The 44,166-nt window shown below is 64.2% G+C and carries 46 protein-coding genes (1 of these 46 only partly in view); 31 read left to right on the top strand and 15 right to left on the bottom strand.

Features of this window, described 5'->3' with window-relative positions:
- Positions 1–270 precede the first annotated feature (270 nt).
- From YUA_RS0110155 to YUA_RS0110135, 5 genes are all read right to left on the bottom strand, one after another.
- Positions 271–1,584, bottom strand: a complete 1,314-nt coding sequence (locus tag YUA_RS0110155; RefSeq protein WP_027530585.1) for an NAD(P)H-dependent oxidoreductase — start codon at positions 1,582–1,584, stop codon at positions 271–273.
- Positions 1,585–1,747: 163 nt separating this feature from the next.
- On the bottom strand, positions 1,748–2,548 hold the full coding sequence (locus YUA_RS0110150; protein ID WP_027530584.1) for a phytanoyl-CoA dioxygenase family protein: 801 nt from the start codon (positions 2,546–2,548) through the stop codon (positions 1,748–1,750).
- 138 nt (positions 2,549–2,686) lie between these two features.
- Positions 2,687–3,364 carry a GntR family transcriptional regulator gene (locus YUA_RS0110145; protein ID WP_027530583.1) on the bottom strand — a complete coding sequence of 226 codons (678 nt, stop codon included), beginning with the start codon at positions 3,362–3,364 and terminating at the stop codon, positions 2,687–2,689.
- Between the two features lie 156 nt (positions 3,365–3,520).
- Positions 3,521–4,333, bottom strand: a complete 813-nt coding sequence (locus YUA_RS0110140; protein ID WP_027530582.1) for an alpha/beta fold hydrolase — start codon at positions 4,331–4,333, stop codon at positions 3,521–3,523.
- Positions 4,334–4,335: 2 nt separating this feature from the next.
- Complete coding sequence (locus tag YUA_RS0110135; RefSeq protein WP_027530581.1) at positions 4,336–5,154, bottom strand: alpha/beta fold hydrolase; 819 nt, start codon at positions 5,152–5,154, stop codon at positions 4,336–4,338.
- A 141-nt stretch (positions 5,155–5,295) separates the two neighbouring features.
- Here YUA_RS0110135 and YUA_RS0110130 point away from each other — a divergent pair, with 141 nt between their 5' ends.
- Complete coding sequence (locus tag YUA_RS0110130) at positions 5,296–5,838, top strand: methylated-DNA--[protein]-cysteine S-methyltransferase (protein ID WP_027530580.1); 543 nt, start codon at positions 5,296–5,298, stop codon at positions 5,836–5,838.
- Positions 5,839–5,842: 4 nt separating this feature from the next.
- Here YUA_RS0110130 and YUA_RS0110125 read toward each other — a convergent pair whose 3' ends face one another.
- Together YUA_RS0110125 and YUA_RS0110120 are read right to left on the bottom strand one after the other, a co-directional pair.
- Positions 5,843–7,387: an acyl-CoA synthetase gene (locus YUA_RS0110125; protein WP_027530579.1), complete on the bottom strand. Its 1,545-nt coding sequence runs from the start codon at positions 7,385–7,387 to the stop codon at positions 5,843–5,845.
- Between the two features lie 170 nt (positions 7,388–7,557).
- The gene (locus tag YUA_RS0110120) at positions 7,558–8,730 is read right to left on the bottom strand and encodes an acetyl-CoA C-acetyltransferase (RefSeq protein ID WP_027530578.1); all 1,173 of its coding nucleotides are present in this window, start codon (positions 8,728–8,730) and stop codon (positions 7,558–7,560) included.
- Between the two features lie 239 nt (positions 8,731–8,969).
- Between YUA_RS0110120 and YUA_RS0110115 the strand changes: the two genes are divergently transcribed.
- The 7 genes from YUA_RS0110115 to YUA_RS0110080 all read left to right on the top strand — a co-directional run bounded on the left by YUA_RS0110115 (position 8,970) and on the right by YUA_RS0110080 (position 17,219).
- Positions 8,970–9,548, top strand: coding sequence for a TetR family transcriptional regulator (locus YUA_RS0110115; RefSeq protein WP_245285133.1), 579 nt, complete (start codon positions 8,970–8,972; stop codon positions 9,546–9,548).
- Between the two features lie 55 nt (positions 9,549–9,603).
- Positions 9,604–10,362, top strand: a complete 759-nt coding sequence (locus YUA_RS0110110) for an SDR family NAD(P)-dependent oxidoreductase (RefSeq protein ID WP_027530576.1) — start codon at positions 9,604–9,606, stop codon at positions 10,360–10,362.
- Positions 10,363–10,705: 343 nt separating this feature from the next.
- The gene (locus YUA_RS0110100) at positions 10,706–12,577 is read left to right on the top strand and encodes an AMP-binding protein (RefSeq protein ID WP_027530575.1); all 1,872 of its coding nucleotides are present in this window, start codon (positions 10,706–10,708) and stop codon (positions 12,575–12,577) included.
- Between the two features lie 157 nt (positions 12,578–12,734).
- Positions 12,735–13,862, top strand: coding sequence for an acyl-CoA dehydrogenase family protein (locus YUA_RS0110095; protein WP_027530574.1), 1,128 nt, complete (start codon positions 12,735–12,737; stop codon positions 13,860–13,862).
- Positions 13,863–13,877: 15 nt separating this feature from the next.
- A complete protein-coding gene (locus tag YUA_RS0110090) occupies positions 13,878–15,125 on the top strand; it encodes an acyl-CoA dehydrogenase (protein WP_027530573.1) in 1,248 nt (415 codons plus the stop codon).
- Between the two features lie 9 nt (positions 15,126–15,134).
- Positions 15,135–16,379, top strand: a complete 1,245-nt coding sequence (locus YUA_RS0110085) for an acyl-CoA dehydrogenase (protein WP_027530572.1) — start codon at positions 15,135–15,137, stop codon at positions 16,377–16,379.
- A 141-nt stretch (positions 16,380–16,520) separates the two neighbouring features.
- Positions 16,521–17,219 (top strand): nitroreductase, encoded by a 699-nt coding sequence (locus YUA_RS0110080; RefSeq protein WP_027530571.1) that lies wholly within the window; start codon positions 16,521–16,523, stop codon positions 17,217–17,219.
- An 87-nt stretch (positions 17,220–17,306) separates the two neighbouring features.
- Here YUA_RS0110080 and YUA_RS0110075 read toward each other — a convergent pair whose 3' ends face one another.
- Together YUA_RS0110075 and YUA_RS0110070 are read right to left on the bottom strand one after the other, a co-directional pair.
- On the bottom strand, positions 17,307–17,855 hold the full coding sequence (locus YUA_RS0110075) for a sigma-70 family RNA polymerase sigma factor (protein ID WP_084292346.1): 549 nt from the start codon (positions 17,853–17,855) through the stop codon (positions 17,307–17,309).
- The gene (locus YUA_RS0110070; protein WP_027530569.1) at positions 17,855–18,088 is read right to left on the bottom strand and encodes a NepR family anti-sigma factor; all 234 of its coding nucleotides are present in this window, start codon (positions 18,086–18,088) and stop codon (positions 17,855–17,857) included. Before YUA_RS0110070 ends, YUA_RS0110075 begins: the two co-directional genes overlap by 1 nt.
- Positions 18,089–18,310: 222 nt before the next feature.
- On the opposite strand from YUA_RS0110070, the gene YUA_RS0110065 reads away from it, so the two are divergent.
- From YUA_RS0110065 to htpG, 4 genes are all read left to right on the top strand, one after another.
- Positions 18,311–19,117 (top strand): response regulator, encoded by an 807-nt coding sequence (locus YUA_RS0110065; protein WP_027530568.1) that lies wholly within the window; start codon positions 18,311–18,313, stop codon positions 19,115–19,117.
- Positions 19,118–19,254: 137 nt separating this feature from the next.
- Positions 19,255–19,854: a nuclear transport factor 2 family protein gene (locus tag YUA_RS0110060; RefSeq protein ID WP_027530567.1), complete on the top strand. Its 600-nt coding sequence runs from the start codon at positions 19,255–19,257 to the stop codon at positions 19,852–19,854.
- Between the two features lie 267 nt (positions 19,855–20,121).
- Positions 20,122–20,556 carry a hypothetical protein gene (locus YUA_RS0110055; protein ID WP_027530566.1) on the top strand — a complete coding sequence of 145 codons (435 nt, stop codon included), beginning with the start codon at positions 20,122–20,124 and terminating at the stop codon, positions 20,554–20,556.
- A 123-nt stretch (positions 20,557–20,679) separates the two neighbouring features.
- Positions 20,680–22,554, top strand: coding sequence for a molecular chaperone HtpG (htpG, locus tag YUA_RS0110050; protein ID WP_027530565.1), 1,875 nt, complete (start codon positions 20,680–20,682; stop codon positions 22,552–22,554).
- 12 nt (positions 22,555–22,566) lie between these two features.
- Here htpG and YUA_RS0110045 read toward each other — a convergent pair whose 3' ends face one another.
- On the bottom strand, positions 22,567–25,701 hold the full coding sequence (locus YUA_RS0110045; protein ID WP_027530564.1) for a multidrug efflux RND transporter permease subunit: 3,135 nt from the start codon (positions 25,699–25,701) through the stop codon (positions 22,567–22,569).
- 427 nt (positions 25,702–26,128) lie between these two features.
- Here YUA_RS0110045 and YUA_RS0110040 point away from each other — a divergent pair, with 427 nt between their 5' ends.
- Both YUA_RS0110040 and YUA_RS0110035 read left to right on the top strand, forming a co-directional pair.
- Positions 26,129–26,416 carry a DUF3551 domain-containing protein gene (locus YUA_RS0110040; RefSeq protein ID WP_027530563.1) on the top strand — a complete coding sequence of 96 codons (288 nt, stop codon included), beginning with the start codon at positions 26,129–26,131 and terminating at the stop codon, positions 26,414–26,416.
- Positions 26,417–26,425: 9 nt separating this feature from the next.
- On the top strand, positions 26,426–26,725 hold the full coding sequence (locus YUA_RS0110035; protein WP_027530562.1) for a DUF3551 domain-containing protein: 300 nt from the start codon (positions 26,426–26,428) through the stop codon (positions 26,723–26,725).
- A 31-nt stretch (positions 26,726–26,756) separates the two neighbouring features.
- On the opposite strand, the gene YUA_RS0110030 is transcribed toward YUA_RS0110035, so the two are convergent.
- Positions 26,757–27,734 (bottom strand): tripartite tricarboxylate transporter substrate binding protein, encoded by a 978-nt coding sequence (locus YUA_RS0110030; protein ID WP_027530561.1) that lies wholly within the window; start codon positions 27,732–27,734, stop codon positions 26,757–26,759.
- Between the two features lie 225 nt (positions 27,735–27,959).
- Here YUA_RS0110030 and YUA_RS0110025 point away from each other — a divergent pair, with 225 nt between their 5' ends.
- The 5 genes from YUA_RS0110025 to YUA_RS0110005 all read left to right on the top strand — a co-directional run bounded on the left by YUA_RS0110025 (position 27,960) and on the right by YUA_RS0110005 (position 32,608).
- Positions 27,960–29,771, top strand: coding sequence for a long-chain-acyl-CoA synthetase (locus YUA_RS0110025; protein WP_027530560.1), 1,812 nt, complete (start codon positions 27,960–27,962; stop codon positions 29,769–29,771).
- 151 nt (positions 29,772–29,922) lie between these two features.
- Positions 29,923–30,168: an acyl carrier protein gene (locus YUA_RS0110020; RefSeq protein WP_015688794.1), complete on the top strand. Its 246-nt coding sequence runs from the start codon at positions 29,923–29,925 to the stop codon at positions 30,166–30,168.
- Positions 30,155–31,537 (top strand): class I adenylate-forming enzyme family protein, encoded by a 1,383-nt coding sequence (locus tag YUA_RS0110015; RefSeq protein ID WP_027530559.1) that lies wholly within the window; start codon positions 30,155–30,157, stop codon positions 31,535–31,537. Before YUA_RS0110020 ends, YUA_RS0110015 begins: the two co-directional genes overlap by 14 nt.
- Entirely contained in the window at positions 31,530–32,252 is a 723-nt protein-coding gene (locus tag YUA_RS0110010) for an SDR family NAD(P)-dependent oxidoreductase (protein WP_027530558.1), read from the top strand. The genes YUA_RS0110015 and YUA_RS0110010 overlap by 8 nt, the downstream gene beginning before the upstream one ends.
- Positions 32,253–32,398: 146 nt before the next feature.
- Positions 32,399–32,608: a hypothetical protein gene (locus YUA_RS0110005; RefSeq protein WP_027530557.1), complete on the top strand. Its 210-nt coding sequence runs from the start codon at positions 32,399–32,401 to the stop codon at positions 32,606–32,608.
- A 13-nt stretch (positions 32,609–32,621) separates the two neighbouring features.
- Here the strand turns inward: YUA_RS0110005 and YUA_RS48040 are convergent, their stop codons facing one another.
- Positions 32,622–32,948, bottom strand: a complete 327-nt coding sequence (locus YUA_RS48040) for a hypothetical protein (protein WP_371259875.1) — start codon at positions 32,946–32,948, stop codon at positions 32,622–32,624.
- Between the two features lie 225 nt (positions 32,949–33,173).
- Here YUA_RS48040 and YUA_RS0109995 point away from each other — a divergent pair, with 225 nt between their 5' ends.
- The gene (locus YUA_RS0109995; protein WP_027530556.1) at positions 33,174–34,328 is read left to right on the top strand and encodes a DUF3095 domain-containing protein; all 1,155 of its coding nucleotides are present in this window, start codon (positions 33,174–33,176) and stop codon (positions 34,326–34,328) included.
- Here the strand turns inward: YUA_RS0109995 and YUA_RS0109990 are convergent.
- Both YUA_RS0109990 and YUA_RS0109985 read right to left on the bottom strand, forming a co-directional pair.
- Positions 34,325–34,762: a DUF2147 domain-containing protein gene (locus tag YUA_RS0109990; RefSeq protein ID WP_027530555.1), complete on the bottom strand. Its 438-nt coding sequence runs from the start codon at positions 34,760–34,762 to the stop codon at positions 34,325–34,327. The genes YUA_RS0109995 and YUA_RS0109990 overlap by 4 nt on opposite strands.
- A gap of 100 nt (positions 34,763–34,862) precedes the next feature.
- Entirely contained in the window at positions 34,863–35,390 is a 528-nt protein-coding gene (locus YUA_RS0109985) for a GNAT family N-acetyltransferase (RefSeq protein WP_027530554.1), read from the bottom strand.
- A 235-nt stretch (positions 35,391–35,625) separates the two neighbouring features.
- Between YUA_RS0109985 and YUA_RS0109980 the strand changes: the two genes are divergently transcribed.
- The 11 genes from YUA_RS0109980 to YUA_RS50935 all read left to right on the top strand — a co-directional run bounded on the left by YUA_RS0109980 (position 35,626) and on the right by YUA_RS50935 (position 43,709).
- A complete protein-coding gene (locus tag YUA_RS0109980; RefSeq protein ID WP_014491764.1) occupies positions 35,626–36,222 on the top strand; it encodes a superoxide dismutase in 597 nt (198 codons plus the stop codon).
- A 285-nt stretch (positions 36,223–36,507) separates the two neighbouring features.
- Positions 36,508–37,119: a permease gene (locus YUA_RS0109975; RefSeq protein WP_027530553.1), complete on the top strand. Its 612-nt coding sequence runs from the start codon at positions 36,508–36,510 to the stop codon at positions 37,117–37,119.
- On the top strand, positions 37,116–37,616 hold the full coding sequence (locus tag YUA_RS0109970) for a hypothetical protein (RefSeq protein WP_008138982.1): 501 nt from the start codon (positions 37,116–37,118) through the stop codon (positions 37,614–37,616). The genes YUA_RS0109975 and YUA_RS0109970 overlap by 4 nt, the downstream gene beginning before the upstream one ends.
- A 44-nt stretch (positions 37,617–37,660) precedes the next feature.
- Entirely contained in the window at positions 37,661–37,909 is a 249-nt protein-coding gene (locus tag YUA_RS43765) for a hypothetical protein (RefSeq protein ID WP_035970773.1), read from the top strand.
- A gap of 2 nt (positions 37,910–37,911) precedes the next feature.
- Entirely contained in the window at positions 37,912–38,667 is a 756-nt protein-coding gene (locus tag YUA_RS0109955) for a metal ABC transporter ATP-binding protein (protein ID WP_027530552.1), read from the top strand.
- A 6-nt stretch (positions 38,668–38,673) separates the two neighbouring features.
- On the top strand, positions 38,674–39,543 hold the full coding sequence (locus tag YUA_RS0109950; protein WP_027530551.1) for a metal ABC transporter permease: 870 nt from the start codon (positions 38,674–38,676) through the stop codon (positions 39,541–39,543).
- Between the two features lie 2 nt (positions 39,544–39,545).
- Positions 39,546–40,409: a metal ABC transporter solute-binding protein, Zn/Mn family gene (locus YUA_RS0109945; protein WP_027530550.1), complete on the top strand. Its 864-nt coding sequence runs from the start codon at positions 39,546–39,548 to the stop codon at positions 40,407–40,409.
- A gap of 54 nt (positions 40,410–40,463) precedes the next feature.
- The gene (locus YUA_RS0109940; RefSeq protein ID WP_027530549.1) at positions 40,464–41,504 is read left to right on the top strand and encodes a GTP-binding protein; all 1,041 of its coding nucleotides are present in this window, start codon (positions 40,464–40,466) and stop codon (positions 41,502–41,504) included.
- On the top strand, positions 41,504–42,523 hold the full coding sequence (locus YUA_RS0109935) for a WD40 repeat domain-containing protein (protein ID WP_027530548.1): 1,020 nt from the start codon (positions 41,504–41,506) through the stop codon (positions 42,521–42,523). Before YUA_RS0109940 ends, YUA_RS0109935 begins: the two co-directional genes overlap by 1 nt.
- A gap of 30 nt (positions 42,524–42,553) precedes the next feature.
- On the top strand, positions 42,554–43,270 hold the full coding sequence (locus YUA_RS0109930) for an MgtC/SapB family protein (protein ID WP_027530547.1): 717 nt from the start codon (positions 42,554–42,556) through the stop codon (positions 43,268–43,270).
- 100 nt (positions 43,271–43,370) lie between these two features.
- The gene (locus tag YUA_RS50935; protein ID WP_027530546.1) at positions 43,371–43,709 is read left to right on the top strand and encodes a hypothetical protein; all 339 of its coding nucleotides are present in this window, start codon (positions 43,371–43,373) and stop codon (positions 43,707–43,709) included.
- Positions 43,710–43,864: 155 nt separating this feature from the next.
- Here the strand turns inward: YUA_RS50935 and YUA_RS0109920 are convergent, their stop codons facing one another.
- On the bottom strand, positions 43,865–44,166 hold the 3' portion of the coding sequence (locus YUA_RS0109920; protein ID WP_027530545.1) for a homospermidine synthase. It continues 1,141 nt past the right edge of the window; 302 of the gene's 1,443 nt are visible here — the last part of the coding sequence; its start codon lies off the right edge, out of view; it ends in the stop codon at positions 43,865–43,867.

Below are 44,166 nucleotides of genomic sequence, written 5' to 3'. Positions count from 1 at the left end.
CCCACCATCCTTCGGCGGATCGTGGTCGAGGTTGGTGGGCACGCTACGCTTTGCCCACGATAGCGCTGCTAGCCTTTCGTACTATACTACGCTTCACACCAAAAAGCCCCGGAGACACCTTCGGGGCTTTCGTCGTTTCCGCCCTTCCTCGCTGATCAGCGCCTCACTCCCTCAGAGGAGAAAGCCCTCACCCGGCGCGTTGCGTCGACCTCTCCCGAAAGCGGGAGAGGTGCACCGAGCCAGCGGCGGCACCAACTCAACCTAACGCGACTATCCCTCGTTCGCGAACGTCGTCTCCATCGCCTTCCTTATCTGGACCGTCTCATTGTTCGCGTCGAACTCCACATCGCTCCAGCGCACGATCTCGCCATGGGCGACGTCGTGCTTCAGCTTGAGGCGATGCGCCAGCCCGATCGGCAGGGCGCCTGCCTTGAGGCTCGCGGCGGCCGGCACCAGCTTGCCCCACACCGTGTAGCCGCCTTCGCCGTCCAGCATTTCGCCGGCGCGCAAATCGCGCTTGGCCACGGACGCGACGTCGCCGCGGAAGCCGTAGGGCTGCCCTGTCGGTTCGCCCCGCAGCGCCGCTGACAGCACCGAGATGTTCAGCTCCAGCCCGATCAGATGATAGGGCTTGTACATCGCCGCATATCGTCCGCTGGAATCGGTCTTCAGGCCGTACTGCTTGAAGCAGTCGGCTGCGTAATCGTTCGGCGCCTCCAGCACGACATAGACGCCCCAGCGCAGATCGCGAAACACCGGTCGGCCATCACGCTCCAGCGACGAGACGACCTCGACCACGCCGGATCGCTCCAGCACCCCGCCCTTGTCACTGGGACGCATGATGTGCGGGAGATCGTCGACACCGCAGGGCGGAAACAGCAGGCCGCCCGTGGGCACGTCGAGCCCGCAGGCATTCGCGATCGCGGCCATCTCGATCGCCGATTTGGTGCCGTCGAGGAAGGAGTTGAACATCTGCGGGTTCATGCCCGCCGACTGCGCTTCGCCCACGGTGAGACCATAGTGCTGCCAGACGCCATCCGGCGTCACGTCGTGGTAGGCCGGAAGGTATTTTGTGCCCTTGCCGGCGGCGACGACGCGGAAGCCGGTGGCGCGAGCCCAGTCCACCATTTCGGCGGTCAGCGCCGGCTGGTCGCCATAAGCGAGCGAATAGACCACTCCCGCTTTCCGCGCCTCCTCGGCGAGCAGCGGGCCGGCGAGCACGTCGGCCTCGACATTGACCATCACGATATGCTTGCCCGCCGCGATCGCGGCGCGCGCGTGGCGGATGCCGACGGCGGGATTGCCGGTCGCCTCCACCACCACATCCATCGCGCTGCCCGCGATGGCGCGTGCGCCGTCATCGGTGAACATGGTCGCGGCGATCCGCTCGGCGCTCCAGCCGACTGTGCGGCAGGCCTCGCGGGCGCGGTCGCGGTCGATGTCGATGATAACAGGCACCTCCAGCCCCGGCGTGTGCGGCACCTGCGCCAGAAACATCGAGCCGAATTTGCCGGCGCCGATCAGCGCGACACGGACAGGCTTGCCGGCGGACGCGCGGGCCTGGAGGAGGCGGAAGAGGTTCATGGGGAATGTCCTGAGCAGGTATCGTGTCCCGGACGCGGTGCAGCGCTTCTTCAGCGCTGCACCGCAGAGCCGGGACCTAGAGAGAAACTATCCGTGTGGCATGGGCCCCGGCTCAGCAGCGCATCACTGACGTGCTGCGCTGCGTCCGGGGCACGAGACCTGTTTACTCCGCCGCCTGCCGCGGCGCACGGGCGAGCCGCACCAGCGCATCATCGTCCACCGTCTTGATCGGCGCGAAATCGCGATGCGCAATATACTCCGGCCGCGTCGGGGTGCGGATGTAGTTCGAGACCGCGTTTAGCGTCAGATACACGATCTTGCGCGGGTAGGGCGTGATGTTGCCGCTCGAACCATGCACGAGATTGCCGTGGAACATCAGCATGCCGCCGGGCTTGCCGGTCGGCGCCACGATACCGCCCTGCTTGACCAGCCGCGTCACCGTGTCCTCGTCCAGCGTCCACAGTGGATAGGACGTCGTCGAGAGGTCATGCGAGGCCTGGAGATCGCCGGCGTTCTGGCTGCGCGGCACCAGCATCAGGGGACCGTTGATCGGCATCACCTCGTCGAGGAAGATCGCGATGTTCATCGCGCGCGGCTCCGGCATGCCGTCATCGCGCTTCCAGGTGCCGTAGTCCTGGTGCCACTGCCAGACGTCGCCGGTGAAAGCCGATTTCGCGTTGATCTTGAACTGGTGCATGTAGACCGGCTCGCCGAACAGCTGCTCGACCGGGTCGATCATGCGCGGATGCGCGCCCAGAATGCCGAAGGCCTCGTTGTAGAGATGGGCAGCAAAGGCCGTGCGCGGCGCACCGCTCTTCTCGCGCCAGACTTCCGGCCGGTTGGCATCGTAAATGCCGACCGCCTCGCGCGCGAGGAAATCGACCTCCTCCTGGCTGAACAATTCGGGCAGGAACAGCCAGCCCTCGCGGTGGAAGAACTCCAATTGTGCCTGAGACAATTTCATGGGTCGTCCTCCTTGGTTGTTTTGTTCTTGTCATTCCGGGGCATGCGAAGCGTGAGCCCGGAATCCATTCATCCGCAGTCTCTGTCGCTGGATAGATTCCGGGCTCGACGCTTACGCGTCGCCCCGGTATGACAGAGGCTACGCCGCCACCTCGTCCGTCGCCCTCAATCGCTCCTCAGTCATCCGTCCCGCCGTCTGCGCATGCGCCAGCGCCGCGCGTTCGGCCGCCTTCGCGTCACCTGCGAAAATGTGCTTGGCGATGTCAGTGTGTTCCGCCCAGGCGCTGCCGCGATAATCGAGCTCCGACAGCACGGTCGCCATCGAGCGGCGCATATGCGGCCATTGCGGCGTGATCGTCTCCTCGATTACGGGATTGCCGGCGAGCTGATAGATCGCGCGGTGAAATTCGACGTCGAGCGCGATCAGCTCGGCGAGCGTCGTTTTGCGATCGATGCGGCGTCCGGCGGCGAGCGCCGCGTCGAGCCGCGCGCGTCCGGCCGCGTCACTCGCGGCACCTTCGGCGGCAAGCCGGGCCGCGAGCGCATCGATCGCGCCGCGTACTTCGTAGAGCTGGCGGATGCGCGCGGGATCGAGCTGCGTCACTTCAAAGCCGCGCCGGCCGCTCTCGGCGACGAGCCCCTGCCGGTGCAACAGATGCAGCGCATGCGACACCGGTTGGCGCGACACGCCGAGCTTGTCGGCGAGCTCGTTCTGCCGGATGCGCTGGCCGGGCTGAAGCGTGCGATCGGAGATTGCCTCCAGGATCCGAGCATAGACCTGGTCGATCAGGTTCGGGAGCGGGTCGAGAGGGATCACGCCGGCGGCTCCGAAAAGGGAATACGGAATTCCGTATTCGAAGGTATCGCGGGAGGGACAGGCCGTCAATGCCGCCGCTTTTGGGTGGGATAAGCCTTTGATTTCTATTGAGGCGGCCTACTGTGCATGGGGTTGTTTTCACGGCGATCGCGTTGCCTAATCCGCCAGGAACCTGCTCACTACCTCGCCGAACTCCAGCGGCGCCTGCTCGAACATCCAGTGGCCGGCATTTGCAATCACCGCCGTCTTGCTGCCTGCGATGTGCTCGGCCAGCACGCGCCACATCACCGACAGGCTCCCCGTCGTCGCGCCGCCGCCGATCAGCAGCGTCGGCGTCCTGATCGCCTGTGCATCCGCAAGCGTATAGGGCTTGCGCTGCTCGTTGATCTGGCCGAGGAAGGTGAGCGTGTTGTCGCGCAGCTGCTGTTTTGCGGCCGCCGGCACACGCCGCCAGGAGCCGTCGCCCTCGATGCCCTCGTAGAAGTTCTGCAGCGCGCCCTCAATGTCGCCGGCGCGGATCATCTCGACGCAGCGTATCGTCTTCGCGGCAAGCGGCGGATGCGCGGGCGTGCCTTCGGGCACCGGCAGGCTGACATCACGATCGCCACCCGGCTCGGCCAGCACCAATTTGCGCAACAGATCAGGCCGCGCCTGCGCCACGCGAAACGCGATATGCCCGCCGCGCGAATGACCCATCAGATCGACCGGTCCGGGCTTGACCTGCTCGATGAACGCGATCGTGTCAGCGACATGCTGCGCCATCTTGTAGTCGTCGCCGACGGCATCCCAATGCTCCGGGAAGAAGTGCCGCAGGCTGACCGAGATCACGCGATGGTTCTTCGACAGCGGACCGAGCACGGAATACCAGGTTCGGAAATCTCCGAGCGTGCCGTGCACGCAGACCAGCGGATGGCCCTCGCCGACTTCGAGATAGGCCATGTCGTAACCGTTGACGCGAAGGCTCTGCATGATCAGCTCGCCAGAAAATCCAGGACCACTTCGGAGTATTTTTGCGGCGCCTGCTCGAACATCGGATGCGTCGCGTTCGGGATGATCGCCGTCTTGGAGTAAGGCACGTGCGCGGCGAGCGCATGCAGCACTTTCGGCAGCAGGCCCTTGGTCCGCGCGCCCAGGACGAACAGCGTCGGCATCTTGATCGCCTCCGCATCCGCCTTCGAGAACGGCGGACGATTGTCGCGGACCTGGCCGATCAGCGTAGTGGCGTTGTCGCGCAGATTCTGCTTCACCATCGCCGGCAGCCGCGGCCAGGTGCCAGCGCCCTCCAGCGTGTCGACGAAGACAGCGAGGCCGCCATCGACATCGCCGGCCGCGATCTTCTCGGCCGAGGCCGTGAACCGCGCCAGCAGGGGCGAGGGGCCGCCGGCGTAATCAGGATCGAGGCTCGCATCGAGCTCGCCGCCAGGCTCGGCGAGGACGAGGCGCCGCAACAGATCGGGCCGCTGTTGCGCCACGCGAAAACAGATGTGGCCACCGCGCGAATGGCCCATCAGATCCACCGGGCCGAGCTCGAGCTTCTCGATGAACGCGATGACGTCGCTGACATGCTGGGCGATCGAGTAGGTGTCGCCAACGCCGTCCCATTGTGCCGGGAAGAAGTGCCGCAGGCTGACAACGATCATCCGGTGCCGCTGCGTCAGCGGCCCGAGCACGCAGCCCCAGACGCGGAAGTCGGAGAGCGAGCCGTGCACGCAGACCAGCGGCGGCCGGCCTTTGTCCTCGCCCACGTCGAGATAGGGCATGTCGTATCCGTTGACGTGGAGGCTTTGCATTCGGGGCTCACGAAAGGGGAAGGCGGAACTCCTGTGCAAGATTCCCGGAAACCGGGTGGATCGCAACTATTTCCAAGCCTAGATTCAAGCAGAGATCACATTGGGGGCATGCGACGAAGACGCTAGTCCAGGAACCAAGCCATGACCGACCAGCATTTTGCCCTGTTCGACACCAAGATCGGCCTCTGCGCCATCGCCTGGGGCCCGCGCGGCATCAACGGCACGCAACTGCCGATGGGCAGCGAGCAGAAGATCCGCACCCGCATCAGCCAGCGCCACGCCGACGCCAGCGAGGCCGAGCCGACAGCCGAGGTGCAGCAGGCCATCGACCGCATCATAAAACTGCTCGCGGGCGAGCCGGACGACCTCACCGATATCCCGCTCGATCTCGACGGCGTGCCCGACTTCAACCGCGGCGTCTACGAGATCGCCCGCGCCATCCCGCCCGGCAAGACCATCACCTATGGCGACATCGCCAAGCGCCTCGGCGGCGTCCAGCTGTCGCGTGATGTCGGGCAGGCGCTCGGGCACAACCCGTGCCCGATCGTCGTGCCCTGCCACAGGGTGTTGGCAGCCGGCAACAAGCCCGGCGGCTTCTCGGCGAATGGCGGCGTGGTGACGAAATTGAGGATGCTCGAGATCGAAGGCGCGCTGGTGAACCACACGCCGAGCCTGTTCGATTGAGGCGCTAAATCTTCGCCGCCATCTTCGGCCAATATTTGTCGCGCAGATGCCGTTTCACGAGCTTGCCGGTTGGCGTGCGCGGCAGCTCGGCTTCGAAATCGATCGAGCGTGGGCACTTGATTGCGGAGAGACGCGTCTTGCAGTAGGCAATCAGGTCCGCCTCGAGCTCCTTGCCGGCGCGCTTCATGTCGTGCGGCTGCACCACCGCCTTGACCTCTTCGCCCATCTCCTCGTTCGGCACGCCGAACACGGCGACGTCGGCAATCTCGGGGTGGGTGATGAGAACGTCCTCGGTCTCCTGCGGGTAGATGTTCACGCCGCCCGAGATGATCATGTAGGACTTGCGGTCGGTGAGGAACAGAAAACCGTCCTTGTCGAGATAGCCGACATCGCCGAGCGTCGACCAGCCCTTGGCGTTATAGGCCTTCTTCGTCTTCTCGGGATCGTTGTGATAGGTGAAGGCGGGCGCGTCGGCGAAATAGACCGTGCCGATCTCGCCCACCGGCTGCTCCTCGTCGTTCTCGTCCAGAATCCTGATCTTGCCGACCACGGCGCGGCCGACGCTGCCGCGATGCTCCAGCCACTGCTGCGAATTGCAGACGGTGACGCCGTTGCCTTCCGAGCCCGCGTAATACTCGATCAGGATCGGCCCCCACCACTCGATCATCTTTGCCTTGACGTCGACCGGGCAAGGCGCGGCGGCGTGGATTGCGCCCTTGAGCGTGGAGACGTCGTACTTGGCCCGGACGTCGTCGGGCAGCTTGAGCATGCGCACGAACATGGTCGGCACCAGCTGCGATTGCGTGACCTTGTATTTCTCGACGAGCTTCAAGAACTCTTCGGCGTCAAAATGCTCCATGATGATCGAGCTGCCACCGAGCACGATCGCCATCATATTGAAGCGTAGCGGTGCCGCGTGATAGAGCGGCGCTGGCGAGAGGTAGGTGCTCTCGGCGTTCATGCCGCACATGTCGGCGCAGAGCACGCGCAGGAAGGCATTCGGCACATCGATCTTGTTCCCCTCGAAGGCCTTCTTGATGCCCTTCGGCCGGCCAGTTGTGCCCGACGAATACAGCATGTCGTAGCCGGCGACTTCATCCGCGATCGGCGTCACAGGTTGCGCGGCTGCTTCCTTGTCGTAAGAGCGGAAGCCGGGCAGGGGCTCGTCAACCATGAAGAAGATCGGCTGACCCGGCGCGCCCTCGACCAGGTCCTTGATCTGGTCGGCGCATTTCGGCGTCGTGATGACGATCTTGGCGCCGCAATCACCGATGATGTAATCGATCTCGTCCTGCTTCAGATAGCGGCTGATCGCTGTGTAATAGAGCCCGCTGCGTTGCGCCGCCCAGCAGATCTCCATGAAGGCGAGGCGGTTTTCCATCAATAGCGCGATGTGATCGCCGGCCTTCAGCCCCAGCGAGCGGAACAGGTTTGCGCCCTGGTTCGAGAGCTCGTCGAGCTCGCGATAGGTGACCGCCTTGCCTGTCCCAGCCATCTGGTAGGCGATCTTGTCGGGCGTGGTGCGGGCGTGGATGGAGGGATGAGTCATAAGCGCAGGTCCCAAGGCAAACTAAACTGTCGTCCCGGCGGAGGCCGGGACCCATAACCACTGCTCAAAATTGTTGAAACGTGATGTCGCCCCAGCTCACCCTAACCACACGCTCCTGTGGCTATGGGTCCCGGCCTTCGCCGGGACGACACCGTTTGTGTGGAGACGCCTTACAGCCGCTCCACGATCGTCACGTTGGCCATGCCGCCGCCTTCGCACATGGTCTGCAGGCCGTAGCGCTTGCCGCGCTGGTGCAGGGCGTGGACCAGCGTCGTCATCAGCTTGGTGCCGGAGCCGCCAAGGGGATGGCCGAGCGCGATGGCGCCGCCGTTGACGTTGAGCCTGGTAGGATCGGCGCCGGTGGTCTTCAGCCATCCGGTCGGCACCGAGGCGAAGGCCTCGTTGACCTCGAACAGGTCGATGTCGTCGATGTTCATGCCGGCCTTTTCCAGCGCGCGCTTGGTGGCGTGCAAGGGAGCGTCGAGCATGATGACGGGATCGCCGCCGGTCATGGTCATGTGGTGGATGCGCGCCAGCGGCTTCACGCCGAGCTGCTTCAGGCCGCGCTCGTTGACCACCATGACACCGGAGGCGCCATCGCAGATCTGGCTGGCGCTTGCCGCGGTGAGCTTGCCGTTCTCGGCGATCAGCTTGACGCTCTTGATGCCGTCGAGCGTGGCGTCGAAGCGGATACCCTCGTCGATATGGTGGGTGTCCTTCGAGCCGTCGGCGCGGGTGATCTCGAGCGGCACGATCTCCTTCTTGAAGTGACCGGCTTGCGTCGCCGCGATCGCGCGCTGATGGCTGTTGTAGGAATATTCGTCGAGGTCATCCTTCGACAGGCCATACTTCTCGGCCATCATCTCCGCGCCGGTGAACTGGCTGAACACGATGTTCGGGTACTTCGCCTCGATGCCCGGACTCTTGTAGTGGCCAAAGCCGTTCTTGGCGGCGAGCTGTGAGGACAGGCCCATCGGCACGCGCGTCATCGATTCCACGCCGGCCGCGATCACCACGTCCATCGTGCCGGACATCACGGCTTGAGCTGCGAAGTGCAGCGCCTGCTGCGAGGAACCGCACTGACGGTCGATCGAGGTACCCGGCACGCTCTCCGGTAGCTTTGAAGCCATGATCGCGTTGCGCGCGACGTTGTTGGACTGCTCACCGACCTGCATCACGCAGCCCATGATCACGTCCTCGACCAAAGCGGGATCGACCTTGGTGCGATCGACCAGTTCGTCCAGCACCTTGGCTGCGAGATCGGCCGGATGCCAGCCGGCGAGGCGGCCCCCCTTGCGCCCGCCCGCGGTACGCGCAGCGGCGACGATATAAGCCTCGGCCATTTCGGTCTCTCCCATGATTGTTCTTGATAGGGTCGGGTTGTCGGTGGCGGATTTAAGGGGCGGGACATCGTTTAGTCAATCGATCAATTAACTCTTGTGGGGAGGCGCTGCTTGGGCTTATCTGCGGCCCGCTTCAGGCGGCGAGAACAGGGATCTCCGTGACTACCAGCGTACCGAACAGGCTCCCCAGCGGAAAGAATTCCACGGCGGAGAAATTGCTCGTAGCCGCGAGCGAACTGATGATCGAACGTTCCTCGATCGAGATCTCGCTCTCCGACATCGCCCAGAAGTCGGGCGCCAACGCCGCGCTGGTCAAATATCATTTCGGCAACAAGGATGGCCTGTTGCTGGCGCTGCTCGCGCGCGATGCCGCGACGGAGATGTCCAATCTGGAATATCTGCTGGCACAGCAGATCACATCGACCGCGAAGCTGAAGCTGCATATCGCCGGCATCATTCGCGCCTATCACCGGTTCCCCTACATGAACCGGCTGATCCATTATCTCCTGCACGAGAGTGTGGCCGGCTCCGCGGATGAAGTCTCAAAATTCTTCGTCGCGCCACTGCTGGATTTCCACCGCCGCCTGCTCACTGAGGGCGTCAGCCGCGGCGAGTTTCGCCAAACCGATCCGGTGCTGTTCTACACCAGCCTGATCGGCGCCTGCGATCACCTGTTCTTCGGCCGGCACGCGATGTCTCGCGCGACCGGCGTCGGTCCGGTCACCGATGACGTCTGCCGGCAATACATCAAGCACATGGAAACGCTGATCTGCGGCGGCATCCTTACGCAAGCCGGGGAAGCTGCTGCGGCCGGATAATCCGGCCAATACTTTCAAATCTAGAGAAGAAACGTCCAAGGAAAGGTAGCCGATCATGGAGTTGAAAGACGTAGCCGTTCTCATCACCGGTGGTGGTTCTGGTCTCGGCGAAGCGACCGCACGCGCCATGGCCGCCAAAGGCGCCAGGATCGGCGTGATCGATCAGAACAAGGACAACGCCGAGAAGGTCGCCGCCGAAGTGAAGGGCGTCGGGCTTCATGCCGACGTCACCAGCGAGGAGCAGATCAAGGCTGCGATCGCGAAGGCGGAAGCCACGCATGGCGTCGCCCGCGTGTTGATGAACTGCGCCGGCATCGGCGGCTCGCAGCGCATCGTCGGCCGCGACGGCGTCTATCCCTTGGAAAAGTTCGCGCGCATCATCAACGTCAACCTGATCGGCACCTTCAACTGCCTGCGCCTGTTCGCCGAGCGCCTCGTCACGATCGAGCCGGTTGGCGAAGAGCGCGGCGTCATCATCAATACGGCCTCGGTTGCGGCCTACGAAGGCCAGATCGGCCAGATTGCTTATTCGGCCTCGAAGGGCGGCGTCGTCGGCCTGACCCTGCCGGCCGCGCGCGACCTCGCCAGCCAGAAAATCCGCGTCAACACCATCGCGCCGGGCCTGTTCTTCACGCCGCTGCTGATGAGTCTGAGCGAGGAAGCGCGCAAGAGCCTCGGCGCCCAGGTGCCGCATCCCTCGCGTCTCGGCGACGCCAAGGAATACGGTTCGCTCGCCGTGCACATAGTCGAGAACCCGATGCTCAACGGCGAGACCATCCGTCTCGACGGCGCCATCCGCATGGCGCCGCGGTAACGTAGGCATACTCGGCTGCTGTCCCTTCTCCCCTTGTGGGAGAAGGTGGCGCGAAGCGCCGGATGAGGGGTTCTCTCCGTGGAGACAGACCCAAGCGGGTATGTGGCTAACGATCTACATGCCCTCTCCCACAGAGGGAGAGGGCGCAGCAATCGACGCCGCGATCCGCGGCAAGCACGAGGCTCCATGTCTCAATCGCTGTTGATCGAGCCGCTCAAACGTCCTGACAGTCTCAACGCGCTCGATCCTGCGCTCAGGGCCTTCCTTGAGAAGCGAAAGCCTGTCTATATCAAGCGCTGAACGACAAAGATCCGCAAAGGACAATAATTCCGGGAGACGCAAAATGAGTGGAAGCGCGGCGGCGGTGATGGCGAAGCCCGCCTTTCGCAAGGTCGAGTGGCTCGCACGCGACATCGATGTCGCGCGCCGCATTGACGGCACGGTGGTGCTGAAGTCGCGCATTCCGCTGCAGGCCTATGAGAAGCATCTTCCGGCCTCGCTCGCGAAATGGGCGAAGGAAGCGCCGGATCGTACCTGGCTCGCGCAGCGCGGCGGTCCGAACCGCGAATGGCGCAAGGTGTCCTACGGTGAAGCCAAGCGCACGGTGGATGCGCTGACGCAGGCGTTGCTCAATCTCAAGCTAGACGGACGCCCGGTGGCGATCCTCTCCGGCAATTCGATCGAGCACGCACTGATGACGCAAGCCGCGATGCAGGCGCGTTCGCCGGCTGCGCCGGTGTCGCCGGCCTATTCGTTGATGAGCCACGATCACGTCAAGCTGAAGTACCTGTTTGATCTGATCAAGCCGGCCGTGGTGATGGTGCAGGATGGGCCGACCTTCGAGAAGGCGCTGAAAGCGCTCGATCTCACCGGCGGCACTGTCGTTCACGTCGCGCGGCCATGCGATGGCATCAAGAGCGTCGGCTTTGCCGAGCTTGCAGCCACGCCGGTGACGCCTGATGTCGATGCATCGATCGCGAAGGTAACGCCCGAGACCGTCGGCAAGCTACTGTTCACGTCAGGCTCGACCGGCATGCCCAAAGCCGTCATCAACACGCAAGAGATGATGTGCGCCAATGCAGCGATGATGATGCAGGTGCGGCCCCGCACACCTGGCGGTCCGCCCGCCACGGTGCTCGACTGGATGCCCTGGAATCACACCATGGGCGGCAATGCCGCGTTCCATCCGGTGCTGGTTGATGGTGGCACGCTCTATATCGACGACGGCCGGCCGATGCCGGGTCAGCTCGAAGAGACCATCAAGAACCTGCGCGAGATCTCGCCGACCTATTACGCCAATGTGCCGGCCGGCTATGCCGCGCTCGCGGCTGCCATGGAGAAGGACGATGCGCTCTGCCGCTCGTTCTTCAAGAACCTGTCGATCATGGCCTATGGCGGCGCGCGGCTGCCTGATGATCTCTACGAGCGCATGCAGGCTCTCGCCGTGAAGACCACCGGCGAGCGCATCGTGTTCTACACCGGCTGGGGCTCGACCGAGACTGCGCCGACCTCAACCGGCACCTATTGGGACACTGAGCGCGTCGGTCTGATCGGCCTGCCGTTCCCCGGCGTCGAATTGAAGATGGTGCCGTGCGGCTCGAAATATGAGTTGCGCCTGCGCGGCGTCAACGTCACGCCCGGCTATTTCGGTCAGCCCGATCTCACCAGGAAGATGTTCGACGAGGAAGGCTTTTATTGCATCGGCGACGCCGGTATTTTCGTCGACGATGCCGATCCGGTGAAGGGCATCATCTTCGCCGGGCGCGTGGTCGAGGACTTCAAGTTGACCACCGGCACCTTCGTGCATGTCGGGTCGCTGCGTACCGATGCGATCGCCGCAGCAACGCCTGTCGTGCATGACGCCTTGGTAGCGGGACAGGATCGCGCCTTCATCAGCCTCTTGGCTTGGCCGAACCTGCATGCGTGCCGCCAGCTCGTCGGCAATCCAGATCTCGGCTTCGAGGATGCCGTAAGACATCCCGAGGTGATTGCCTGCTTCAAGCGTGGGCTCGAGGCGCACAACAAGGAGTGCGAAGGCGCCAGCAGTCGCATCATCGCGCGCGCGATGCTGATGGCCGAGCCGCCCTCGATCGACGGCAACGAGCTCACCGACAAGGGCTACATCAACCAGCGCGCCGGCCTGGAACGCCGCGCGGCGCTGGTGGAGCGGCTCTATGCGGATAAACCTGACCAGGACGTGATCGTGCTGCGATGAAGACGCAACTCTCGCTCTTGTCATTCCGGGGCGCGCGAAGCGCGAGCCCGGAATCCATCGGACCGCGAAGTCAGTGGATCAATGGATTCCGGGCTCGCGACTTCGTCGCGCCCCGGAATGACGGTCTCAAATAACAACGAATGAAGGGTAAGGCGTCATGAACTTCGATTTCTCCGACGACCAAAAGCAGCTGCGCGACCAGGCGCGCAAGTTCCTCGCCGAAAAATGCTCGCCCAAGGCGGTGCGCGTCGTACTTGACGGCAAGGCGCCCTACGACAAGGAGCTGTGGAAGGGCCTCGCCGAGATGGGCTTCCTCGGCGTCGCCATCCCCGAGGAGTTCGGTGGCGCTGGCGCGGGTCATCTCGAACTCTGTGTGATCGCGGAAGAGATGGGCCGGGCGAATGCGCCGGTGCCGTTCTCCTCGACGGTGTATCTCGCGGCCGAAGCGCTGCTGATCGCCGGTAGCGATGCGCAAAAGAAGAAGTGGTTGCCCGCGATCGCCTCCGGCGAGGCAATCGGCACGTTGGCGCTGTTCGAGGGCAAGGGCAATCCGTCGCCAAAGAACGTCAAGCTGACGGCCGCGAATGGCGTGCTCAACGGCGTCAAGAAGCCGGTGGCGGATGGCGCGATCGCCGACTTTGCCGTGGTTGCCGCGCGCACCGGCTCGAGCGGGCGTGATGGCGACATTTCGCTGTTCCTGGTCGACCTCAAAGCCGGTGGCGTCGAGGTGAAGAGCCTCACCAATCTCGATCCGACCCGAGGTCAGGCGGAGATCATCTTCAAGGATTGTAAGGCCGAGCCGCTCGGCGCTGCCGGCGACGGCTGGAGCATTCTGACTCAGGTGCTCGATCGCGCCGCGGTGCTCTGTGCCTTCGAGCAGGTCGGTGGCTCCGACCGCGCGCTCGAAATGGGCCGCGACTACGCGCTCGATCGCATCGCCTTCGGTCGTCAGATCGGTTCGTTCCAGGCGGTCAAGCACATGCTGGCCGACATGTATGTCTCGGCGACGCTGGCGCGCTCCAACAGCTATTACGGCGCCTGGGCGCTCTCGACCAACGCGGCCGAACTGCCGGAAGCGGCAGCCGCCGCGCGGATCAGCGCGACACAGGCGTTCCAGCACTGCGCCAAGAACAACATCCAGGTTCACGGCGGCATGGGTTTTACCTGGGAGTTCGACTGCCACATGTACTACCGCCGCGCCAACGCCATGGCGCTCGGCCTCGGCAGCCTGTCCTATTGGGAAGACCAGTTGATCGACCGCATGCGCAAGAAGAACGCGGCGTAAGCGAAGGATACTATCATGAACTTCGACGACACCCCGCAGGAAGCCGAATTCCGCGCCATCGCCCGCGCCTGGATCGGCGCGAACGCGCCGAAGCAGTATGAGGAGGAGCTGCGCAAATCCTCGCTGGGCCGCACTCAGCTCAAGAACGCCAATATTCTCGAGGTCGCCAAGGCCTGGCAGAAGAAGAAGGCCGATGCTGGCTGGGCGTGCCTGCACTGGCCGGAGGAGTATGGCGGCCGCGGCTCGTCGCCGATCGAGCGCGTGATCTGGCAGCAGGAGGAGGGCGCGTTCGGAAAGCTCTCGCACATCTTCATCATCGGCCACGGTATGTGCGGCCCGACCATGATGGCGTTCGCGCGCGAGGAGCATAAGCGCGCCTGCCTTCCGCCGCTCGCCTCCGGCGAAAAGGTCTGGTGCCAGCTGTTCTCCGAGCCTGCCGGCGGTTCCGACGTCGCAGGCTTGCGCACCCGCGCGGAGAAGGACGGCGACGAGTGGGTCATCAACGGCCAGAAGATCTGGACCTCGGGCGCGCATTATTCCGATTACGGCATCCTGCTCACCCGCACCGATCCGACCGTGCCCAAGCACAAGGGTCTCACCATGTTCTTCCTGGACATGAAGAGCCCGGGTGTCGAGGTGCGGCCGATCAAACAGGCGAGCGGAGCCTTCGACTTCAACGAGGTCTATTTCACCAATGTTCGCATCCCCGACCATCAGCGCCTCGGCGAGGTCGGTGACGGCTGGAACGTCTCGCTGACCACGCTGATGAACGAGCGCATGTCGATCGGTGCGGGCGTGTCGACCGGCTTCCCGGAGCTGTTCGAGTATTGCTCCGGCTTGATGCTCGACGATGGTCCGGCGATCGAGGACCGCGCGGTGCGTTCGAAGCTCGCGAACTGGGCGGTGAAGGCGAGTGGCTTGCGCTACACCAGCATGCGCGCAATCTCGGCGCTGTCGAAGGGCGAGCGGCCGGGCCCGGAAAACTCCATCGGCAAGCTGGTCGCGGGTTCGATGATCCAGGACGTCGCGACCTACGCACTCGATCTCCAGGGGGCGGCCGGTGTGGTCAGCGGTCCGGAGGATGCCGAAGTCGCCGGCCGTTTCCAGGCGATGCTGCTGCGTGCGCCGGGTACGCGTGTGGAAGGCGGTACCGACGAGATCATGCGCAACATCATCGCCGAGCGAGTGCTGGGCCTGCCCGGTGATATCCGTGTCGACAAGGACGTGCCGTTCAACAAGATCCCGACCAAGGGAAGAGGTTAGAGATCCGCCATGAATTTCGACGACACCCCGCAGGAAGCCGCATTCCGCGAGACCGCGCGCAAATGGGTCGCCGCCAACGCGCCGAAGGAGTTCGAGCAGGAGCTGTCAAAATCCTCGCTCGGCCGCATCAGGCTTGCGAAGCACGACATGGTCGAGGTCGGCAAGGCCTGGCAGAAGAAGAAGGCGGAGGCCGGCTGGGCCTGCCTGCACTGGCCGAAGGAATATGGCGGCCGCGGCGCCACGCCGATCGAGCGCGTGATCTGGCAGCAGGAGGAAGGCGTCTACGGCAAGCTGACGCAGCCGTTTCAGATCGGCGAAGGCATGTGCGGCCCGACCGTGATGGCCTGGGGCAGCGAAGATGCAAAACGCCGCTATCTGCCGAAGCTCGCCTCGGGCGAGGAGATCTGGTGCCAGCTGTTCTCCGAACCGTCCGCCGGCTCCGACGTTGCGGGCCTGCGCACGCGCGCGGAGAAGAAGGGCGACAATTGGGTCGTCAACGGCCAGAAGATCTGGACCTCGGGCGCGCATTATTCCGACTTCGGCCTGTTGATTGCGCGCACCGATCCGAACGTGCCCAAGCACAAGGGTCTCACCATGTTCTTCCTGGACATGAAGAGCCCGGGCGTCGAGGTACGTCCGATCAAGCAGGCCAACGGCATGCAGGAGTTCAACGAGGTCTATTTCACCGACGTCGTGATCCCCGACGGCCAACGGCTCGGCGCCGTGGGCGAGGGCTGGAGCGTGTCGCTGACCACGCTGATGAACGAGCGCATGTCGATCGGCTCGCGGCTCGCGACCGGCGTCCCCGAACTGTTCGAGTTCTGCTCCAATCTGATGCTGGAAGCCGGACTCGCTATTGACGATCCCGCCGTGCGCTCAAAGCTTGCGAGCTGGGCGGTGAAGTCGAGCGGGCTGAAATACACTAGCTACCGCGCGATCTCGGCGCTGTCGAAGGGCGAACGACCGGGTCCTGAAAACTCGATCGGCAAGCTGGTCTCCGGCATGATGCTCCAGGACATCGCAACTTACGCCATGGACCTCCAGGGCGCGGCCGGTGTCCTCACCGGCGCGGACGAGGAGACGGTGCACGGCCAGTTCCAGCAGATGCTGCTGTCCTCGCCCTCAATGCGCATCGCCGGCGGCACCGACGAGATCCTCCGCAACATCATCGCGGAGCGCGTGCTGGGATTGCCTGGCGACATTCGTGTCGACAAGGATGTGCCGTATAACGAGATCCCGACCAAGGGGCGGTGATGTCTCCCCTCTCGCTGCATCTTGTAGGGTGGGCAAAGCGAAGCGTGCCCACCATATGCAGATGCTCCGGGGCAAGTCTGTTGGTGGGCACGGCGCTGTGCGCCTTTGCCCACCCTACGAAGATTGAGCGCGAGTTGATCCATGGACGCTAAAGTCAACCAGAACGACCGCATCGGCGTGCTCGAAGAGCTCCTCAACGAGCGCTACTCCGTCCGCGCTTTCCTCCCGGAAGAAGTCGATCGCGCCACCATCGAGCATGTGCTGACCACCGCACAGCGAACCGCGTCCTGGTGCAACAGCCAGCCCTGGCAGGTCATCATCGCCAGCGGCGAGGCCAAGGAACGCTTTCGCCAATTGATCTACAAGGAAGCATCTAGCGGTCTCGGTGACGACTATGATTTCACGCCGCCGCGTGAATATGTCGGCGTCTATCTCGAACGCCGCCGCGAGAGCGGCTTTCAGCTCTACAACACGCTCGGCATCGTGCGCGGCGACAAGATGGGCTACGCCAAGCAGGCGCTGGAGAACTACAATTTCTTCGGCGCGCCGCATGTCGCGATCATTCACACCAACGAGCCGCTCGGCATCTATGGCGCGATCGATTGCGGTGCCTACGTGTCGAATTTCATGCTCGCCGCGCAAGCGCTCGGGCTCGGCACGATTCCGCAGGCTGCCCTGGCGCGCCATTCCGGCTTGATCCGCCGACACTTCAATCTGCCCGACGACCGCCGTGTCGTCTGCGGCATCTCGTTCGGCTATGCCGACAACGCGCACAAGGTCAACAGCTACCGGACCTCGCGCGCAACCGTCGCCGACACGGTGACGTTCGTCGAGACGTGACCGGGCGGCAGTCAACGATCCACAAGCATGCAAAGACGGCCGCGCAAACGGCCGCCTTCACAACTGTCGCCTAAGTCGATTGACGCGCTATCCGCCGCTACCGCCGATCACGGCGCGCACGGTCTCGTCGGGCCCGAAATCCTCGGCGCCGTCGACGTAGAGCAGCGCGGCGAGCTTCGAGCGTGCGCGGTTGACGCGGCTCTTGATGGTGCCGACCGCACAGCCGCAGATCGAGGCCGCATCCTCGTACGAGAAGCCGGAGGCGCCGACCAGGATCAAAGCTTCGCGCTGATCCTGCGGAAGCTTCTCGAGCGCGCCGCGAAACTCCTCGAATTCGAGATGAGCGTTCTGCGAAGGCTGCGTCTTCAGCGTCTTCGCATAGTTGCCCTCGGCGTCCTCGACCTCGCGCCGCCGCTTGCGATAGTCGGAGCGGAACAGGTTGCGCAGGATCGTGAACAACCACGCCGGCAGGTTGGAGCCGGGTTGGAACGAGTCGATGTTGGCGAGCGCGCGCAACAGCGTCTCTTGCACCAAATCGTCGGCGCGATCCGCATTGCCGCTGAGCGAGATGGCGAATGCGCGAAGACTCGGCACGGCCGCGAGGATGTCGTCACGCAGGGAGTTCGTGAGAGGCATTAAACCCTCCCATTGTTATCGTTGGAGCCCCCAGCCCCATTCTCATCCTGAGATCCGCCTCCCGGCGCATCAAGCTTCTTGATGAGCTCCGCGAACCGGTCCGGAACCCCTTGCCGCACGACGTCGTCGTACATGGCGCGCAGTTGATGCCCGATCCGGGATTGGATCTCCGGAGTGAGGCCTCCCTTGCCGGGGGTCGCGCTTTTGCTGGCTTGAGACTTGAGATCTTTCATGACCTGTTCCACGTTTCCCCGAGTTAAGTGACTGCAAGATCGAGAAGTTTTCTCAACCGGGAGCCGTTCCCTGGACGAGTTCAATTCCAGATTCGACAAAAAGTTCCCAGCCAAGCGGAACTTTTCTTATCCTGAAGCGTAATCAGCCCCAGCAGGGGAACCCGGGCCTCCCCTCATGTTGCCTGGTTCTTCACGGATGGCCCGATGATGAATGGAGTGGGGATGTCCCGTTCACAGCTTGTTGCTGAACACTTGCCGTTGTTGCGTCGGTATGCGCGCGCCCTGACGGGCAGCCAGGCCTCCGGCGACGCCTATGTCGCAGCCATGTTGGAAGCCATGTTGGGAGATCCGTCGGTGCTCGATGAGAGCCATGGGCCGCGCGCCGGCCTGTTCCGGCTGTTCACCCAGATCTGGAATTCGATCTCGGTCAATGACGACGCCGAGGTGGCGACGCTGCCGATGCCGCCGGAGCGGCGGCTGTCCAATATCACGCCGTTGCCGCGGCAGGCCTTCCTGCTGCTCTCGCTCGAAGGATTTTCGGAAGAGGAAGTCGCCTATATTCTCGCGACCGATGTCGCCGAGACGCGGCGGCTGGCCGATACCGCCGGACGCGAGATGGCGGCTGAGATCGCAACCGACGTCCTGATCATCGAGGACGAGACCTTCATCGCCATGGACCTCGAGAGCCTGGTGAAGAATCTCGGCCACAACGTCGTCGGTGTCGCGCGCACCCACGCCGATGCGGTGGCGCTGGCCAAGAACAAGCGGCCGGGTCTGATCCTCGCCGACATTCAGCTCGCCGACGGTTCGTCGGGACTGGATGCCGTCAACGAACTGCTCCGCACCTTCGAAGTGCCGGTGGTGTTCATCACTGCCTATCCGGAGCGCTTCCTCACCGGCGAGCGTCCGGAGCCGGCGTTCCTGATCTCAAAGCCGTTCCAGCCCGCCATGGTGTCGGCGGTGGCGAGCCAGGCGCTGTTCTTCCAGCGCAACTCGCGCAACCGAACGCCGAAGGCGCCTGCGGCGTAAAGCGACCGCGGTTCGCCATCTGGCGACGACGATTCGATCCGGCGCGCTGCAAGGCACGCCGGATTTTTCGTGCCCGCTTGACGGGCGTCGTACTCGCCGCTCATACCTGTGCATCGCCCCGAACTGGAGACGTGCCCATGGACCAAGCGTTGCTCGACCGCCTCGCCATCCGCGACCTCGTCGAGAACTGGGCGGTGTGGCGCGACGCCGGTGACTGGGAGCGCTTTGCCACCGTCTGGCACGAAGAAGGCTGGATGTCCGCGACCTGGTTTCAGGGACCGGCGCGGGATTTCATGCGCGTCAGCCAGGAAGGCTTTGCCAAGGGCGTACGCATCCTGCATTTCCTCGGCGGCACCAGCATCGATCTCGCGGGCGAGCGGGCCATCGCGCAAACCAAAATGACGATCGCGCAGCGGGCGCTGGCTCACGACGTGCTCTGCGACGTCGTGTGCACCGGGCGCTTCTACGATTTCCTGGAGAAGCGGCAGGGCGCCTGGGGCATCGTCCGCCGCCAGCCGATCTACGAGAAGGACCGGATCGACCCGGTCGATCCCGCCGCGACACTGCGCCTCGACCAGCAGGCGCTCGCCGCACTGCCTGAGGGCTACCGCCATCTCGCCTACATGCAGGAGCTGATTGGCTACGAGGTCAAGCGCGACATGCCGGGCCTGACCGGCCCGGAGGTCGAAAAGCTCTATGGCGAGGGGCGGGACTGGCTTGCGGGGAAGGCCAAATAGTCTGCAAGCAAAAGTGAACCCCAGACAAAAGTAAGGCGCGACTGGCATCACCACAGTCGCGCCCTACGTCGCCGGCTTATGGGGCAGGGGGGAATAGCCGGCTGTTGAGACGACTCCCGGGCGCCGGAGTCGTTCCAGCCGGCCTGCAAAATTTTTCGCAGGCGTCTGCCATTTCTGCACACGGTTAAGTGATCTTAACCTCTGGGAAACTCCGGTCCTCCCCTCGCGTTGTTCCCGTGATCGCCATGGGGCGAGGGACCGACAGCCATGTCACAGATTCAAAAGGTATTTTTTGGTGCCGTTGCCATCGCCGCGACGCTTGGCGCCGTTCAGGTTGGCGCCCAGGTTGGCGCCGTACAACTCGCCTCCGGCCATAATCTGGCCAGCCGCTGGGAGGCGGTCGCCGACCAAACTTCAGGTCGCAATGTCGCAACTCACAACGTCAATCGCACCAGCAAGTCCGACCGCCTCGCCGACCTGAAGCCGGCGGCGGTTCCCACCCGTACCGTCTCGATGCGGCTAAACGACCTTGCCGATACCTCTGTGCTGCTGCGGGTCCCCGCGGTCATCGAGACCGGCAACGCCAAGCCGGCCCCCACGCTGCTGAACCCTGGCCGCAAGCCGACGATCGCCTGCGAGCCGATGGTCAGCTCCCTGACCGAGGTCGCCAAGCTGCTGCAGCCCGGCCGCTGCGTGACCTGATCGGCCTCGCCCTTCCGCAAAAACCGCCCTCCGCCTGGAGGGCGATTTTGTATGTCCACTTGATCCCCTATCCCATCGCGTTATATCCCGGCTTTCTCCATTTCTGATTGACCGGGTAAACGCATGACGACGTCCGATACGGCTACGCATACGCAGCCTTTCCAGGCCGAGGTTTCCGAGCTGCTGCACTTGATGGTGCATTCCGTCTATTCGGAGACCGACATCTTCCTGCGCGAGCTTGTCTCTAACGCCTCGGATGCCTGCGACAAGTTGCGCTATGAGGCGATCGCCACCCCGACGCTTTTGGGCGAGGGCGACGCGCTCAAGATCCGGATCATTCCGAACGAGCCGGCCGGAACGCTGACGATCGCCGACAATGGCATCGGCATGGAGCGGCAGGAGCTGATCGACCATCTCGGCACCATCGCCCGCTCCGGCACCAAGGCCTTCGTGTCGAAGCTGAAGGAGGCCAAGGACGGCCTCGGCCTGATTGGCCAGTTCGGCGTCGGCTTCTATTCCGCCTTCATGGTTGCCGATAAGATCGTCGTCGTCAGCCGTCGCGCCGGCGAGAGCGACGTCTGGACCTGGACGTCGTCCGGCGGCTCCGGCTTCGAGATCGCACGCGCAAGCGACGAGGAGGCAGCCCGTGTGGCGCGCGGCACAGAGATCGTCCTGCACATGAAGGACGATGCGAAGAAATATCTCGAGGCTTTCGAGATCGAGCGCATCGTCGGGGCCTATTCCGACAACATCCTCTTCCCCATCGAGCTCGTGCCGGAAGAGGGCGAGCCGCGCCAGATCAATTCGGCGAGTGCGCTGTGGCAGCGTTCGAAATCCGAGCTTTCGACGGAGGACTACAAGAAGGCCTATCAGCAGATCGCATCCGCCTTCGACGATCCCGCGATGACGCTGCATTATCGCGCGGAGGGGCGTTACTCCTACGCCGTGCTGCTGTTCGCGCCGTCGACCAAGCCGTTCGACCTGTTCGAGCCGAACCGCAAGGGCCGCGTCAAGCTCTATGTCCGCCGCGTCTTCATTACGGATGATGCGGATCTCTTGCCGGGCTATCTCCGCTTCATCCGCGGCGTCGTCGACAGCGAGGATCTCCCGCTCAACATCTCGCGCGAGATGCTCCAGAACAACCCGCAATTGGTGCAGATCCGCAAAGCCGTGGCGACCCGCGTCGTCAACGAGCTCGAAAGCCTCGCCGAGAAGGATGCGGAGAATTTTGCGAAGATCTGGGACGCCTTCGGTGCGGTGCTGAAAGAGGGCATCTACGAGGATTTCGAGCGCCGCGAAAAGCTCCTCGCGCTGTCGCGCTTCGCCACCACGACCGGTGAGAAGCGCGCGCTCAAGGACGTCGTCGCCGATTTCAAGCCGAACCAGACCGAGATCTATTATCTCGTCGGCGACAGCATCGAGCGGCTGAAGTCCAGTCCGCGGCTGGAAGCCGCGACCGCGCGTGGCATCGAGGTGCTGCTGCTGTCCGATCCGGTCGATGCGTTCTGGACCTCGATGCCGACGGAATTCGAAGGCAAGCCGCTGAAGTCGCTGAGCCAGGGCGATCTCAATCTCGACCTGATTCCGTGCGTCGACGACAAGGACGAGACGAAGAAGGACGAGCCCGAGGCAGACGAGGCCGCCACCATCGCGGTGATCAAGGCAGCGCTCGGCGAGCGCGTCAGCGACGTCAAGGCCTCGACCCGCCTGACCAGCTCCGCCTCCTGCCTCGTCGCCGACAGCCAGGGCCCGAGCCGCGAGCTCGAGCGCATCCTGGCGCAGCAGAACCGCGGCATGGGCACCAAGCCGATCCTGGAAATCAATTTGCGCCACCCCATGGTCTCGGCAATCACCAGGGCGCAGGCCGGCTCGAAGACGGTTGACGATCTCAGCCTGCTCCTGCTCGAACAGGCGCAGATTCTGGATGGCGAGCTGCCGGAAGACCCGGCCGCGTTTGCCGCAAGGCTGAACCGGCTGGTGCTGCAGGGCCTGGGCTGACGCGAGACTGGCTCACTCCGCCGCATCCTTCTGCTCGTCGCTCTCTTCCTCTGCCTCCGGCCTTCTCTCCATCCAGCGTGACAGCGTGTTGGAGAAGCGGTCGAGGTAAAGGTAGACGACGGGGGTCGTGAACAAGGTCAGCGCCTGGCTGACCATGAGGCCGCCGACCATGGCGTAGCCGAGCGGTTGGCGGATCTCGGCGCCGGTGCCGGTGCCGAGCATCAGGGGGACGCCGCCGAGCAGCGCCGCCATCGTCGTCATCATGATCGGCCGGAAGCGCAGCAGTGCGGCCTGGCGGATCGATTGCTCCGGCGTCAGATGCTGCTCGCGCTCGGCGGCGATGGCGAAGTCCACCATCATGATGCCGTTCTTCTTGACGATGCCGATCAGGAGAATCACCCCGATGAGGGCGATCAGGCTGAAATCGAAGCCGAAGATCATCAGGATCGCGATTGCGCCGACGCCGGCCGACGGCAGCGTGGACAGGATGGTCAGCGGATGGATATAGCTCTCGTAGAGCACCCCGAGCACCAGATAGACCACGACGAGTGCGGCGAGGATCAGCATCGGTACGGTGCCGAGCGATTGTTGAAACGCCTGTGCGGTCCCCTGGAAGCTCATTGACAGCGTCGGCGGCGCGCCCATCTCGCCGACCGCGCGCATCACGGCGGCGGTGGCCTGTCCGAGCGCCACGCCCTCGGCAAGGTTGAAGCTGATCGTCACCGCCGGAAACTGGCTCTGATGCGCAATTGCGAGCGGCCGCACCGGCTCGCTATTCCATCTGCAGATGACTGAGAGTGGAACTTCGTCGCCGGTCAGCGGCGACTTGATGTAGAGCTTGTCGAGCGTGTCGAGCTTGCCTTGCAGCGCCGGCGTGATCTCCAGCACGACGTGATAGCTGTTGGTCTGCGTGAAATATTGCGCCACCTGGCGCTGGCCGAAGGCGTCGTAGAGCGTGTCGTCGATCAACTGCGGCTGGATGCCATAGCGTGCGGCGGTGTCCCGATTGATCGTGAGCTGCACCGTCGTGCCCTCGGTCTGCTGGTCGGTGGCGACGTCGCGCAGCTCCGGCAGGCCTCTCATCTCCGTCAGGATCTTTGGCGCCCATGCATTCAGCTCGGAAAGATTGGCGTCCTGCAGCGTGAACTCGAACTGGGTGCGGGTGGCGCGGCCGCCGAGCCGCACATCTTGCGAGGCCTGCATATAGAGGCGCGCGCCCTCGACCTTGGCGAGCTTCGGCCGCAGCCGCGCGATGATCTGTTGCGCATTGGCGTCGCGCTCCCCGATCGGCTTCAGCGTGACATACATGCGCCCCGAATTCAGCGCCGTGCCGCCCCCGCCGATGAACATCGCGATGGAATCGACGGCAGGGTCGGCCTGCACGATGCCGTTGAGCTCCTCCTGCCGCCGCTTCATCTCGGCGAAGGAAATGTCCTGCGGCATTTCCGACACTGCGGTGAGGAAGCCGTTGTCCTGCTGCGGGAAGAAGCCTTTCGGGATCAGGATAAACAGCAGCGCCGATAGCGCGACGGTGGCGAAGAAAATGCAGAGCGTGATGAGGCTATGCCGCAGCGCGAGGTCGAGCCCGCGTTCATAGGCGCCGAGCAGCCGCTCGAACAGCCGCTCGCTCCATTGGTAGACGCGGCCGCTGCGGGCCTCGTGGTCGGAACGCAGGAAGCGCGAGGCCATCATTGGCGTCAGGGTCAGCGACACCACGAGCGAGACGAAGATCGCCATCGCCAGCGTCACCGCAAATTCGCGGAACAGCCGGCCGATGATGCCGCCCATCAGCAGCAACGGGATCAGCACGGCGACCAGCGAGATGCTGATGGAGACGATGGTGAAGCCGATCTCGGCCGCGCCCTTGTAGGCGGCGGTGACCGGGTTCTCGCCCCGCTCGACATAGCGCGTGATGTTCTCCAGCATCACGATGGCGTCGTCGACCACGAAGCCGACCGCGATGGTCAGCGCCATCAGCGAGAGATTGTCCAGCGAGTAGCCGAACACCCACATCAGCGAGCAGGCGCCGAGCAGGGCCAGCGGCACGGTGATGCTCGGGATGATCGTGGCCCAGAAGCTGCGCAGGAAGATGAAGATCACCATCACCACCAGCACGATGGTGATCATGAGCGTGATCTGCACGTCGTCGACCGCGGCGCGGATGGTGATGGTGCGGTCGCTGATGATCTTGATGCTGATCGCGGGCGGGATCGCGGCGATCAGCCGCGGCAGCTTCTCCTTGATGCGGTTGACCGTATCGATGACGTTGGCACCGGGTTGCTTGAAGATCACCAGGAACACGCCGCGCTTGCCGTCGGCCCAGGCCGCGGTCTTCATGTCCTCCGGTCCCGACACCGCCTCGCCGATGTCGCGAATCCGCAAAGGCGCCCCGTTACGATAGGCGACAATCACATCCTGCCACTGTGTAGCCTCGAGCAGCTGGTCGTTGGCGTAGACGGTGTAGGCGCGCCGCGTGCCGTCGATGTTGCCCTTCGGGCTGTCCGTGGTCGCGATCGCGATCTGGCTGCGCACGTCCTCCAGCGACAATCCCTTGGCGACCAGCTTGGCCGGATCGACCTGGATGCGCACCGAGGGCTTCTGCTGCCCGCCGACGAACACCTGGGCGACACCGGGAATCTGACTGATCTGCTGCGCAAGCTGGGCGTCGGTGCGGTCACTGACGGTTGTCAGCGGCAACGTATCCGAGGTTGCCGACAGGATCATGATCGGTGAGTCCGCCGGGTTGACCTTCCTGTAAGTCGGCGGCGAGGGCAGGTTCTTCGGCAATTGGCCGCTGGCGGCATTGATCGCGGCCTGCACGTCGTTGGCGGCAGCGTCGATCAGCCGGTTGAGATCGAACTGGATGGTGATCGATGCCGAGCCGAGCGAACTCGTCGAGGTCATCTGCGTGATACCGGGGATCTGCGCGAGTTGGCGCTCGAGCGGCTGCGCCACGGAGGAGGCCATGGTTTCGGGGCTGCCGCCCGGAAGCGACGCGGAAACCTGGATGGTCGGAAAGTCGACCTGCGGTAGCGGCGCAACCGGAAGCAGCGGGTAGGCCACGAGACCTACGAACAGAATGCCCGCCATCAGCAGCGAAGTGCCGATTGGATAGCGGATGAACGGAGACGAGAAGCTCTCTTGCATGCCCTGAGCCCACAGACCGGCCAGCGCATCTTCTCCCCGCGCATGGCGGAGCCGCGCTCGGAAGCCCGAGCGCGAATGTGCGTTTCCTTCAGCCCATATGTTTGTTGATCGCCCTGGAACGTCATCGGTCCGGGGCCGGCGTTGTGATCGAAAGACTAGTCCGTTCGCTCAGGCCTGCGAACGGTTTCCTGCGCCGGCGGCGTGCGACCTTTGTCGAAGGATGGTTATAGCGAGATATGCGTTCAGTGCAGGCCGGCCCACCGAGCGCCTTCCCGGTTTCAGATCGTTACGGCGCCGTGTCGGATCGTTTTTGGTGCCTGTCACAAGCGAGAGAGGTATAAGCAGGACCGATCGCTTCTACCGCGCTGTTGTGCCATATCGAAAAGGCATAACGCGTGCCGTTACCACCGATTCGAGGAAATGCCCGATGCGCCTGCCTCTCCTGACCCTCACCGCCATTGCCACGCTGTTCGTCGCGGCAGATGCCGGCGCCCAGACCTATGATCCGAAATACCCGGTGTGCATGCACGTCTACACGGGTGGTGGCGGTGGCTTCGGCGGTGGTGGCGGCAGCTATTTCGACTGCTCCTTTACGTCGCTGGAGCAGTGCCGCGCCACAGCATCGGGCCGCGCGGCCAGCTGCGACATCAATCCCTACTACGCTTTCGATGAGCCGTCGCCCGCGCCACGCAAGCGTCACAAGAAGGTGCATTGACGGACTGTGATGCGGTTTTCAGCGGACATCCCGCCGCGCCGATGGTTCGGCCTCATCTCGACGGTCGGTGCATTGCTCGCGGCTGCGCCGTCGCAAGCCCAGACCTACGACCCCGGTTTTCCCGTCTGCATGCACGTCTTTACCGGCGCGAGCGACGGCGGTGGTGGGGGATGGTATGATTGCTCCTTCACGTCGCTGCCGCAATGCCGTGCGACGGCGTCCGGCCGGCCCGCGACCTGTGACCCCAATCCGTATTATCGCGCGAACGTAGCGCCGCCGCTTCATCAGCGAAGGCAGAACGCCCGCTAGCTTCTTATGATCGGGCCTCCCGCGGGCGCGTTTATTCTTTCTTGATCCCCGACAGCTCCACCACCTTGCGCCAGCGGTCGGTCTCGGCCGCGAGCATGCTGCCGAACTCGCCTGCATTGCCGTGCAGCGGGATCGCGCCGAGCTCGGCGATGCGGGCCTTGATCTCGGCGTCGGACAAAGCCGAGTCGACCTCGCGATTGAGCAGGTCGACGATCTCGCGCGGCGTGTCGTAGGGCGCGCCGACGCCATAGAATGAAGATGTCTCGTAGCCGGGCAACGTGTCCGCGATCGGCGGCACATCAGGCAGGATATCCGAGCGCTCGCGCGTGATGCCGAGCGCGCGAAGCTTGCCGGCGCGCACCAGCTCGAAGGACGAGGTGACGTTGTCGAACATGCCCTGGATCTGGCCGCTCATCACGTCGGTCAGGCCCGGCGCGGAGCCGCGGTACGGCACGTGGGTGAACTGGACGCCGGCCATCGATTTGAACAGCTCGCCGGAGAGATGCAGCGACGTGCCGATGCCGGACGAGGCGATCGACATTTTGCCGGGATTGGCCTTGGCGTAGGCGATGAAGTCGGCGACGCTCTTCACCGGCAAGTCGTTGTTGACCACCAGTACCAGCGGAATGCGCGCGACGCCGGCGACGGGCGCGATGCCCTTGGCGAAATCGTAAGGCAGTGCCGGATCGAACGAGGCGTTGATCGCATTCGCGGTCGAGGTCAGTAGCAACGTGTAGCCGTCCGGCGCGGAAGAGATCACCGCCTGCGTGCCGATATTGCTGCCGGCGCCGGGCTTGTTCTCGACCACGAAAGTCTGCCCGAGTCGTTCGGACAGGCGCTGGCAGATCAGTCGTGACAGCACGTCGGTGGCTCCGCCCGGTGCATAGGGCACCACCCACTTCACGCTGCGCGACGGATAAGACGGGTTTCCGATCGCGAAGGCGCGCGGAGCGATGAGCGTGGCCGCGGCACAGGCGGCGGTCTGAAGGAAATGTCTCTTGGGGATCACCATGGCCTCCAGTTCATCTCTCGCGGGCGAGAGGACGCGCGCGGCGCGCTTGTATGACTGGATTTGCTATCGCAAGAATCGCGCCAGGCCGCACGACGTTCCCGTCGGCTTGGTAAAGGATGATCGCAGTTAATCGAGAGCTAACCGAGTTTTACCTTGTCTCTTAACACCTGGGCAGGGCACGCGCACTAAGCTGCCGGGAACAAGCAGATACCGCCCGAAGGAATGAACGGCATGACCACCGGCGTCATCGAGCAAGCCAAAGCGCGCGCGCCGTCGGCTTCAAAGATCTGGTTGAAGGCGATCGAGCTGACTGCGCGGATCGAGACGCTGCCGGGCCGTCTGTTCGCCGACGTCGTCGACGATTGGGCACGTCGCCAGCCCGACCGCGTCGCGCTGGTCACGGACGACGCAACGCTCGACTATGACGGCCTGTCGCGGCGTATCAATCGCTATGCGCGCTGGGCGCGTTCGGTTGACGTTGCCAAGGGCGATACTGTCGGCCTGATCATGTCGAACGGCATCGATTATGTCGCAGCCTGGCTTGGCATCAGCCGCGTTGGCGGCGTGGTGGCGCTGATCAATACCAAGCTTGTCGGGCAGTCGCTCGCGCATTGCGTCGATGTCGCAAAGCCCTCGCATATTATCGTCGCGCATGATCTCTCGGAGACGCTGGAGAGCGCGACGCCGCATCTGAAGACAGAGGCCAAGATCTGGACCCATGGCGATGCGCGTAGCGAGCGTGCGATCGATGTCGCGCTCGCCGCGCTCGACGACGGGGCGCTGCTGCCGGAGGAGCACGGCGACGTCACCATCGATGACCGGGCGCTGCTGATCTACACATCCGGCACCACGGGCCTGCCGAAGGCCGCCAGCATCAGCCACCGCCGCATTCTCAACTGGGGCTTCTGGTTCGCCGGCCTCACCGGCGCCTCGTCGCAGGATCGGCTCTATGATTGCCTGCCGCTGTTCCATTCGGTCGGCGGCATCGTCGCGCCATGCAGCATGCTCGCCGCCGGCGGCTCGGTGGCGATCGCCGAGAAGTTTTCGGCCTCGAACTTCTGGCCCGACATCGTGCGGCACGATTGCACCCTGTTCCAGTATATCGGCGAGCTCTGCCGCTATCTGCTCAAGGCGCCGCCGTCGGAATACGAAAACCGCCACCGCCTGCGGCTCGTCTGCGGCAATGGTCTGCGCGGTGATATCTGGGAGGATTTCCAGAGCCGTTTTGCCATTCCCCGCATTCTCGAATTCTATGCCGCGACCGAGGGCAATTTCTCGCTGTTCAACGTCGAGGGCCAGCCGGGCGCAATTGGCCGCATCCCACCGCTGCTGGCGCATCGCTTTCCCGCGGGCCTCGTCAAGCTCGATCCTGACAGCGGCGTGCCACTGCGCAATGACGAGGGCTTTTGCATCGCCTGCGTCCGCGGTGAAGCCGGCGAGGCGATCGGCCGTATCGGCAAGGCGGACCAGGGCGGCGGCCGCTTCGAGGGCTATACCGACGCCGGCGAGACCGAGAAGAAAATCTTGCGCGACGTCTTCGCCAGGGGCGATGCCTGGTTCCGCACCGGCGATCTGATGCGGCTCGACGACAAGGGCTTCTTCCATTTCGTCGATCGCATCGGCGACACCTTCCGCTGGAAGGGCGAGAACGTCGCGACCTCGGAGGTCAACGACGCCGTGCGCGATTTCATCGGCGTGGTCGATGCCACCACCTACGGCGTCAGCATTCCCGGCACTGATGGTCGTGCCGGCATGAGCGCGATCGTCGTGAACGAGGGATTTGATGTGGCGGCCTTGCCCGCGCATCTGGCGCAGCGCCTGCCGGTCTACGCCCGCCCCGTCTTCATCCGCATCTCGCGCGAGCTCGATGCGACCGAGACATTCAAGCAGAAGAAGGGCGAACTCGCGCGCGAGGGCTTTGACCCCAGCGCGATAGAAGACCCGATGTTCATGCTGGAGCCGAAATCCGGCGCCTATGTCGCGCTCGATTCCGGGACGTTTGCGCAGATTATCGACGGCATGATCAGGCTGTAGCACAGCAAAATCCGGAGATGGGTCCAATTTTATCTGAATTGTCCAAGAGGCCATTTACTTCTGTCGGGTAAACAGACGGCCATGGGAGGCGGTCATCAAGAGCCGCCGCAAAGACATACGATCGATTAACTAAGGAAGAGGCGAGCAAGCCATGTCGGTACGGTCCAAGGTCATTGAAGCGATCCAGCAGATCGCCAAGGAACAGCACGTCACGCTTCCCGCCCTCTCGGACGATCTGTCCCTGCACGAGACGGGCTTTGACTCGCTCGCCTTCGCGATCCTGGTCGCGCGTCTCGAGGACGAGACCGGCGTCGATCCCTTCACCATTTCCGAGGACGCCGCGTTCCCCGCCACCGTGGGCGATTTCGTGCGGGCCTACGAAAATGTCCCCGCGTGAGATCTTTGCGCTTCGTGACCGTCTCGGCGCGGAGCTGACCGGCCGAACGCTGTCGGATGCGCACCATGTGGTGTCGCTGACCGATATCCTGTCGCAGACCGTCCTCGGCGGCCGCTTGCGCGAGCTGTCCGGTCGCGCCGTGCTGCTGAAATTGTCCGACCAGCTCCGGTCGGGCTTGGCCATGATCGAACTCGACGGCATCGCCCGTCGCATGCTGCTATGTCCGCCGGATCTCAACCCGGGGCATCTGGACGCGCTGATCGCCGATGCAGGGGTCGATGCCGTCGTCACCGACGAGCCCGATCGATGGGCCGCGACCGGCGTGTCGCTGATCGTCACCGCAGACTTGCCGCTTCAAGCCACCACGCCCGCCAAGACCGAGCGCGCCACCGAATGGCTGATGCTCACTTCGGGCACGTCGGGCGTGCCGAAAATTGTCGGCCACACGCTGGAAGCGTTGACTGGCGCGATCGTCGCCGAAGGTCCCGCGAAGGGACCCGCGCCGGTCTGGGCCACGTTCTATGACATCCGCCGCTATGGCGGTCTGCAGATCTTTCTCCGCGCCATCCTCTCCGGCGGCTCGATGGTGCTGTCGGATCCGCACGAGGCGCTTGCCGATCACGTTACCCGGCTGAACGCGCGCGGTGTCTCCCACATTTCCGGCACGCCCTCGCACTGGCGCAAGCTTCTGATGAGCGGCTCGGCCGCGCAGTTCGCGCCGGGCTATGTTCGCCTCTCCGGCGAGATCGCCGACCAGGCGGTGCTCGACGGCCTCAAGGCGGCATTCCCCAATTCCTCCGTCGGCCACGCCTACGCCTCGACCGAGGCCGGCGTCGGCTTCGCCGTCAATGACGGGCTCGAAGGTTTTCCGGCGAACTATCTCGGCAACCGCAACGGCGTCGAGATGAAGGTCGTCGATGGCTCCCTGCGCATCCGCTCGACGCGGACGGCGCACGCTTATATCGGCCGCAACGCGGCTGCGCTCACCGACGGCGACGGTTTCGTCGACAGTGGCGATATCGTCGAACTGCGCGGCGACCGCTATTATTTCGTCGGCCGCCGCGGCGGCATCATCAATATCGGCGGGCTGAAAGTTCACCCGGAAGAGATCGAGGCGGCGATCAACCGTCATCCCGACGTGCGGATGTCGCGGGCGAAATCGCGGCGCAGCCCGATCACGGGCGGCATCGTCGTCGCCGACGTGATCCTCGCCGACGGTACCGACCAGGCACGCGCAAAGGAAATCCGAGACCAGATCCTGGATCAGTGCCGCGCGCAGCTGGCGTCGTACAAGGTGCCGGCGGTGATCCGCTTCGTCGAGGCGCTCGACGTTACCCCGGCCGGCAAATTGGCGCGCACCGATGCATAATGTTCTCGTTACCGGCGGCAGCCGCGGCATTGGTCTTGCGATCGGCAAGCGTCTGGTCGGCGCCGGATACAACGTGATCGCGGCCGCGCGGCGCGAGAGCGACGAGCTCAAGGCCGCGATCGCCGGGTCCGAGGGCAGCCTGCATTTTCGCGCCTGCGACCTCGCGGTGATCGACGCGATCCCCGCTTTCGCCAAGCTCGTGCGCGACGAGTTCGGTCCGACCTACGGCCTCGTCAACAATGCTGGCCTCGGCACCGAGGGCCTGCTCGCCACCATGCACAATTCCGAGATCGAGGCGCTGGTTCAGCTCAACGTGCTGTCGCCGATCATCCTCACCAAATATGTCGCGCGCCAGATGATGGCCGATGGCGCCGGCCGCATCATCAACATCTCCTCGATCATCGCGACGACAGGCTATAACGGCCTCTCCGTGTATGGCGCGACCAAGGCCGCCGCTACCGGCTTCACCCGCTCGCTCGCGCGCGAGGTCGGCAAGCTCGGCATCACCGTGAACGCGATCGCGCCCGGCTTTATCGATACCGAGCTGACGCATAATCTCTCCGACGACGCCCGCAAGCGCATCGCCGGCCGCAGCGCGCTGCGGCGCCTGCCGGAGACCGACGACGTCGCGCGCATGGTGGAATATCTGCTCGGCGAGGGCGGCCGCAATGTCACCGGCACAGTGTTCACGGTCGACGCCGGGAATACGGCCTAAGACGGAACTTGGCCGCCGCAATCGAGTCGATCAGGCGCAATGACATCGAGCCGGATTTGGTCGTAAGATGCTTTGTCATCGATTGGGTTACGTCAATCGAACTGCCCTAAACAAACAGGGAGCAGTCCATGGCCGCCTCTCAAAACATGGCTACGTCAGACCTCACCGTTGCAAGTCACGGCCAAACGGCCGTGGAACCATCGCCCGCGAAACTGGACAATGCCCGTTGCCCACCGATGTCGCATCAAAATTCCGGCAGCCACGGCCACGAAATGTATCCGCAGCAATTCGTGCAGCTGATCGGCTGTCATGACGTGCCGGCATCGGCGATGCGCAAGGACGAAAAGCTGCACTAGCGCGCGTCGGCGCTCACGTCCGGTGTTTCGGCAGATCAATCCGCTCGTGCGAGAATTCCGGCGGCCCTTCGGTCAGGCGGCGAACGCGACGCTCGCGTTCATCTGCGGCCAGCGCGGGATCGAGCAGGCCCTCGATCTCGTGCGCCGCGATTTCCTCAATTCTCGTAGCGTCTGACGTGACCGTTTGCGCTGAGGCCGGCGCCGTGGGTGCGCTTCTGAGGCCGAAATCGACCAGCTTGCAGATTGCTTCCGAGCGTGACAGGTGATGAGTCCGAGCCCAGGCATCCACGGCCGCAGTTAGCCCTTCCGGCAGTTTTACGGCACTGATGATGTCAGACACCTCGATTATCCCGCGCAAGTCTCTAAGTTGATCCAACCGTAGCGTGATCCCCGGCCGGCTGTTTGATGCCGATCAATGACGTCGTGCGGCATTGCGGCGCGGCCTTGTTGTCCGGGACGATTTCGGCCAATGATCGGGGCCCCGAAGGGCACGCCCCGGCGAACCCCGGTCGATCCTGCCACGTATCTCGTTCGGACGCGCTTCCCAACCATCCGGCATCACCCGATGATCTCAGGCGAATCCTTTTACGGCAGCATCCCTGTCTTCCGCGGCTTCACGAGCCTGATGGAGCCCAAGCTCTATTCGCCGCTGCCGGAGGACTGGAGCGTCGGTGTTGCCGACATCGTCGATTCCACCAAGGCGATTGCGGCGCAGCGCTACAAGGCGGTGAACATGGCCGGGGCCGCCGTGATCGCTGCGGTGACGAATGCGCTGGAGGGACGTGAATTTCCCTTCGTGTTCGGCGGTGACGGCGCCAGTTTTGCAGTCGCGCCGGCCGATCTCGATGCGGCGCGCGAAGCTTTGGCTGCGACGGCGACCTGGGTGCGGGAAGACCTCGATCTCAAAATGCGCGTCGCGCTGGTGCCGGTGAGCGCCATAAGGGCGCAAGGTCGGGACGTGCGCGTCGCGCGCTTCGGTCCGTCGGCCAATTTGTCCTATGCGATGTTCTCCGGCGGCGGGCTCGCCTGGGCCGATGCCGCGATGAAGCGGGGCGAGTTCGCCGTCGCTGAGGCGCCGCCGGGCACGCAGCCCGATCTCTCCGGCCTGTCCTGCCGCTTCGAGGTGATGCCTGCCTCGCGCGGACTGATCCTGTCGGTGCTGGTGATGCCGGCAAGCGGCGCCGATCCGCAGGCCTTCCGCAAGGTGATCGAGGACATTATCCATCTCGTCGAGCGCAGTCCGGAGTCCGGCCGTCCCGTGCCACCGCAGGGGCCGCCGCTGAAATGGCCGCCGCAAGGCCTGGACTACGAGGCGCGGGCGATCCGTGGCGGGTCGTTGCTCAAGCGCCGCGCCGGCGTGCTCGCCTATACGTTTTTCGCCTATGTCCTGATGCGATTCGACATCAAGGTCGGCGGCTTCCTGCCGAAGGTCTACAAGCGCCAGGTGGTCGAGAATTCCGACTTCCGTAAATATGACGACGGCCTGCGCATGATCCTCGACTGCACGCCGGAACTCGATCGCGCCTTGAGCGATCGCCTCGCCACTGCTGCGCGCGATGGCGTCGTGCGCTACGGGCTTTATCAGCAGGATGCCGCGATGATGACCTGCTTCACGCCTTCAGCGTTGCGCAGCGATCACGTGCACTTCATCGACGGCGCGCGGGGCGGCTACGCCTCGGCAGCGACGGCGCTCAAGGCGATGGTAGCGGCCGCGACCTAACGTCCCGCCCGCGTCCAGGTCTCGCCGCCGCAGAGTGCGCCGACGCAGCCTTCGACCCGCAGCGCTTCCGCGCCTGTCAAGGTGACACTGCTCGCATAGGTGCTGCCGTCATCGGCATTGTAGATCTGGCCAGACCATTTGTTCGGGCCCGACGGCTGCATGCCGGAGAACAGCGGCAGCCCGATCATCGGGCGCCTGGCGAGCGCGGGATTGGGATTCTTGCTGTCGGTCGCGGGCTGGCCGGTCGCGGTGTCGGTGGGTTCGCGCAGCCAGACGATGACACCGCAAATGCCGCCGCCGCATTTGCTGATCTTCACGCGCGCATCGCCGGCCTGGGTCAGCCAGGTCCCGCTCGCGTCAGCACTTTGCGCATGCGCGGTCGCGCCGGACAGCGCAGCCAGGAGGATGGAGAGGACGGCGAATCTGCGGGACATGGAAGGGCCTCGGAATGGAGGCGTCTCCATAGCAGCAAATCAGAATCGTGCAACGCCTGATGGAATCACATTCCTGCGCTCATTTGCCCCAGTGAATATTTCACCACGGCAGGCCGCAGAGGTCGATGGTGCCGAGCGTCGGCGCACGGACGATGTCGAACACGTAGGGCGCCATATGCGTGAAGCGGACGCGGCCCTCCGGCTGTTCGCAATAGATGTCGCCGGTGAAGGCGCGCCATTTGCGGGCCTCGTAGAACGCGACATTGTGCGGCTCGCAGAACAGGATCGCGAAGCGAACCGCATCGTTGGCGCGCATGGTATGCACCGCCGCGTCGATCGCCATGGTGGCATAGCCGCGGCCCCGGCGATCCTCGCGCGTGCAGACGCCGCCGATGCCGCCGATATGTGCTTTCTGACCATTCCAGGTGACGGTGCGGAAATAGATGCCGACATGGCAGACTAGGCCGTCCTCGGGCGTCTCAATCAGGACGCGCAGATCGGCATGGGCCCATTTGACGTGGCTCCAGGACGGCTTCTCGGCAGCATCGCGTCCCCAGACTGCGCCGAGCAGCGGTTGCGCGATCGGCCACGAGGCGTCGCCGTTCAAAATGTCGATTTCGATACTCATGGCTCTGTCTTGTCCCGGGCTGGGTGGTGCATTCGTTCTGTCATAAGCGGTTCAAAGGCAATGATATTTTGCAGCACACTTGGGTGAACATCCACTTGCCTGCGGCGAAGTTGTGCAATCACCCCCACGCGATCGCATCATGGCTTTTCGAAAATTGGCGGTATTTAACGGCGTCGGAACCTTCTATAAGGGGTCACCGTTAGAACGTTCCCCACTCAGTTGCGGACAAGAACCCATGACCTTTACGCTGCCCCCCCTCCCTTACGCCTATGACGCCCTCGGCCAGTTCATGTCGAAGGAGACGCTGGAATTCCACCACGACAAGCATCATCAGGCCTACGTCACCAACGGCAATAACGCGCTCAAGGGCACCGAATGGGAAGGCAAGTCCCTTGAAGAGATCGTCAAGGGCTCGTTCGGCAAGAATCCCGCGGTGTTCAACAATGCCGGCCAGCACTACAACCACATCCACTTCTGGAGCTGGATGAAGCCCAATGGCGGCGGCACCAAGCTGCCGGGCAAGCTCGAGAAGAAGATCAACGAAGACCTCGGCGGCTTCGAGAAGTTCAAGACCGACTTCCAGGCGGCCGGCGTCGGCCAGTTCGGCTCCGGCTGGTGCTGGCTCCAGGTCAAGAACGGCAAGCTCGAAATCTCCAAGACCCCGAATGGCGAGAATCCGCTGGTGCACGGCGCCACCCCGATCCTCGGCTGCGACGTCTGGGAGCATTCCTACTACATCGACTATCGCAACCGCCGTCCCGACTATCTCAAGGCGTTCGTCGAGAACCTCGTGAACTGGGAATACGTCGAGTCCCTGTTCGACAAGGCGTAAGGCCTGAGTCATTCCGGGCGCGCGAAGCGCGAGCTATGGATGCGCAATTGCGCATCTGGGAATCCATTTATCCATTCGGGCTGACGTCTGATGGATTCCGGGCTCGGCATTGGCGCGCCGCCCCGGAATGACAGAATGGAGAAGGGCGGTCGCTCACGCGGCCGCCTTTTTGCTGTGCGGAATTGCCCTGCGTGGCGCGCGCACGGGTCTGTCATCGTTCCGTTTGCATCGCCTCCACGGCGCACTTAATCAGGACGGGCACCACCCTCGAACCGACCAAGCCCGTTGTCAGAACCTTCCCCGAAAAGTCCCGCGCCTGCCGACGACGCGGAATCCGAGCCGCGGCCGGGACGGGTGCGCAAGCCGATCGGCTGGTCGACCATCATCATCGCGGCCCTGGTGGCGGTGAGCGCAGGGCTGGTCTGGCGGCGTGACGGCACCGACGGTGTCCTGGAAATTCTCACCCATGATCTCTCGCTGTTCGGCGGCATCCTGCCACGCGTGCTGGCGGGCTGCCTGCTCGGCGCCTTCATCTCCGAGATCCTGCCGCACGAAAAAGTCTCGCGCTCGCTCGGCCCGAAATCCGGCCTGATGGGCCTTTTGGTCGGCACCGCCTTCGGCGCGATCCTGCCAGGCGGTCCCTTCACCGCCTATCCGGTGGCAAGCGCGCTGCTCGCGGTCGGCGCCGATTTCGGCGCCACCATTGCCATGGTCGTGAGCTGGACGTTGATCGGCTATGGCCGGGCGGTCGCCTGGGAAATCCCGATCATGGGCACCGATTTCACGCTGTGGCGGATCCTGATCTCGCTGCCGCTGCCGGTGCTCGCCGGCGCCCTCGGCCGCTTCGTCTATGTCCGGATCTATCCGCAGACGGCCGCGAAGGACGACGAGAATTGAGCGCCGCGCTTCTCATTGACATCCTGCTGTGGGGCTCGGTGTTCGGCGTCGGCCTGATCGCCTTTCGCCGCGGCCCTCCGGTGTTCAAGGCTTCATTGCGCGAAGGCTCGATGGACTTCATCAACATCGTGCCGCGCATTGCGCTGGGCGTGATCGGCTCCGGCTACATCGCCGCCATCATCCCGCAGGAGGTGATCACTGGCTGGCTCGGGCCGGACAGCGGCTGGCTTGGGGTTGCGACCGCCGTCGTCGCCGGCGCTGCCACGCCCGGCGGCCCGGTGATCGGCTTTTCAATTGGCACAGTGGCGCTGAAGTCGGGTGGCGGGGTGCCGCAGGTGGTCGCCTATGTCGTGGCCTGGGCCCTGTTCGCCTTCCAGCGGGTGATTTTGTGGGAAATTCCGTTCATGCCGGCCCGTTTCGTCTGGTTCCGCTGCGCCGTCTCGGTGCCGTTTCCGTTCGTGGCCGCCGCCATCGCGATGGTGATCGGCAAGCCCTGAGCCGGCCGTGGACAGGCATGATGTTATAATATAACGTCCCTCGCATGGTTCCCGCCGCGTCCCGCGCCCATCATCACGACCATGCTCATGGCCGCTCCCATGGTCATTCCGACGACCACGGCCATTCGCACGGGCACGACCACACCCACGCCCATGTTCACGACGCGGCCTCACCGCACCCGGCCCAGGACGCGCCCTGGTCGATCCTGCGCATGACCATGGCCGGCCGCCTCGCGGCGGCGGTCGCCGTCTGCGCCGTGCTCTGGGGCGTCGTCTGGCTCGCGATGAGGTGATCATGGCAGCACTTCACTTTCACAACGTCACGCTCGGCTATGACCGCCATCCGGCCGTGCACCATCTCAACGGCGAGGTCGCGGCCGGCGCTCTGATCGCCGTGATCGGCCCCAACGGCGCCGGCAAATCGACGCTGCTGCGCGGCATCGTCGGCATCCTCAAACCGCTCGACGGCAGCATCCATCTTGGTGGGCTCGATAGCCGCGACATCGCCTATCTGCCGCAGAGCGCGGAGATCGACCGCAGCTTTCCGATCTCGGTGTTCGATTTCGTCGGCACCGGGCTGTGGCGTGGGACAGGCCTGTTCGGCGGCATCGGCAAGGCTGCGCGCGAAAAGATCCTTCGCGCGATCGCCTCCATCGGTCTCAACGGTTTCGAGAACCGCCCCATCGGCACGCTCTCGGGCGGGCAGATGCAGCGCGTGCTGTTCGCGCGCGTGCTGCTCCAGGATGCGCGCCTGATCGTGCTTGACGAGCCCTTCAACGCCATCGACAGCAAGACCACGACCGACCTGCTCGCGCTGGTGAAGCGCTGGCACGGCGAGGGCCGCACCGTGCTGGCCGCGCTGCACGACATGGAGATGGTGCGCACCCATTTCAGCGAGACGCTGGTGCTGGCCCGCGGCCCCGTGGCCTGGGGACCGACGGCGGAGGTGCTCACGCCGGAAAACCTGCTGGTCGCGATGCGGATGTGCGAAGCCTTCGACGACAGTGCGGCGGCCTGCGCGGCCGATGATGCCAGCTCGCGGGCGGCGTGATCCCAGATGGTCTATGACGCGCTGATCGGTCCGTTCACCGAATTCGAGTTCATGCGGCGAGCGCTTGCCGCGGTAATCGCGCTGTCGCTCGCGGGCGCGCCGATCGGCGTGTTCCTGATGCTGCGGCGGATGAGCCTCGTCGGCGATGCCATGGCGCACGCGATCCTGCCGGGCGCCGCAGTCGGTTTCCTGCTCTCCGGCCTCAATTTGTTCGCGATGACCGCCGGCGGGCTGCTCGCCGGCTTTGCCGTCGCAATCCTCGCCGGCGTGGTCGCGCGCTCGACCGGGCTGAAGGAGGACGCCTCGCTTGCGACCTTCTATCTGGCGTCGCTGGCGCTCGGTGTCGCCATCGTCTCGATCAAGGGCACCAATATCGACCTGCTGCACGTGCTGTTCGGCAACATCCTCGCGATGGACGACCAGACGCTGCTGGTGGTCGCCTTCAATGCCACGGTGACGCTGTTGGTGCTCGCCGTGATCTATCGCCCGCTGGTGATCGAAAGCGTCGATCCATTATTTCTGCGCACGGTCAGCCGCGCCGGCGGCCCCGCGCATCTCGCCTTTCTTGCGTTGGTCGTGATCAACCTCGTCAACGGCTTTCAGGCGCTCGGCACCTTGCTGGCAGTTGGCTTGATGATCCTGCCGGCGGGCATCGCGCGGTTCTGGTCGCGCGATCTCACGGTGATGATCTGCATCGCGGTCGTCGCTGCCGCCGTCTCCGGCTACGCCGGCCTCGTGCTGTCGTTCCAGACTCGCGTGCCCTCAGGCCCCGCGATCATTCTCGTGGCGACGGTGTTCTACATCGTCTCCGTCCTGTTCGGTCGCGTCGGCGGCATCGTCCGGCAGTTGTTTCCCGGCCGGCATCTGGAAGCGTGACGATGCGCTTCCTCTTGCTCTTTGCTTCGCTGCTGATCGTCTCGCCGCTGCACGCCGCGGAGCGGCTCAACGTCGTCGCGAGCTTCTCGATCCTTGCCGACTTCGTCCGCACGATCGGCGGCGACCGGATCAATCTGACGACGCTGGTCGGCCCCGACAGCGACGTCCACGTCTATACGCCTGCGCCGGGCGATGCGAAACGCATCGCGGAGGCAAAACTCGTCGTCGTCAACGGGCTTGGCCTCGAGGGCTGGCTGCCTCGTCTCGTGCAATCCGCAGGCAGCTCGGCGCAGGTGGTCACCGCGAGCGCCGGCATCGCGCCGCTGAAGCTCGGCTCGGCCGCCGATCCGCACGCCTGGCAGTCCGTTCCCAATGCCAAAATCTACGTGGCCGACATCACCAGCGCGTTGGCCGCAGCCGACCCGGATGACGCAGAATTCTTCCGCACTCAGGCCAAGGCCTATCTGGAAAAGCTCGAAGCGCTCGACCGCGAGGTCCGCGACGCCGTGGCCAAGATCCCGCCGGACCGGCGCAAGGTGATCTCGACCCACAATGCCTTCGGCTATTTCGCCGCCGAATATGGCATCCAGTTCGTCGCCCCCCTGGGCGTCTCCACCGAAACCGAGCCCAGCGCCCGGGACATCGCCGCCATTATCGGCCAGATCAAGGCCGCGAGGATCCCGGCCGTTTTTCTGGAAAATATCAGCGATGACCGGCTGATCCGGCGGATCGCGGCCGAGACCGGCGCAAAGGTCGGCGGGACCCTGATTTCGGACGGTCTGACCGGCGAAAAGGGGCTTGCACCCACTTACATTGATATGGTCAGGCACAATATAAAGGCCCTGACCAGCGCGCTTGACCACTAGGGCAGGGGGCCACCTCGCCTCGCGTCGCGCGGAAAGCCCGAAGTCGGAGTTGTTATGTCTGAAGCGACCTCCCCAAAAATTCCCGTGACCGTCCTGACCGGCTATCTCGGTGCCGGCAAGACCACGCTCTTGAACCGCATCCTGTCGGAGAACCACGGTAAGAAATATGCTGTCATCGTCAACGAATTCGGCGAGATCGGCATCGACAACGACCTCATCATCGGCGCCGATGAGGAAGTGTTCGAGATGAACAACGGTTGCATCTGCTGCACCGTGCGCGGCGACCTCGTCCGCATCATGGACGGCTTGATGAAGCGCAAGGGCAAGTTCGACGCCATCATCGTCGAGACCACGGGCCTTGCCGATCCGGCGCCGGTCGCCCAGACCTTCTTCGTCGACGAGGACGTGCAGAAGAACGCCTGCCTCGATGCGGTGGTCACGGTCGCCGATGCCAAATGGCTGTCCGACCGGCTCAAGGACGCGCCCGAGGCCAAGAACCAGATCGCGTTCGCCGACGTCATCGTGCTGAACAAGACGGATCTCGTCACCAAGCCCGAGCTTGCCGAGGTGGAGGCCCGCATTCGCGGCATCAATCCCTATGCCAAGCTGCATCGCACCGAGCGCTGCTCGGTGGCGCTGGCCGACGTGCTCGACCGCGGCGCATTCGACCTCGACCGAATCCTCGACATCGAGCCGGACTTTCTGAATGCCGACGATCATGACCACGACCATGATCATCATGGCCACGATCATCACCACCATGATCACAGTCACGGCCTGAAGCACTATCACGACGAGGACATGCAGTCGCTCTCGCTCAAGACCGACAAGCCGCTCGATCCGAACGTGTTCATGCCCTGGCTGCAGAATCTGGTGCAGGTCGAGGGCGGCAAGATCCTGCGCTCCAAGGGCATCCTCGCCTTTCACGATGACGATGACCGCTACGTCTTCCAGGGCGTCCACATGATGCTGGAGGGCAACCACCAGCGGAAGTGGAAGGACAGCGAGCCGCGCGAGAGCCGCCTCGTCTTTATCGGCCGCGAATTGCCGGAAGAGCTCATTCGCACGGGCTTCGAGAGCTGCATCGTCTCGTGATGAAAGAGTTTACGCCGGCTCCCGATTCTGCCTCGATCGTCTCCGTCACCGATCGCGTCAAGCCGGTTGCGCTCGGCATGGGCGTGACCTCGGTGCATTTTCTTGGGCCCCGCGCCGCCTTCGTCGGCGCCGAGGAGAACGTCGCGTTCGTCGACGCCAAGGGCGAGGTCAGCACCGTCGCAGTTCACAGCGGCGGCATTCTCTCGACTGCCTCCGACGGCAAGCGCCTCGTCATGGGCGGCGACGATGGTAAGGTCGTGTCGCTCGATGCCAAGGGCGAAGTGACGCTGCTTGCCACCGATCCGAAGCGGCGCTGGATCGATGCGGTGGCGCTGCACCCGGATGGCGCCTTCGCCTGGTCGGCCGGCAAGGTCGCCACCGTCAAGAGCGGCAAGAACGAGGCGAAGTCGCTCGAGGTGCCCTCGACCGTCGGCGGTCTCGCGTTTGCGCCGAAGGGGCTCCGGCTCGCAATCGCCCACTACAACGGCGCGACGTTGTGGTTTCCGAACATGGACGGATCAGCCGAATTCCTGCCCTGGGCCGGCTCGCATCTCGGCGTCACCTTCAGTCCGGACAACAAATTCCTGGTCACCACGATGCATGAAGCGGCGCTGCACGGCTGGCGTCTCGCCGATAACAGGCATATGCGCATGACCGGCTATCCCGGCCGCGTCCGCTCGATGTCCTGGAGCGCGGGCGGCAAGGCGCTGGCGACCTCAGGCGCCGATACCGTGATCCTGTGGCCGTTCGCCAGCAAGGACGGCCCGATGGGCAAGGAGCCCGCCATGCTCGCGCCGCTTCAGGCGCGCGTGGCGGTGGTCGCCTGCCATCCGAAGAACGACATCTTCGCCGCCGGCTACAGCGACGGCACCGTGCTGATGGTGCGGATGGAGGACGGCGCGGAGATTCTGGTCCGCCGCAACGGCACGCCGCCGGTCGCCGGGCTCGCCTGGAACGCCAAGGGCACGCTGCTCGCGTTTGCCGACGAAAATGGGGATGGCGGGCTGCTGGAGCTTTGATCTGTCATCGTTCCGGCCGTATAGGGATTCATGCGGTTCCTGACGACCTTCCAGCTCGCTGATTTCGCCGACACGCTGGTCAGCCTGTTCACGGCCTTCGTGCTGGGCACGCTGATCGGCGCCGAGCGGCAATATAGACAGCGCACCGCGGGCCTGCGCACCAATGTGCTGGTCGCGGTCGGCGCCGCCGCGTTCGTCGATCTCGCCATGCATCTGACCGGCGCCGATGGCGCGGTGCGGGTGATCTCCTATGTCGTCTCCGGCATCGGCTTCCTCGGCGCCGGCGTCATCATGAAGCAGGGCATGGACGTGCGTGGGCTCAACACCGCGGCGACGCTGTGGGCCTCGGCTGCGGTCGGCTCCTGCGCCGGCGCCGACATGGTCGCGCAGGCCGCAGCGCTCACGGTGTTCGTCATCGCCGGCAATACGATGCTGCGGCCGCTGGTCAATGCCATCAACCGCATCCCGCTGAACGAGAAGGCGTCGGAGGCTACCTACTACTTCAAGCTCGCGGTCGCGCCGGACGCGCTCACCGACATGCGCGACCGGCTGGTCGACCAGCTCGAGGCCGCGAAATATCCGGTGGCCGATATCGATGTGGTCGAGACCGGCGACGACCTGATCGAGATCGTTGCAAAGCTGGTCGCGACCGCGGTCGATCCGAACGAGCTGAATGCCGTGGCCGTGGACCTGCAACGCCTGCCGGGCGTACGCCATGCCACCTGGGAAGTCAGCACCACGGACTGAGCGCGGCGGTTTGGCGTGCGAGCCTGCGGTTCCCGCTTTCCTGCCGCGGAACCCCAATGACGCAAACTCGTTGATCCTCCGGACAAAAGCGGTGATCGACATGCCCGGCCAAGATGACAAGCGCAGACTGAAGCTCGACCTGGCAATCGCCTGCTCGCTGTTCGCAGCAGGCGTCGTGGTGTCAGTGATGTCGCTGGCGCAAATCCGCGCCGAGAGCCGGAGGGAGGTGGCGCAGGCAACGCAGCCGCTGCAGGGCACGCCGTCCGACGATCAGAGCAAGACACCTGCGGAGGCCAAGCCCGGCGGTGAGCGCCCGACCACGCCGGCGCCCGAACCCGCGCGCCCCGATTCGCAGACGCAGGGCGCGGCGGGCGCAGCCAAGCCAGCATTGCCGCCGGCGCCGGCCGAGAAGATAGCGCCGCCGATCGAGAAGAAGTAGGAGGCTCTGGCGTCACTCCCGGTGTCATCGTCCGCGCAGGCGGACGATCCAGTATTCCAGAGGCTGCGTGTGGATACGGAGATGCCGCGGCGTACTGGATGCCCCGCTTTCGCGGAGCATGACAGCGGTGTTCGCGGGAGGACGCGTGGCGCCACTCACCGCACCAAGATATTCCGGAACTGCCAGGGATCGCTGGTGTCGATGTCTTCCGGGAACAGTCCCGGACGATCCGTCAGCGGCGTCCAGTCGGTGTAGAAACCCTTCACCGGGCCGAGATACGGCAGCTGGATTTCCAGCAGGCGATCGAAATCCATCTCGTCGGCTTCGACGATGCCTTCCTTCGGGTTTTCCAGCGCCCACACCATGCCGCCGAGCACGGCGGAGGTCACTTGCAGGCCGGTGGCGTTCTGATAAGGCGCGAGCTTGCGGGTCTCTTCGATCGAGAGCTGCGAGCCGT

This window comes from Bradyrhizobium sp. WSM3983 (genome assembly GCF_000473045.1).
Lineage (GTDB): Bacteria > Pseudomonadota > Alphaproteobacteria > Rhizobiales > Xanthobacteraceae > Bradyrhizobium.
The sequence above is the reverse complement of the archived record's forward strand: the minus strand, read 5'-3'. Positions and strand labels throughout refer to the sequence as shown.

Coding starts and splice junctions, on each gene's coding strand:
- YUA_RS0110155 (WP_027530585.1), bottom strand. CDS start 1,584: ATGAACCTCTTCCGCCTCCTCCAGGCCCGCGCGTCCGCCGGCAAGCCT.
- YUA_RS0110150 (WP_027530584.1), bottom strand. CDS start 2,548: ATGAAATTGTCTCAGGCACAATTGGAGTTCTTCCACCGCGAGGGCTGG.
- YUA_RS0110140 (WP_027530582.1), bottom strand. CDS start 4,333: ATGCAGAGCCTTCGCGTCAACGGTTACGACATGGCCTATCTCGAAGTC.
- YUA_RS0110135 (WP_027530581.1), bottom strand. CDS start 5,154: ATGCAAAGCCTCCACGTCAACGGATACGACATGCCCTATCTCGACGTG.
- YUA_RS0110130 (WP_027530580.1), top strand. CDS start 5,296: ATGACCGACCAGCATTTTGCCCTGTTCGACACCAAGATCGGCCTCTGC.
- YUA_RS0110125 (WP_027530579.1), bottom strand. CDS start 7,387: ATGACTCATCCCTCCATCCACGCCCGCACCACGCCCGACAAGATCGCC.
- YUA_RS0110120 (WP_027530578.1), bottom strand. CDS start 8,730: ATGGCCGAGGCTTATATCGTCGCCGCTGCGCGTACCGCGGGCGGGCGC.
- YUA_RS0110115 (WP_245285133.1), top strand. CDS start 8,970: ATGATCGAACGTTCCTCGATCGAGATCTCGCTCTCCGACATCGCCCAG.
- YUA_RS0110110 (WP_027530576.1), top strand. CDS start 9,604: ATGGAGTTGAAAGACGTAGCCGTTCTCATCACCGGTGGTGGTTCTGGT.
- YUA_RS0110100 (WP_027530575.1), top strand. CDS start 10,706: ATGAGTGGAAGCGCGGCGGCGGTGATGGCGAAGCCCGCCTTTCGCAAG.
- YUA_RS0110095 (WP_027530574.1), top strand. CDS start 12,735: ATGAACTTCGATTTCTCCGACGACCAAAAGCAGCTGCGCGACCAGGCG.
- YUA_RS0110090 (WP_027530573.1), top strand. CDS start 13,878: ATGAACTTCGACGACACCCCGCAGGAAGCCGAATTCCGCGCCATCGCC.
- YUA_RS0110085 (WP_027530572.1), top strand. CDS start 15,135: ATGAATTTCGACGACACCCCGCAGGAAGCCGCATTCCGCGAGACCGCG.
- YUA_RS0110080 (WP_027530571.1), top strand. CDS start 16,521: ATGGACGCTAAAGTCAACCAGAACGACCGCATCGGCGTGCTCGAAGAG.
- YUA_RS0110075 (WP_084292346.1), bottom strand. CDS start 17,855: ATGCCTCTCACGAACTCCCTGCGTGACGACATCCTCGCGGCCGTGCCG.
- YUA_RS0110070 (WP_027530569.1), bottom strand. CDS start 18,088: ATGAAAGATCTCAAGTCTCAAGCCAGCAAAAGCGCGACCCCCGGCAAG.
- YUA_RS0110065 (WP_027530568.1), top strand. CDS start 18,311: ATGTCCCGTTCACAGCTTGTTGCTGAACACTTGCCGTTGTTGCGTCGG.
- YUA_RS0110060 (WP_027530567.1), top strand. CDS start 19,255: ATGGACCAAGCGTTGCTCGACCGCCTCGCCATCCGCGACCTCGTCGAG.
- YUA_RS0110055 (WP_027530566.1), top strand. CDS start 20,122: ATGTCACAGATTCAAAAGGTATTTTTTGGTGCCGTTGCCATCGCCGCG.
- htpG (WP_027530565.1), top strand. CDS start 20,680: ATGACGACGTCCGATACGGCTACGCATACGCAGCCTTTCCAGGCCGAG.
- YUA_RS0110045 (WP_027530564.1), bottom strand. CDS start 25,701: ATGCAAGAGAGCTTCTCGTCTCCGTTCATCCGCTATCCAATCGGCACT.
- YUA_RS0110040 (WP_027530563.1), top strand. CDS start 26,129: ATGCGCCTGCCTCTCCTGACCCTCACCGCCATTGCCACGCTGTTCGTC.
- YUA_RS0110035 (WP_027530562.1), top strand. CDS start 26,426: ATGCGGTTTTCAGCGGACATCCCGCCGCGCCGATGGTTCGGCCTCATC.
- YUA_RS0110025 (WP_027530560.1), top strand. CDS start 27,960: ATGAACGGCATGACCACCGGCGTCATCGAGCAAGCCAAAGCGCGCGCG.
- YUA_RS0110020 (WP_015688794.1), top strand. CDS start 29,923: ATGTCGGTACGGTCCAAGGTCATTGAAGCGATCCAGCAGATCGCCAAG.
- YUA_RS0110015 (WP_027530559.1), top strand. CDS start 30,155: ATGTCCCCGCGTGAGATCTTTGCGCTTCGTGACCGTCTCGGCGCGGAG.
- YUA_RS0110010 (WP_027530558.1), top strand. CDS start 31,530: ATGCATAATGTTCTCGTTACCGGCGGCAGCCGCGGCATTGGTCTTGCG.
- YUA_RS0110005 (WP_027530557.1), top strand. CDS start 32,399: ATGGCTACGTCAGACCTCACCGTTGCAAGTCACGGCCAAACGGCCGTG.
- YUA_RS0109995 (WP_027530556.1), top strand. CDS start 33,174: ATGATCTCAGGCGAATCCTTTTACGGCAGCATCCCTGTCTTCCGCGGC.
- YUA_RS0109990 (WP_027530555.1), bottom strand. CDS start 34,762: ATGTCCCGCAGATTCGCCGTCCTCTCCATCCTCCTGGCTGCGCTGTCC.
- YUA_RS0109985 (WP_027530554.1), bottom strand. CDS start 35,390: ATGAGTATCGAAATCGACATTTTGAACGGCGACGCCTCGTGGCCGATC.
- YUA_RS0109980 (WP_014491764.1), top strand. CDS start 35,626: ATGACCTTTACGCTGCCCCCCCTCCCTTACGCCTATGACGCCCTCGGC.
- YUA_RS43765 (WP_035970773.1), top strand. CDS start 37,661: ATGGTTCCCGCCGCGTCCCGCGCCCATCATCACGACCATGCTCATGGC.
- YUA_RS0109955 (WP_027530552.1), top strand. CDS start 37,912: ATGGCAGCACTTCACTTTCACAACGTCACGCTCGGCTATGACCGCCAT.
- YUA_RS0109950 (WP_027530551.1), top strand. CDS start 38,674: ATGGTCTATGACGCGCTGATCGGTCCGTTCACCGAATTCGAGTTCATG.
- YUA_RS0109945 (WP_027530550.1), top strand. CDS start 39,546: ATGCGCTTCCTCTTGCTCTTTGCTTCGCTGCTGATCGTCTCGCCGCTG.
- YUA_RS0109940 (WP_027530549.1), top strand. CDS start 40,464: ATGTCTGAAGCGACCTCCCCAAAAATTCCCGTGACCGTCCTGACCGGC.
- YUA_RS0109935 (WP_027530548.1), top strand. CDS start 41,504: ATGAAAGAGTTTACGCCGGCTCCCGATTCTGCCTCGATCGTCTCCGTC.
- YUA_RS0109930 (WP_027530547.1), top strand. CDS start 42,554: ATGCGGTTCCTGACGACCTTCCAGCTCGCTGATTTCGCCGACACGCTG.
- YUA_RS50935 (WP_027530546.1), top strand. CDS start 43,371: ATGCCCGGCCAAGATGACAAGCGCAGACTGAAGCTCGACCTGGCAATC.